At 74.1% G+C, this 56,446-nt stretch carries 54 protein-coding genes, 1 tRNA gene and 2 pseudogenes (2 of these 57 only partly in view); 30 read left to right on the top strand and 27 right to left on the bottom strand.

Annotated features, from left to right (window positions below):
- Both K7640_RS14985 and K7640_RS14980 read left to right on the top strand, forming a co-directional pair.
- On the top strand, positions 1 to 598 hold the 3' portion of the coding sequence (locus K7640_RS14985) for a DMT family transporter (RefSeq protein WP_222955412.1). 365 nt of this gene lie to the left of the window's left edge; the window shows 598 of its 963 coding nt (coding positions 366-963); its start codon lies beyond the left edge, outside the window; it ends in the stop codon at positions 596 to 598.
- Between the two features lie 259 nt (positions 599 to 857).
- Positions 858 to 4,403: a hypothetical protein gene (locus K7640_RS14980; protein WP_222955411.1), complete on the top strand. Its 3,546-nt coding sequence runs from the start codon at positions 858 to 860 to the stop codon at positions 4,401 to 4,403.
- A gap of 212 nt (positions 4,404 to 4,615) precedes the next feature.
- Here the strand turns inward: K7640_RS14980 and K7640_RS30230 are convergent, their stop codons facing one another.
- Together K7640_RS30230 and K7640_RS14970 are read right to left on the bottom strand one after the other, a co-directional pair.
- Entirely contained in the window at positions 4,616 to 5,098 is a 483-nt protein-coding gene (locus tag K7640_RS30230; RefSeq protein WP_255609012.1) for an endonuclease domain-containing protein, read from the bottom strand.
- A 912-nt stretch (positions 5,099 to 6,010) separates the two neighbouring features.
- The gene (locus K7640_RS14970; protein ID WP_222955409.1) at positions 6,011 to 6,658 is read right to left on the bottom strand and encodes an IclR family transcriptional regulator; all 648 of its coding nucleotides are present in this window, start codon (positions 6,656 to 6,658) and stop codon (positions 6,011 to 6,013) included.
- A 64-nt stretch (positions 6,659 to 6,722) separates the two neighbouring features.
- Here K7640_RS14970 and cysS point away from each other — a divergent pair, with 64 nt between their 5' ends.
- The gene (gene cysS, locus K7640_RS14965; protein ID WP_222955408.1) at positions 6,723 to 8,138 is read left to right on the top strand and encodes a cysteine--tRNA ligase; all 1,416 of its coding nucleotides are present in this window, start codon (positions 6,723 to 6,725) and stop codon (positions 8,136 to 8,138) included.
- Positions 8,138 to 9,265 carry a 23S rRNA (guanosine(2251)-2'-O)-methyltransferase RlmB gene (rlmB, locus tag K7640_RS14960; protein WP_222955407.1) on the top strand — a complete coding sequence of 376 codons (1,128 nt, stop codon included), beginning with the start codon at positions 8,138 to 8,140 and terminating at the stop codon, positions 9,263 to 9,265. Before cysS ends, rlmB begins: the two co-directional genes overlap by 1 nt.
- Before the next feature lie 53 nt (positions 9,266 to 9,318).
- Here rlmB and K7640_RS14955 read toward each other — a convergent pair whose 3' ends face one another.
- Both K7640_RS14955 and K7640_RS14950 read right to left on the bottom strand, forming a co-directional pair.
- Positions 9,319 to 9,924, bottom strand: coding sequence for a hypothetical protein (locus K7640_RS14955; RefSeq protein ID WP_222955406.1), 606 nt, complete (start codon positions 9,922 to 9,924; stop codon positions 9,319 to 9,321).
- Positions 9,925 to 10,070: 146 nt separating this feature from the next.
- Positions 10,071 to 11,162 (bottom strand): ABC transporter ATP-binding protein, encoded by a 1,092-nt coding sequence (locus K7640_RS14950; protein ID WP_222955405.1) that lies wholly within the window; start codon positions 11,160 to 11,162, stop codon positions 10,071 to 10,073.
- Positions 11,163 to 11,516: 354 nt separating this feature from the next.
- Between K7640_RS14950 and K7640_RS14945 the strand changes: the two genes are divergently transcribed.
- Positions 11,517 to 11,590, top strand: a tRNA-Thr gene (locus K7640_RS14945).
- 38 nt (positions 11,591 to 11,628) lie between these two features.
- Here the strand turns inward: K7640_RS14945 and K7640_RS14940 are convergent.
- Together K7640_RS14940 and K7640_RS14935 are read right to left on the bottom strand one after the other, a co-directional pair.
- Positions 11,629 to 12,198: a hypothetical protein gene (locus K7640_RS14940; protein ID WP_222955404.1), complete on the bottom strand. Its 570-nt coding sequence runs from the start codon at positions 12,196 to 12,198 to the stop codon at positions 11,629 to 11,631.
- Between the two features lie 74 nt (positions 12,199 to 12,272).
- Positions 12,273 to 12,635 (bottom strand): nuclear transport factor 2 family protein, encoded by a 363-nt coding sequence (locus tag K7640_RS14935; RefSeq protein WP_222955403.1) that lies wholly within the window; start codon positions 12,633 to 12,635, stop codon positions 12,273 to 12,275.
- A 135-nt stretch (positions 12,636 to 12,770) separates the two neighbouring features.
- Here K7640_RS14935 and K7640_RS14930 point away from each other — a divergent pair, with 135 nt between their 5' ends.
- From K7640_RS14930 to K7640_RS14915, 4 genes are read left to right on the top strand one after another with little or no spacing between them, the layout of a single operon-like run.
- The gene (locus tag K7640_RS14930; RefSeq protein ID WP_222955402.1) at positions 12,771 to 13,172 is read left to right on the top strand and encodes a helix-turn-helix domain-containing protein; all 402 of its coding nucleotides are present in this window, start codon (positions 12,771 to 12,773) and stop codon (positions 13,170 to 13,172) included.
- A gap of 57 nt (positions 13,173 to 13,229) precedes the next feature.
- On the top strand, positions 13,230 to 13,649 hold the full coding sequence (locus K7640_RS14925) for a VOC family protein (RefSeq protein WP_222955401.1): 420 nt from the start codon (positions 13,230 to 13,232) through the stop codon (positions 13,647 to 13,649).
- A gap of 10 nt (positions 13,650 to 13,659) precedes the next feature.
- Positions 13,660 to 14,295: a DUF998 domain-containing protein gene (locus K7640_RS14920; RefSeq protein WP_222955400.1), complete on the top strand. Its 636-nt coding sequence runs from the start codon at positions 13,660 to 13,662 to the stop codon at positions 14,293 to 14,295.
- 37 nt (positions 14,296 to 14,332) lie between these two features.
- Entirely contained in the window at positions 14,333 to 14,974 is a 642-nt protein-coding gene (locus K7640_RS14915; protein WP_308042561.1) for a histidine phosphatase family protein, read from the top strand.
- 312 nt (positions 14,975 to 15,286) lie between these two features.
- Here K7640_RS14915 and K7640_RS14910 read toward each other — a convergent pair whose 3' ends face one another.
- Positions 15,287 to 15,949, bottom strand: a complete 663-nt coding sequence (locus tag K7640_RS14910) for a type 1 glutamine amidotransferase domain-containing protein (protein ID WP_255609010.1) — start codon at positions 15,947 to 15,949, stop codon at positions 15,287 to 15,289.
- A 57-nt stretch (positions 15,950 to 16,006) separates the two neighbouring features.
- Positions 16,007 to 16,543, bottom strand: coding sequence for a hypothetical protein (locus K7640_RS14905; protein WP_222955398.1), 537 nt, complete (start codon positions 16,541 to 16,543; stop codon positions 16,007 to 16,009).
- 211 nt (positions 16,544 to 16,754) lie between these two features.
- On the opposite strand from K7640_RS14905, the gene K7640_RS14900 reads away from it, so the two are divergent.
- The 3 genes from K7640_RS14900 (at position 16,755) to K7640_RS14890 (ending at position 20,675) form a co-directional block, all read left to right on the top strand.
- Positions 16,755 to 19,139, top strand: coding sequence for a M4 family metallopeptidase (locus tag K7640_RS14900; RefSeq protein ID WP_222955397.1), 2,385 nt, complete (start codon positions 16,755 to 16,757; stop codon positions 19,137 to 19,139).
- Between the two features lie 99 nt (positions 19,140 to 19,238).
- A complete protein-coding gene (locus K7640_RS14895; protein ID WP_222955396.1) occupies positions 19,239 to 20,003 on the top strand; it encodes an enoyl-CoA hydratase/isomerase family protein in 765 nt (254 codons plus the stop codon).
- 105 nt (positions 20,004 to 20,108) lie between these two features.
- A complete protein-coding gene (locus K7640_RS14890; RefSeq protein ID WP_222955395.1) occupies positions 20,109 to 20,675 on the top strand; it encodes a hypothetical protein in 567 nt (188 codons plus the stop codon).
- Positions 20,676 to 20,677: 2 nt separating this feature from the next.
- On the opposite strand, the gene K7640_RS14885 is transcribed toward K7640_RS14890, so the two are convergent.
- From K7640_RS14885 to K7640_RS14855, 7 genes are all read right to left on the bottom strand, one after another.
- Positions 20,678 to 21,808 carry a hypothetical protein gene (locus K7640_RS14885; RefSeq protein WP_222955394.1) on the bottom strand — a complete coding sequence of 377 codons (1,131 nt, stop codon included), beginning with the start codon at positions 21,806 to 21,808 and terminating at the stop codon, positions 20,678 to 20,680.
- A 101-nt stretch (positions 21,809 to 21,909) separates the two neighbouring features.
- Entirely contained in the window at positions 21,910 to 23,436 is a 1,527-nt protein-coding gene (locus K7640_RS14880; RefSeq protein WP_222955501.1) for an FAD-dependent oxidoreductase, read from the bottom strand.
- A gap of 110 nt (positions 23,437 to 23,546) precedes the next feature.
- Positions 23,547 to 24,587: an IS630 family transposase gene (locus K7640_RS14875; protein WP_222955393.1), complete on the bottom strand. Its 1,041-nt coding sequence runs from the start codon at positions 24,585 to 24,587 to the stop codon at positions 23,547 to 23,549.
- A gap of 100 nt (positions 24,588 to 24,687) precedes the next feature.
- Complete coding sequence (locus K7640_RS14870) at positions 24,688 to 25,959, bottom strand: SGNH/GDSL hydrolase family protein (RefSeq protein ID WP_222955392.1); 1,272 nt, start codon at positions 25,957 to 25,959, stop codon at positions 24,688 to 24,690.
- A gap of 34 nt (positions 25,960 to 25,993) precedes the next feature.
- Positions 25,994 to 26,488: an SRPBCC domain-containing protein gene (locus K7640_RS14865; protein WP_308042560.1), complete on the bottom strand. Its 495-nt coding sequence runs from the start codon at positions 26,486 to 26,488 to the stop codon at positions 25,994 to 25,996.
- 116 nt (positions 26,489 to 26,604) lie between these two features.
- Complete coding sequence (locus K7640_RS14860) at positions 26,605 to 29,343, bottom strand: LuxR C-terminal-related transcriptional regulator (RefSeq protein WP_222955391.1); 2,739 nt, start codon at positions 29,341 to 29,343, stop codon at positions 26,605 to 26,607.
- A 142-nt stretch (positions 29,344 to 29,485) separates the two neighbouring features.
- Entirely contained in the window at positions 29,486 to 29,965 is a 480-nt protein-coding gene (locus K7640_RS14855) for an MSMEG_6728 family protein (protein WP_222955390.1), read from the bottom strand.
- Positions 29,966 to 30,053: 88 nt separating this feature from the next.
- Here K7640_RS14855 and K7640_RS14850 point away from each other — a divergent pair, with 88 nt between their 5' ends.
- Positions 30,054 to 31,838, top strand: coding sequence for a potassium channel protein (locus K7640_RS14850; protein WP_222955389.1), 1,785 nt, complete (start codon positions 30,054 to 30,056; stop codon positions 31,836 to 31,838).
- A 652-nt stretch (positions 31,839 to 32,490) separates the two neighbouring features.
- Here K7640_RS14850 and K7640_RS14845 read toward each other — a convergent pair.
- Both K7640_RS14845 and K7640_RS14840 read right to left on the bottom strand, forming a co-directional pair.
- Positions 32,491 to 33,738: an APC family permease gene (locus tag K7640_RS14845; protein WP_222955388.1), complete on the bottom strand. Its 1,248-nt coding sequence runs from the start codon at positions 33,736 to 33,738 to the stop codon at positions 32,491 to 32,493.
- A 10-nt stretch (positions 33,739 to 33,748) separates the two neighbouring features.
- The gene (locus K7640_RS14840; RefSeq protein WP_374198088.1) at positions 33,749 to 34,516 is read right to left on the bottom strand and encodes a phosphatase PAP2 family protein; all 768 of its coding nucleotides are present in this window, start codon (positions 34,514 to 34,516) and stop codon (positions 33,749 to 33,751) included.
- A 59-nt stretch (positions 34,517 to 34,575) separates the two neighbouring features.
- Here K7640_RS14840 and K7640_RS14835 point away from each other — a divergent pair, with 59 nt between their 5' ends.
- A complete protein-coding gene (locus K7640_RS14835) occupies positions 34,576 to 35,838 on the top strand; it encodes a DUF4032 domain-containing protein (protein WP_222955386.1) in 1,263 nt (420 codons plus the stop codon).
- 19 nt (positions 35,839 to 35,857) lie between these two features.
- Here the strand turns inward: K7640_RS14835 and nagA are convergent, their stop codons facing one another.
- Genes nagA through K7640_RS14820 form a run of 3 tightly spaced genes read right to left on the bottom strand, consistent with a single transcriptional unit; the run spans position 35,858 to position 38,988 of the window.
- Positions 35,858 to 36,967, bottom strand: coding sequence for an N-acetylglucosamine-6-phosphate deacetylase (gene nagA / locus K7640_RS14830; protein WP_222955385.1), 1,110 nt, complete (start codon positions 36,965 to 36,967; stop codon positions 35,858 to 35,860).
- Between the two features lie 9 nt (positions 36,968 to 36,976).
- Positions 36,977 to 38,062, bottom strand: coding sequence for an ROK family protein (locus K7640_RS14825; RefSeq protein WP_308042559.1), 1,086 nt, complete (start codon positions 38,060 to 38,062; stop codon positions 36,977 to 36,979).
- Positions 38,059 to 38,988 (bottom strand): SIS domain-containing protein, encoded by a 930-nt coding sequence (locus tag K7640_RS14820; RefSeq protein ID WP_222955384.1) that lies wholly within the window; start codon positions 38,986 to 38,988, stop codon positions 38,059 to 38,061. Before K7640_RS14820 ends, K7640_RS14825 begins: the two co-directional genes overlap by 4 nt.
- Positions 38,989 to 39,186: 198 nt before the next feature.
- On the opposite strand from K7640_RS14820, the gene K7640_RS14815 reads away from it, so the two are divergent.
- The 4 genes from K7640_RS14815 (at position 39,187) to K7640_RS14800 (ending at position 42,718) form a co-directional block, all read left to right on the top strand.
- Positions 39,187 to 39,972, top strand: coding sequence for a DeoR/GlpR family DNA-binding transcription regulator (locus K7640_RS14815; protein WP_222955383.1), 786 nt, complete (start codon positions 39,187 to 39,189; stop codon positions 39,970 to 39,972).
- A 162-nt stretch (positions 39,973 to 40,134) separates the two neighbouring features.
- Positions 40,135 to 41,136, top strand: coding sequence for an ABC transporter ATP-binding protein (locus tag K7640_RS14810; protein ID WP_255609006.1), 1,002 nt, complete (start codon positions 40,135 to 40,137; stop codon positions 41,134 to 41,136).
- Positions 41,133 to 42,152, top strand: coding sequence for an ABC transporter permease subunit (locus tag K7640_RS14805; RefSeq protein WP_222955382.1), 1,020 nt, complete (start codon positions 41,133 to 41,135; stop codon positions 42,150 to 42,152). Before K7640_RS14810 ends, K7640_RS14805 begins: the two co-directional genes overlap by 4 nt.
- A gap of 134 nt (positions 42,153 to 42,286) precedes the next feature.
- Positions 42,287 to 42,718, top strand: coding sequence for a DUF3263 domain-containing protein (locus K7640_RS14800; RefSeq protein ID WP_222955381.1), 432 nt, complete (start codon positions 42,287 to 42,289; stop codon positions 42,716 to 42,718).
- Between the two features lie 33 nt (positions 42,719 to 42,751).
- Here the strand turns inward: K7640_RS14800 and K7640_RS14795 are convergent, their stop codons facing one another.
- Positions 42,752 to 42,967, bottom strand: a complete 216-nt coding sequence (locus K7640_RS14795) for a hypothetical protein (protein WP_222955380.1) — start codon at positions 42,965 to 42,967, stop codon at positions 42,752 to 42,754.
- Between the two features lie 166 nt (positions 42,968 to 43,133).
- Between K7640_RS14795 and K7640_RS14790 the strand changes: the two genes are divergently transcribed.
- The 12 genes and pseudogenes from K7640_RS14790 (at position 43,134) to K7640_RS30605 (ending at position 50,413) form a co-directional block, all read left to right on the top strand.
- Positions 43,134 to 44,051: a hypothetical protein gene (locus K7640_RS14790; protein WP_222955379.1), complete on the top strand. Its 918-nt coding sequence runs from the start codon at positions 43,134 to 43,136 to the stop codon at positions 44,049 to 44,051.
- A 174-nt stretch (positions 44,052 to 44,225) separates the two neighbouring features.
- Positions 44,226 to 44,735, top strand: a complete 510-nt coding sequence (locus K7640_RS14785; RefSeq protein WP_222955378.1) for a GNAT family N-acetyltransferase — start codon at positions 44,226 to 44,228, stop codon at positions 44,733 to 44,735.
- A 286-nt stretch (positions 44,736 to 45,021) separates the two neighbouring features.
- Positions 45,022 to 45,483: a hypothetical protein gene (locus K7640_RS14780; protein ID WP_222955377.1), complete on the top strand. Its 462-nt coding sequence runs from the start codon at positions 45,022 to 45,024 to the stop codon at positions 45,481 to 45,483.
- A 2-nt stretch (positions 45,484 to 45,485) separates the two neighbouring features.
- On the top strand, positions 45,486 to 46,697 hold the full coding sequence (locus K7640_RS14775; RefSeq protein ID WP_222955376.1) for an SRPBCC family protein: 1,212 nt from the start codon (positions 45,486 to 45,488) through the stop codon (positions 46,695 to 46,697).
- Positions 46,698 to 46,732: 35 nt separating this feature from the next.
- Positions 46,733 to 46,915 (top strand): annotated as a pseudogene (gvpJ, locus tag K7640_RS30990) (gas vesicle protein GvpJ); the annotation flags it as partial.
- A 206-nt stretch (positions 46,916 to 47,121) separates the two neighbouring features.
- The gene (locus tag K7640_RS14765; RefSeq protein ID WP_222955374.1) at positions 47,122 to 47,874 is read left to right on the top strand and encodes a GvpL/GvpF family gas vesicle protein; all 753 of its coding nucleotides are present in this window, start codon (positions 47,122 to 47,124) and stop codon (positions 47,872 to 47,874) included.
- Positions 47,875 to 47,877: 3 nt separating this feature from the next.
- Positions 47,878 to 48,207: a gas vesicle protein GvpG gene (locus K7640_RS14760; protein WP_222955373.1), complete on the top strand. Its 330-nt coding sequence runs from the start codon at positions 47,878 to 47,880 to the stop codon at positions 48,205 to 48,207.
- Position 48,208: 1 nt separating this feature from the next.
- Positions 48,209 to 48,565: a gas vesicle protein gene (locus tag K7640_RS14755; protein WP_222955372.1), complete on the top strand. Its 357-nt coding sequence runs from the start codon at positions 48,209 to 48,211 to the stop codon at positions 48,563 to 48,565.
- A 46-nt stretch (positions 48,566 to 48,611) separates the two neighbouring features.
- A pseudogene (gene gvpJ, locus K7640_RS30985) lies at positions 48,612 to 48,764 on the top strand (gas vesicle protein GvpJ); the annotation flags it as partial.
- Positions 48,765 to 48,924: 160 nt separating this feature from the next.
- Positions 48,925 to 49,767, top strand: coding sequence for a GvpL/GvpF family gas vesicle protein (locus K7640_RS14745; protein ID WP_222955371.1), 843 nt, complete (start codon positions 48,925 to 48,927; stop codon positions 49,765 to 49,767).
- Positions 49,761 to 50,030, top strand: a complete 270-nt coding sequence (locus K7640_RS14740; protein ID WP_222955370.1) for a gas vesicle protein — start codon at positions 49,761 to 49,763, stop codon at positions 50,028 to 50,030. The genes K7640_RS14745 and K7640_RS14740 overlap by 7 nt, the downstream gene beginning before the upstream one ends.
- Entirely contained in the window at positions 50,027 to 50,413 is a 387-nt protein-coding gene (locus tag K7640_RS30605; protein WP_222955369.1) for a gas vesicle protein K, read from the top strand. Before K7640_RS14740 ends, K7640_RS30605 begins: the two co-directional genes overlap by 4 nt.
- Positions 50,414 to 50,431: 18 nt before the next feature.
- Here the strand turns inward: K7640_RS30605 and K7640_RS14730 are convergent, their stop codons facing one another.
- The 6 genes from K7640_RS14730 to K7640_RS30600 form a co-directional block, all read right to left on the bottom strand.
- Positions 50,432 to 52,873: an AAA family ATPase gene (locus tag K7640_RS14730; RefSeq protein WP_222955368.1), complete on the bottom strand. Its 2,442-nt coding sequence runs from the start codon at positions 52,871 to 52,873 to the stop codon at positions 50,432 to 50,434.
- A gap of 56 nt (positions 52,874 to 52,929) precedes the next feature.
- Positions 52,930 to 53,499 (bottom strand): hypothetical protein, encoded by a 570-nt coding sequence (locus tag K7640_RS14725; protein ID WP_222955367.1) that lies wholly within the window; start codon positions 53,497 to 53,499, stop codon positions 52,930 to 52,932.
- A gap of 87 nt (positions 53,500 to 53,586) precedes the next feature.
- Positions 53,587 to 54,345, bottom strand: coding sequence for an ATP/GTP-binding protein (locus K7640_RS14720; protein WP_222955366.1), 759 nt, complete (start codon positions 54,343 to 54,345; stop codon positions 53,587 to 53,589).
- On the bottom strand, positions 54,323 to 54,787 hold the full coding sequence (locus K7640_RS14715) for a DUF742 domain-containing protein (protein ID WP_222955365.1): 465 nt from the start codon (positions 54,785 to 54,787) through the stop codon (positions 54,323 to 54,325). Before K7640_RS14715 ends, K7640_RS14720 begins: the two co-directional genes overlap by 23 nt.
- Positions 54,784 to 55,251: a roadblock/LC7 domain-containing protein gene (locus K7640_RS14710; protein ID WP_222955364.1), complete on the bottom strand. Its 468-nt coding sequence runs from the start codon at positions 55,249 to 55,251 to the stop codon at positions 54,784 to 54,786. The genes K7640_RS14715 and K7640_RS14710 overlap by 4 nt, the downstream gene beginning before the upstream one ends.
- On the bottom strand, positions 55,248 to 56,446 hold the 3' portion of the coding sequence (locus K7640_RS30600; protein WP_222955363.1) for a nitrate- and nitrite sensing domain-containing protein. 1,675 nt of this gene lie beyond the right edge of the window; 1,199 of the gene's 2,874 nt are visible here — the last part of the coding sequence; its start codon lies off the right edge, out of view; the stop codon is at positions 55,248 to 55,250. The genes K7640_RS14710 and K7640_RS30600 overlap by 4 nt, the downstream gene beginning before the upstream one ends.

Raw genomic sequence — 56,446 nt, 5'->3', positions numbered from 1 at the left:
CCAGCGCCCCCGCCGGTTGACCGTGGTCGGTTCGGTGGCTGCCCTGGCCGGGCTGGCGTTCGTGCTCGACCTGACCGGCGCCGGCCGGCTCGACCCGGTGGGCGTGCTGTGGGGGCTGGGGGCGGCGGTCGGCCTGGCCGGCTACTTCGTCCTCGCCGGCCGGGTCGACGAGGAACTGCCCTCGGTGACCATGGCCAGTGGCGGCATGGGCGTCGGCGCGGCCGTGCTGGCGGCGCTCGGGCTGCTCGGGGTGCTGCCGCTGGAGGCCGAGTTCGGCACGGTCACCTTCGCCGGTCAGCGCACCAGCTGGCTGGTGCCGATCGCCGGGCTGTCGCTCGTCGCCGCGGTGGTCGCCTACCTCGCCGGCATCGCCGCGACCCGGGTGCTGGGTTCCCGGCTGGCCTCCTTCGTCGGGCTGACCGAGGTGATGTTCGCGGTGCTGATCGCCTGGCTGTTCCTCGCTGAGCTGCCCACCGCGGTGCAGTTGCTCGGTGGGGTGCTGATCGTGGCGGGGGTCGCCCTGGTCCGGCTGGACGAACTGCGCGCCACGCCCGCCCGGCCGGCCGACGAGCCCGCGGACCAGCCCGCCCTGACCTGACCCGGCTCCGGTTTCCGCGCGCATCTCCTCATGCGCGGGATTCCCGCGGGCGCGATCCTCGCCGTCGGTAGTTGCGCTCCGCCTGCTGTCCATTTCGACGGTTATGACATTTCTGCAGCTCAACTGCGGTGTAGGGGTCGAAGGTCCCTGGTGCTCGTGGCCTTTCTGGAGTTGTCTGGTTACCAAGAGTTACCAGATGCGTGGCGCGCTGCCCGGGGGGAGCGCCGGCAGGCCGCAGCCCACGCGGGGAGGAGCAGTCATGTCCGACGACGCCACCACCAGGGAAGCGGCCATCCCGAAACAGGCCACGGCCGACGCGGCCACCCTGGCCGCGTCCCCACCCGACTACTTCGGGTCCATCCCGAACTACGCCAACAGCCCGCTGCCGGTCCTGGTCGGCGGGGTCGTCCAGCCTGGCACCGGCATCCGCAAGTTTATCGACACCCTGCCCGGGCTCGGGCCGACCAAGGCCAACAACCTGGGCAACTACCTTCCGGTAGCGACGCCGGACACCATCACCTACCCGGGCAGCGACTACTACGAGATCGGCATCCAGCAGTACACCCAGCAGGTGAGTCGGGACCTGCCGGCGACCCGGCTCCGCGGCTACAAGCAGCTCAACAACGGCACCGACCCGTCCGGGCACAACACCATCGCACCGCCCGCCCGGCCGTACTACCTCGGGCCGGTGATCGTCGCCCAGCGGAACCGGCCGGTCCGCGTCAAGCTGGTGAACCAACTGCCCACCGGCGCCGCCGGCAACCTGTTCCTGCCCGTGGACATCACCATCGGCGGCGCGGGCACCGGCCCGCTCAGCCCCACCGAGCTGTACACGCAGAACCGGGCGGTCATGCACCTGCACGGCTCGGAGACGCCGTGGATCAGCGACGGCACCCCGCTGCAGTGGTTCACCCCGGCCGGCGAGGTCACGTCCTATCCGCAGGGGGCGAGCTACGCCAACGTGCCGACCACGGTCATGCCAGATCCTGGCCCGGGCGCGGTGACCCTCTACTTCCCGATGCAGCAGAGCGCCCGGATGATGTGGTTCCACGACCACACCGAGGGCATCACACACCTGACCCCGTACAGCGGGCAGATCGGCCTCCTGCTGTTGCGCGACCCGGTGGAGCAGCAACTGGTCACCAGCGGGGTGATCCCGGCCGAGGAGATCCCCCTGGTCATCCAGGACAAGACCTTCGTACCGGACCCGGCCCAGCTCGCCGCCGAGGACCCGACCTGGGACACCGCCAACTGGGGCGGCAAGGGCAGCCTGTGGATGCCGCACGTCTACATGCCCAACCAGAACCCGTACAACGCCGCGGGCGCCAACCCGATGGGGCGCTGGGACTACGGCCCCTGGGTGTGGCCGCCGTTCACCGGCATCCAGAACGGGCCGGTGCCCAACCCGTACTACGGCCCGACCCGGCCCTTGGAGCCGCCGGTGCAGCCCGGCACCCCGCTGCCGACCATCACCCCCGAGGCGTTCCTCGACACCCCGGTGGTCAACGGATGCGCCTACCCGACGCTCCAGGTCGAGCCGAAGGCGTACCGGTTCCGGATCCTCAACGCCTGCAACGACCGGACGCTGAACCTCCAGCTCTACTACGCCGCCTCCAACGGCACCATGTGGAACCCCAACGGCACGCTCGCCGACGGCAACGCCGGGGAGGTCCCGATGGTCGAGGCCTGTCCGGACCAGGGCCTCCCGCCGACCTGGCCGACCGACGGCCGGGCGGGTGGCGTCCCGGACCCGAACGCGATGGGGCCGGACTGGATCCAGATCGGCAACGAGGGCGGGCTGCTGCCGGGCGTCGCGGTGATCCCGCCACAGCCGATCAACTACGAGTACGACCGCCGGTCGATCACCGTGCTCAACGTCTCGGACCACTCGCTGCTGATGGGGCCGGCCGAGCGGGCCGACGTGATCGTGGACTTCTCGTCGGTGCCGTCCGGGTCGAACATCATCCTCTACAACGACGGGCCCGCCCCGATACCCGGGTTCGACACCCGCTACGACTACTACACCGGCGACCCCGACCAGACCGCGTCCGGCGGCGCCCCGACCACCCAGCCCGGCTACGGCCCGAACACCCGGACCATCATGCAGTTCCGGGTGGTCGGCACGGCCCAGTCGTTCCACCTGGACCAGTTGATGGCCCGGCTGCCGCAGGCGTACGGACAGAGCCAGCCGCCGCCGATCGTGCCGGAGAAGGCCTACGACGAGGCGTTCGGCACCAACACGCCGAAGAACACCTACGTCGCGATCGAGGACACCGAGATCACCTTCACGCCCTTCGGCGGCACCACCCCGGTCACCCTGCCGCTGCAGCCCAAGGCGATCGTCGAGGACTTCGACCAGACGTACGGCCGGATGAACGCCCTGCTGGGCACGGAACTCCCGAAGACGAGCGCCTTCATCCAGACCACGATCCCGCTGCCGTACATCAACCCGCCCACCGAGATCCTCACCATGTCCAATCCGGCCACCCTGGTCGGATCGGCCGGCGACGGCACCCAGATCTGGAAGGTGACCCACAACGGGGTCGACACCCACGCCATCCACTTCCACTACTTCAACGTCCAGCTGATCAACCGGGTCGGCTGGGACGGCACCTACCGACCGCCGAACGCCAACGAGCTGGGGTGGAAGGAAACCGTGCGGATGAATCCGCTGGAGGACTGCATCGTGGCGATGCGGCCGACCATCCCCAACCCGCTGCCCTTCAAGGTGGGCGACAGTGTGCGGCTGCTCGACCCCACCCAGGTGCCGGGCACCACCAACGGCTTCGCCCAGATCGACCCGACGACCGGCGACCCGGCGACCGTCACCAACCAGCCGTACAACTTCGGCTGGGAGTACGTCTGGCACTGCCACCTGGTCGATCACGAGGACAACGACATGATGCGGCCGATGGTCATCCAGGTGTCGCCCGGCGCGCCGACCAACCTGACCGCGACGGCCAACTCCGGTTCGACGACGGTGCCGCCGTCGATCGTGCTCGCCTGGACGAACCCGACCGGGCTGCCGGCGGCCACCCAGGTCGTCCTGCAACGCGCCACCAACTCGACCTTCACGGCCGGGCTGACCACCTTCACCCTGGGCGCCTCCGCCAACACCTACACCGACTCGACAGTGGTGCCCGGCGTCACCTACTACTACCGGGTGCGGCGGGAGAACACCGTCGCCTACTCCGCCTGGTCGAACGTCGCCTCGGCGGTGGCGAACCTGCTCGCGCCGACCAACCTGGTGGCGACCCAGCCCACCGGGACACCGATCCGGGTGAGCCTGAGCTGGACGAACCGCTCGTACAACACCAGCGTGGAACTGCAGCGGGCCACGAATTCGACGTTCACCGCCGGCCTGACCACCGTCACGCTCGCGGCCAACACCAGTTCGTACACGGACAGCACGGTGGTCGGCGGCACCACGTACTACCGGGTGCGTACCGTCTATCTCGGCGTCGGGTCGCCGTACTCGAACACGGCGTCGGTTGCCGTCACCGGTATCCCGGCGGTGCCGACCAACCTGACCGGGACCGCGGTTGCGGTGTCGGGCGGTACGGCGACGGTGAACCTCACCTGGCAGGAGAGCACGACCAGCCCGGTCACCGGGTTCACCCTCCAGCGGGCCACCAACGTCACCTTCACCAGCGGCCTGACCAGCTTCAACCTGGCGGGCACCGCCCGCGCCTACAGCGACACCGGCCGGGCCCGGTCCACCACCTACTACTACCGGATCCAGGCGGTCAACTCGATCGGCGCCTCCGCGTTCAGTTCGATCATCGCGGTCACCACGCCCGCCTGATCCCAGCCCTGGAGGGGGCGGCTGCCGGCCCGGGCAGTCGCCCCCTCCGGTCCTGCCCGGGGGGCTGCCGTGCGGGGGCGGGCCCGCCCGGTGGCCGCATGGCTGTGTTGCGGCATTTTGGGGCATCAGTGGCGCAGGAAGGGCCAGGATGCCGCAGACCGTGCTCGGTGCCGGCCGTGCTCGGCTGGGCGGCGTTCTGGTGGGCTGTGGCCTCACGGTCGCCAGCCGCGCGAAAGCAATGCGGAGCGGACCTCCCGGACGACCGCCGCGAACTCCTGGTGCAGCCGGCGGCTGGTCACGTGCAGCACGAGCCAGCCGGCACCCACCAGCAGGTTGAGGCGATGCCGGTCCCGGTGCAGCTGTTCCGGGTCGCTGTGCCAGCGACCGTCGTACTCGACGGCGACCCGCAGCTCGGGCCACGCCAGGTCGGAGTGCAGGACGATCCCGCCGGGCACCAGGACCGGATGCCGGGCGACCGGCCGGGGCAACCCGGCGAGCACCAACCGCACCCGTAGCCGCGACTCGGCGGGGGACTGGGCGCCCGGATCGGCCAGGCCGAAGACGCACCTGGCACGGGATCCGCCAGGGCGGTCGGCGTTGCGCTCCGCCACCTCGGCGAGCGCGTCGCGGCTGGTCAGGCCCCGGGCCAGCATGGTGTCGACGATGCTTACCGCCCGGGTGGGTTCGAGCCACACCGCGGACTCCCAGGCGGCCAGGGCCGGGGCGGACCGGGCAAGTGTCGCCGGTGCGGCCGGTGGCCCTCCGAACACCGGTGCGGCCGGTGGCCCTCCGAACACCGGTGCGGCCGGTGGTCCTCCGGACATCGAGGCGGCCGGTGGTCCTCCGGACATCGAGGCGGCCGGTGGCCCTGCGGACACCGATGCGGCGGAGGACCCTTCGGACCGCGAGGCGGCGGGGGGCCGGAGCAGCGAGGTGTGCACCCGTAGGCCGCGCCGGCTGCGCACCGGGCTGCCCTGCGCCGCGCTGACATGCACGTCGTCGTCGAAGCTCGCGGCATGCGCGACGCCGTGCAGAAAGGCTGCCGACGGGCCGGCGACCGGAACCCCGGGTGGGAGTCTGAGCGCCACGGCACGGCAGGCGAGCCCGTGGTCGCGTTCCAGTCGAGCGTCGGCGTACACGTCGTGGTGCAGGCGCATCCATGCGGAGCTGCGGAGCTGGTGAACGGTGAGCAGCCCCCGGCGGACCACGTCGGATCCCCGGAAGACCTGCCCCGCCAGGTCGGCGGGTCGGTGTGCGACAGGAGGCATGCGGCCAGCGTCACCGTCGCCGCGGTGCCCCGGTAACCCCTGTGGACAACCCGCGCCCCACCGCCACCGAGCGCCTGTGGACAACATGCCACCACATCGACATCTGTGCTAAGGAGTGGCACCGCTTCTTCGGGTGCCTGAAGCGCGAGACCGGACGGCAGCATGTCGGGGCGTCACGGGGCGGTGACGACCCAGCGCGCTGGACCGGGACGCGGCATGTCGGGTTGTCAGCAGTGCGGGATGACCCAGAGCGTGCGACCGGATGCGGCAGGTAGGGCCGTTAGGGGCGCGGGATGGCCCAGAGTGCGGCATATCGGGGCGCGGCGGGTCGGCGCCTGGTCAGCCGAGGGCTTCGGCGATGGCGGTCGCGGCGGCGAGCACCTGGCCGCCCACCACCTCCGCGTCCAGCGGCGCCAGCGCCACCACCCCGACGCTCGCCTCCAGCCCGGGCACCCCGAGCACCGGCGCCGCCACCCCGTACGCCCCGGCCTGCAACTCGCCGCTGGTGGCGACCGGACCCGGCCTGCCGGCCCGCCCGGCGAGGATGGCCCGGCCGGCCGCCCCCCGCTCCAGCGGATGCCGCGCCCCGGTCCGGTACGCCACGTGGAACGACGTCCAGCTCGGCTCCACCACGGCCAGGGCCACCCCCTCGCCGCCCTCGACCACGGTCAGATGGGCGGTCGCGCCGGCCTGCTCGGCGAGCCTGCGCAGCGCCGGCAGCGCCCCCTCGGCGAGCAGCGGCTGGGCCCGCCGGGCCAGGTGCAGCACCCCCGCGCCGAGCCGCAGCCGGCCGCCGGCGTCCCGGCGCAGCATGCCGTGCGCGGACAGCGCGCCGACCAGCCGGTACACCGCCGCCCGGCCGACGCCCAACCGGTTCGCCGCCTCGGTCACGGTCAACCCGCCGGCCGCGTCCGCGACCAGGTGCAGCAACCGCAGCCCCCGGTCCAGGGTCTGCGCCGTTTCTCCCGGGCGTGCCGACGTGTCCACAGCACGCAGCGTACGGCCCGGCTCCGGACGACCCGGAAAACGCGCGGACGGCTACCCTTGTACGGTGACGCTACGCCTGTATGACACCGCCACCCGATCGGTGCGGGACTTCGTCCCGCGGGAAGCCGGCAAGGTGGGGGTCTACCTGTGTGGTCTCACCCTCCAGGCCCCGCCGCACATCGGCCACCTGCGCTCCGGCGTCAACTACGACGTGCTGCGCCGCTGGCTGCTGGCCCAGGGCTTCCAGGTGCGGTTCATCCGCAACGTCACCGACATCGACGACAAGATCCTGGTCAAGGCGCAGGAGCAGGGCCGCCCGTTCTGGTCGATCGCGTACGCCAACGAGTTGATCCTGGCGGAGTCCTACCGGGCGCTGAACGTGCTGCCGCCGACCTACGAGCCGCGGGCCACCGGCCACATCCCGGAGATGCACGAGCTGATCGCCCGGCTGATCGAGACCGGGCACGCCTACCCGGCCACCGACGGCTCCGGCGACGTCTACTTCGACGTGGCCTCCTGGCCGGCGTACGGGTCGCTGTCCGGGCAGTCGCCGGCGGACATGCAGCCCGCCGGGGACGCCCCGGAGCGGGGCAAGCGCGACCCGCGCGACTTCGCCCTCTGGAAGGGCGCCAAGCCGGAGGAACCGGCGGACGCCTACTGGCCGTCGCCGTGGGGCCGCGGCCGGCCCGGCTGGCACATCGAGTGCTCGGCGATGTGCTGGCGCTACCTGGGCGCCGAGTTCGACATCCACGGCGGCGGGCTGGATCTGATCTTCCCGCACCACGAGAACGAGATCGCCCAGTCGCAGGCCGCCGACCTGCCGTTCGCCCGCTACTGGGTGCACCACGGGCTGCTCAGCATCGGCGGCGCCAAGATGGGCAAGTCGCTGGGGAACGCCCTCGACCTGGCGTACGTGGACTCGCTCGGGGTGCGCCCGGTGGAGCTGCGCTACTACTACGCCGCCGCCCACTACCGGTCCCGGATCGACTACTCGGAGGACTCGCTGCGCGAGGCCGCCGTGGCCTACCGGCGGATCGAGGGCTTCGTGCAGCGGGCCGCCGAGCGGGTGGGCGCCGGGCAGCCCGGTGAGCTGCCGGCCGGGTTCGTCGCCGCGATGGACGACGACCTGAACACCTCGGCCGCGCTGGCGGTGCTGCACGAGGTGGTCCGGGACGGCAACACCGCGCTGGCCAGCGGCGACGATGTGACCGTCCGCACGACCGTCGCCGCCACCCGGGCCATGCTGGATATCCTCGGGGTCGACCCCTTCGACCCCGCCTGGACCGGCGGTGGCCACGCGGACGACCTGCGGGCCGTGGTCGACTCCCTGATCGCGCTGGCCCTGGAACAGCGCGCCCAGGCCCGGGGCCGCAAGGACTGGGCCGCCGCGGACGCCGTGCGCGACCAGCTCAAGCAGGCCGGCGTGGTGGTCGAGGACACCGCCCAGGGCCCCCGTTGGACTATTGGAGAGCAGGACTGATGGCCGGCAACTCGCAGCGCCGTGGCCGGCGACTGACGTCGAAGGCGGGTGCCCCGAAGGGCTCCGGCGGCAAGAACAAGGACTCGCTGGCCGGTCGGGGCAAGACCCTGCCCGCCGACGAGCGGCCCTGGCACAAGGCATACTCGGGCACCGAGAAGCTGCCCCAGCGCACCGCCTGGAAGCAGGACAAGGAGCGCCGGGCGGCGGCTGAGGAGGGCCGGGCCCCCAAGATCGGCCAGCCGGGCACCAAGGACACCACCTGGGGCCGGGGCACCAAGGGCGTCGGCCCGGCCCGCAGCGGCGCGGCCGGCCGGGGCGGCAAGCCCACCGGCCGGGGCGGGCCGCGGGTCGCGCCGGGCCGCAAGTCCAACCCGGCCAAGGACAGCCCGGAGCTGCTGGTCGGCCGGAACCCGGTGCTGGAGTCGCTGCGCGCCCAGGTGCCGGCGACCGCCCTCTACACCGCGCAGGGCATCGACGTCGACGACCGGGTCAAGGAGATCGTCCGGACGGCCGCCGACCGGGGCATCGCCATCCTGGAGGTCAGCCGGGCCGAGCTGGACCGGATGACCGGCGGGGTGCTGCACCAGGGCGTCGGCCTCCAGGTGCCGCCGTTCGCCTACGAGCCGTTCGAGGACCTGGTGGCGGCGGCACTGGAGCAGGCCGCGCCGCTGCTGGTCGCGCTGGACGGGGTCACCGACCCGCGCAACCTGGGTGCGGTCATCCGGTCCGCCGCCGCGTTCGGCGCGCAGGGTGTCTTCGTACCCGAGCGGCGGGCCGCCGGGATCACCGCGACCGCCTGGCGGACCAGCGCCGGCGCGGCCGCGCGGGTGCCGGTCGCCCAGGTCACCAACCTGACCCGGTCGCTCAAGGCGTGCAAGGAGGCCGGCTTCGTCGTGGTCGGCCTGGACGCCGACGGCGACACCGACCTGTACGACCTGGCCGCCGCGGTCGGCCCGCTGGTCGTGGTGGTCGGCTCGGAGGGGCGCGGCCTGTCCCGCCTGGTCGGCGAGACCTGCGACCTGACCGTCAGCATCCCGATGATCTCCGAGGTGGAGTCGCTCAACGCCAGCGTGGCCGCCGCGGTGACCCTCGCCGAGGTGGCGCGCCGCCGCTCCGTCGAAGCCTGACCACCGCACCCGTCCGACGGGCCGTCCCCCTGACCGGGGGACGGCCCGTCGCGTCAGATCTGCCGGGTCCAGGCCACCACGAGCAGCACGGCGACCAGCGAGATCAGCACGGTCACCGGGACCAGCCAACCGGGCCGGCGGGCGCCGTGCAGGGCGAGGGTGAGCCGTTGGTGCACCGCCGCGACGCCGACCAGCGCCGCCAGCGCCGCGACCGTGAACGGGATCCCGACCAGGAAGTGCGCCAGCCACGCCCCGGCCCGGGTGGGGCCGCCCCACGAGGTGTCGTAGGGGCCCGGGTCGACCAGCCCGTAGAGCGCCCCGCGCAGCACCATCAGCAGCAGCACCCCGCCTGGGACCAGCGCCGCCGCGCCGAGCAGCAGGCTCGCCACGGCATGCGCGGCGACCGCCACCGCGCTGGGCGGCCGACCCTCGGGCACGGGTTCCGCCGTCGGCAGCAACCCACGCAGCCGCCGCCACCGGGCTGCGGCCGACCAGCCCCGTCCGGCGAGCGTGCCGGCCAGGGCGGCCACCGCCAGCGGCAGCAGCGCCGCGGCGTACACCAGGCTCCGGCCGGTGGTGGTGACCAGCCGGCGCGGGCGCGCCGGTCGCGCGCCGTCGCGGTCGGTCTCGGGTCGGGTACGGGCGGGGTTCGGCGGCATCGTGCGCTCCCGGGCTCGGCGTCGTGCCCGAACGATAGGAGCGCGCACGGGCCTGCCGCGTCACCCCGGGGAGCCAGCTTCGGCGTCATACCCGGGTACGACGAAAGGGGCGGCCCGCCGCAGCGGACCGCCCCTTTCGTGGTACGTCAGATCCGGCTGCCGGACGCGGCGTTGAAGATGTGGCTCTGGCCGGCGCGCGGCTTGACGAACACGGTGTCACCCATGTTCGGCATGTGGCGGCGGTCGGTGCGGACCACGAAGCGCTCGTTGACACCCTCCAGCGCGGCGTGCCCGTAGACGTTGGCGTCCGAGCCGAGGTCCTCGACCAGCTCGACCACGACCGGCATGCCGCCCTCGGTCGGGCTGACCATGTCGCAGTCCTCCGGGCGGAAGCCGACGGTCACCTTGCCGTTGCCCCCCTCGGCCTGGGCCGCCTCGACCTGCTCCCGGGTCAGCGGGATGTGCATGTCGGCGAAGGCGGCGCCCTGCTCGGTCAGCGGCACGGTCTTGATGTTCATGGCCGGGGAGCCGATGAAGCCGGCGACGAAGACGTTGGCCGGGGTGTCGTAGAGCGCCCGCGGGGTGTCCACCTGCTGGAGCACGCCGTCGAGCATCACGGCCACCCGGTGGCCCATGGTCATGGCCTCGACCTGGTCGTGGGTCACGTAGACCGTGGTGATGCCCAGCTTGGCCTGCAGCGACGCGATCTGGGTACGGGTCTGCACCCGGAGCTTGGCGTCGAGGTTCGACAGCGGCTCGTCCATCAGGAAGACCTGCGGCTCACGGACGATGGCGCGGCCCATCGCGACCCGCTGGCGCTGACCGCCGGAGAGCGCCTTCGGCTTGCGGTTGAGGTATTCCTCCAGCTGGAGCAGCGCGGCTGCCTCCTTGACCCGCCGGTCGATCTCCGACTTCGAGGTCTTGCGCAGCTTGAGCGCGAACGCCATGTTCTCGTACACCGTCATGTGCGGGTAGAGGGCGTAGTTCTGGAAGACCATCGCGATGTCGCGGGCCTTCGGCGGCAGGTGGGTGACGTCGCGGTCGTCGATGTAGATGGCGCCCTCGTCGACGTCCTCCAGGCCGGCGAGCATGCGCAGGCTGGTGGACTTGCCGCAACCGGAGGGGCCGACCAGGACGAGGAACTCGCCGTCGCCGATCTCCAGGTCGAGCTTGTTGACGGCGGGCCGCTCGGTGCCCGCGTAGATGCGGGACGCCTTGGCGTAGGTGACCGAAGCCATGAGGGTGCTTCCTTTCACCGGCAGGAACGTGCCGGACGATCCGAGTGAAGGAGCGGCCGGCACCCAGGGTGCCAGCCCACGGACTCCCCCGGCGGGGGCCGCCGGAGTGTCGTCCGTGTCACTGCACCGTAAACGGCTTTCGCTGTGGTGCCAAGGCGGGGCGCAGCCGGTGGGACGGGCCGGCTGCGCATACCGGTCAGTCGGGCACGGGGAGGCATCAATCCCCACGCTTCCTCTGACCGGTGGCGTCGAATCGACGGCGGCGAAGGCGGGAAGTTGACGTTTCCGGTGCTCGGGGTGCCTGGCGAGGGTGAATTTCAGACCCCAGTCGCTATGCTGACGACGACGACACACGCCCCTGTAGCTCAGCTGGCCAGAGCACTCGCCTTGTAAGCGAGATGTCGCCGGTTCGATCCCGGCCGGGGGCTCCGATTTCCACCGGCGTCCGGCAGTGGCAGGCTGCCGGTCAGTAGAGCTGCGGCGGGTTGCCCTTGCGGTCGACGACCGTACGGACCTGCCCCTCCCACTGCCCGATGAGCTGTCGCCACTCGGGCGAGGCGAGGTACTCCTCGGTCGGGTCCTCGACGTTGAACTCCGGCATGTAGGTGCCGACGACGCCGCGTTCCAGCAGGCCGTCCGCGACGACCTTGCTCTCCTTGAGGATCAGGATCGGCAGCCCCAACTGGTACGCCATCGCGGGTTCGATGTGTGCCCACGGGCTCGTCAACCAGACGTCGCGCAGGTCGTAGGTGGTGCGGTCGGTCAGGTCCGTCCGGTGGTTGCCGACGGCGTGCTCGACGTAGGTCCGGCGGAACGCGACGGTGATCAGCCCGTTCGACTCGCGCATCAGGCGGCGGATCGCCTTGAGCGGGGCGTCCATGTCGTAGTCGGTCACGCCGAGGGTGCGTGGCGCGAAGCCCCGCTCGTCCAGGTATCCGCAGAGCCGGTCGATGAATTCCTGTTGCCGGCCCATGCACGGCTTCGGGTAGCTCAGGAACACCGAGGTCTTGAAGGTCGGCCTGGCGAGGCGGCTCACGGCGGCTACCTTACGCGGTCGCGTGGTGATACCCCGCTCAGTCGCGGGCGTCGGCTCGCCCGGCGGTGGCACCGTCAGCTCCGGATCTCCATCTCCGCCACGAGACCGTCGACGAACCGGTAGACGTGCCGGACCTCGCCGTCGGCGATGACGGCCCCCGCCCGGTCCCGCACCACCTGGTGCACGGTGACGTTGAGTCGGCCGTCCGCCTCGACGTCGAAGGCCACCGGCCGCACCACGGGGTCGATCTCGGCCCACTGGCGCGTCCAGTAGTCGCGTACCTGCTGGCGTCCGTGCACGATCCCGCCCTCCCAGCCGTTGGGCCACGACACGTCCGGTGCCAGCGCCGACAGCAGTGTCGGCAGGTCACGCCGGTTGAAGGCCGCGTAGAGCTGGTCGAGGAGCTGCCGGTGCTCCGGTGGTTTCTCCCGGTCCATCCGGTCAGTGTCGCCGCTGCGCCGCCCCACGGCAGCCCGGTTAGCGGTGGGCAGAAAACCGCCGACCGGCCGTGGCACCTCGGCGGGAATCGGCGGCTACCGTGCAGGTGTGCTGGTCGGGTGGGTGCGGTCCGGATGAGCCGGGCGTCGGAGGAGTCGAACCGGGCGATGCTGCGCGCCCGGGACGCCATGGACCGCGCGTACGCCGATCCGCTGGACGTGCCGGCGCTGGCCCGGATCGCGCACGTCTCCGCGGCGCACTTCATCCGGACGTTCCGGGCCACGTTCGGTGAGACGCCGCACCGCTACCTGCAACGGCGGCGGATCGAGCGGGCGATGGCGATGCTGGTGGAGACCGACCGGGACGTCACCGACATCTGTTACGCGGTGGGCTTCGGCAGCCTCGGCACGTTCAGCCGGACCTTCCGCGACATCGTCGGCGAGTCGCCCAGCGAGTTCCGCCGGCGCCGGTCGAGGCCCGCCGGGCACGTGCCGAGCTGCTTCGCCAAGGCCTGGACCCGGCCCAGCAGTTTCTAGGGCGGCTCATCAGTTTTGGATAAGCAGCAGGTCAGGGGCGGGTTCTAGCGTGATCGCATGACGATGAACGCGGTCACCCGCTCCCAGCTCTACGTCCTCGACCAGGACGAGGCCCTCGACTTCTATGTCGGCAAGCTCGGCTTCGAGGTCAACACCGACCAGGACCTCGGTTTCATGCGCTGGTTGACGGTCAACCTGCCCGGCCAGCCCGACCGGGAGATCCTGCTGGAGAAGCCCGGCCCGCCGGCGTTGGACCCGGCCACCGCCGAGCAGGTGCGGGACCTGCTCACCAAGGGCGCGCTCGGCGGCTGGCTGAGCATCACCACCGACGACGCGCACAAGACGTACGAGGATCTGGTCGCCAAGGGCGTCGACATCACCGACGAGCCGACCGAGCGGCCGTACGGGATCGACTTCGGGATCCGGGACCCGTTCGGCAACCGGATCCGCATCGGCCAGATGTTCCCGCGGGCCTGAGGGGCCGGCGATGTCCGCGACGATCTCCCTCGCCGAGGTGCGGCCGGCCGTCGGCCGGGACCGGCTGCGGCTGGCCGGCGGCGTCCTCGCCGGCCCGGTCTTCGTGGTGTCGGCCCTGGCGCAGGGCCTCACCCGGGACGGCTTCGACTTCCGGCGGCACCCGGTCAGCATGCTGAGCACCGGCACGCTGGGCTGGCTCCAGATCGCCACCTTCCTGGTGACCGGGGCGCTCTGCGTCGGTGCGGCGCTCGCCCTGCGCCGGTCGGTCGCCTCGACCTGGGTACCGCGGCTGCTCCTGCTCTGGGGGCTCGGGCTGATGGCCGCCGGTGTCTTCGCCGCGGACCCGGCCGACGGCTTTCCCGCCGGCACGCCCCGCGGCCCGGGGCAGATCAGCTGGCACGGTGGGCTGCACTTCCTGGCGGCGGCGGTCGCCTTCGTCTCGCTGATCGTCGCGACGTTCGTGGTGGCGCGGCAGGGCCGGCCGTGGGCCGTGGCGAGCGCGGCGGTCGGCGCGTTCTTCGCGGTGGCCTGGGCCGCGCTGATCGCGGTGCCCGGCCCGGTGGCGATGGTCGCCTTCGGGGTGGCGGTGACCGCCGGCTGGGCCTGGGTCACCGCCACCTTCGGCCGGGCGCTGCGCCGGGACTGAGCGGGGCGGGACCGGTCGGGAGGCGCGGGTTAGTCTCGTGCCTCCCGACCGCGATGAGGTGACCATGGGCGTCCGGCTGCTCTACCTGGCTCGGCACGGCGAGCAGGACCGGTCGGCGGCCGAGTTGCCGCAGGTCGGGCTCTCGGAGCGCGGGCGCCGCCAGGCCGAGCTGCTCGGCGAGCGGCTGCGCCGGGTGCCGCTCACGGCCGTCCACCATGGGCCGCTGCCCCGGGCCGCGGAGACGGCCGCGCTGGTCGCCCGGTCACTGCCGGGAGTTCCGGCGTACGCCACCGAGCTGGCCGGGGACCACCTGCCGCACGACACCGATCCGGCGGGGCTGCCGCCCGCGTACGCCCGGATGCTGGCCGGCTTCTCGGCGGCCGAGCGGGTCGACGGGCCGCGGGTGACCGCGGCGGCGGTGGACCGGTTCGCCACCGCGCCGGCCGACGGCGAGGTACGCGAGTTGCTGGTCACGCACAGCTTCCTGATCGCCTGGCTGGTGCGGCACGCCCTGGACGCCCCGCCGGCCCGCTGGCTGGGGATCAACCTGCACAACGCCGGGCTGACGGTGATCCGGTACAGCTCGGGCGGGCCGCCGAACCTGATCGCGCTCAACGACGTGGCCCACCTGCCGCCGGAGCTGCGCGCCACCGGCCTGCCCGCCGACTACCTCGTGTAGGCCCGCTTCCCGCGTGTGCCCTCCGAGGGGAGAAGGGCTTCGGCGCTCCCTTTGCTCTGCTGCCCCGGCCGCAACAGTCACTCGCCGTTATGCCGGCCGGCGGCGGCCGGTCGGCGTAACCGCTGCTCGCAGCGGGTGTTGCGGTGGCTGAAGCAGAGCAAAGGGAAGCAACGGTGCCGGCAACCGACCGCCGGCCGGTCACGTTCCGTCATCCGACGGGTCGTGACCGGCCGGTGTGCGAGCCGAATCCGCCGCCCACCTGCCGCCCCTGACGTCCGCGCAGGGGCGCCCGGCGGGCTGCCGTGGGCGTGGTCAGCGGGCCTGGACGGCCTTGACGACGGCCTCGGCCATGGCCCGGGCGGACTGCGGGTTCTGGCCGGTGACCAGGCGCCCGTCGACCACCACCTGCTCGGTGAAGTTCGGCCCGGGTACGTGCGTGGCGCCGGCCTCGGTGAGCCGGTCGGCGAGCAGGAACGGCACCTCGGCGCTGAGCCCGACGGCGTCCTCCTCGTCGTTGGTGAAGCCGGCGACCCGCTTGCCGGCGATCAGCTGCGAGCCGTCGGAGAGCTTGAGGTTTACCAGGGCCGACGGCCCGTGGCAGACCGCCGAGACCACGCCGCCCCGCTCGTAGATCGAGGCGGCGATCCGGGTCAGGTCGGGGTTGTCGGGAAAGTCCCACATGGTGCCGTGGCCGCCGGCGAACACGATCACGTCGTACCCGCTCGGGTCGACGTCCGTGGCCCGCGCGGTGCTCGCCACGCCGGCCATGGCCAGGAAGTCGTTCTGGGTCCGGTCGTTCTCGTCGCGGCCGTCCAGCGGCGGCTGGCCGCCGGCCACCGAGACCAGGTCGACGTCCCAGCCGGCGGCCCGGAACACCTCCCACGGCTCGGCGGCCTCGCCGACGTAGAAGCCGGTCTCCCGGCCGGTGCTGCCGAGCTCACGGTGACTGGTCAGAGCGATGAGTGCACGAGTCATGCCCACCATGCTGGCGCGCGAAGCCGCAGCCGACCAGCCGGGAAGGAGTGCCCCGTCTCACCAGCCGGTGACCTCGCCGAGCAGTTCGACCACGGCCGCCGTCGCCGCGGCCCGGCCGGCGGCGTCCGGGCAGTCGACGTAGGCGGTCACTCGTGGCCCGACGGTGAGCTGGTAGGTGAAGGCGTCCGCGCAGTCCACCGGGCCGGTGGGGGGCGTCGCCGGCTCGGTGGCGAGGCCCGGGGCGGCCAGCAGGTCCCACAGCCGGTTGAGGTCGGTCGGGTCGACCTGGCCGGTGCGCCGCGACCCGTCGCGCTCCACGCTGGTCCACCCGCCGTTCGGCTCGACGGTGAGGGTGTCGCCGCGCCCGGCGAAGCCGCCCGTTCGGGTCAGCACCACCCGGGTGGCCGCCAGGTCCGCGGCCGAGCCGGACGGCTGTGCGGTGGCCGACGGGCCGGCGGCGGGGCTGGCCGGGGCGCCCGCGCTCGGGTCGGCCGTCCCCGGCGTGGCGCCCGGGGTGCTCGCCGTACCCGACGGCGCGGACGACGCTCCTGGTCCGGCCGGGTCGGCCGCTGAGCAACCGGTCAGGAGCAGCAATGCCGCGATGATCTTGACAAGGGTCCCGGTGGTTGATCTCATGCCTCGTCAGACGCGCCGCCGCGCCGCCCGGTTCCCTCAACTGGGCCACCTCATCCGAACGGACAGTGTCGCGGCCTCGCAGCGTCTCCCCCCTTCTCTTTTCGACGGTGTATCAGTATATCTACATGCGTGACTACCCCCGTCACACATTCCCCCGTCAGGAGGGCACGTGAAAAGACCCCTCGCCGCCGTCAGTGCTGCGCTGCTCACCAGCGGCGTGCTGACCTGCGTCGCCACCCCCGCGGCGCAAGCGGCCACCCCGGGCACCCCCGCCCCCGCCCCGGCGGCTCGCGCCGCCGGCATCCTCGCCAGCAACCCCGGTGCCGTGCAGGGCACCAGCGGCGAGGCGTACCAGCCGCAGCGGACCAAGGTCGACGCCAACGGCGCCGCGCACACCCGCTACTCCCGGACCTACCACGGCCTGCGCGTCTACGGCGGTGACTTCGTCATCCACACCGCCGCGAACGGCAGCTACGCCGGCACCTCGGTGGGCCTGGTCGCCCCGCTCGCCCTCTCCACCGCCCCCAAGGTCACCTCGGCGGCGGCCACCGAGACCACCCGGAAGGCATTCGAAGGCTCGCTCACCGCCGTAAGCACCCCCGAGCTCTTCGTCGACGCCAGTTCGGGCAAGGGTCGGTTGGCCTGGGAGACCGTCGCCACCGGCTGGCAGTCCGACAAGCAGACCCCGTCGAAGCTGCACGTGATCACCGACGCCGTCACCGGCAAGGTGATCGGCTCGTACGACGAGATCGAGACGGTCGCCGGCACGGGTAACGGCATCTACACCGGCACGGTGACCATCGACACCACGCTGTCGGGCAGCACGTACCAGATGATCGACCCGTCGCACGGCAACGGCCGCACCTGCGACATGAACAACGGCACCTCGACCTGCACCACCTTCACCGACGCCGACAACACCTGGGGCACCGGCGCCAACTCCAACCGGCAGTCCGCCGCGGTCGACGCCCACTTCGGGGCGGCCAAGACGTTCGACTACTTCAAGAACGTGCACGGTCGCAACGGCATCTTCGGCAACGGCAACGGCGTGCCGAGCCGGGTGCACTACGGCAACAACTACGTAAACGCCTTCTGGGACGGCTCCCAGATGACCTACGGCGACGGGTCCAGCAACTCCCGTCCGCTGGTCTCGCTCGACGTGGCCGGCCACGAGATGAGCCACGGGGTCACCGAGGCGCTCAGTGGCCTGGTCTACTCCGGCGAGTCGGGCGGCCTGAACGAGGCCACCAGCGACATCTTCGGCAACATGGTGGAGTTCTACGCCGCCGCGCCGAGCGACCCGGGTGACTACCAGGTCGGTGAGAAGATCAACATCAACGGCAACGGTACGCCGCTGCGCTACATGTACAACCCGTCGCTGGACGGCTCGTCCGACAGCTGCTGGTCCACCAGCACCAAGAACAAGGACGTGCACTACTCCTCCGGCGTGGGCAACCACTTCTTCTTCAACCTGGCCGAGGGCACCGGCGCCACCGCGTACGGCACCTCGCCGGTCTGCGGCTCCGCCCCGGCGGTGACCGGCATCGGCCGGGCCAAGGCCGAGAAGATCTGGTACCGGGCGCTCGACGTGTACTTCACCTCGAACACCTCGTACGTCAACACCACCACCCCGTCGAACACCGCCCGGGCGTACACCCTGCGGGCCGCGACCGACCTGTACGGCAGCTGCTCCACCGAGTACAAGGCCGTCCAGGCGGCCTGGACCGCGGTGAACGTGGCCGGCAACGACGCGCCCTGCTCGACCGGGAACGACTTCTCCGTCTCGCTCTCCCCGACCTCCGGGTCGGTGACCGCGGGCAACGCGGTCAGCACCACGGTCGGCACCGCCGTCACCAGCGGCAGCGCGCAGACCGTCACCCTGTCGGCCTCGGGCCTGCCGAGCGGCGCGTCGGCGTCGTTCAACCCGGCGTCGGTGACCGCCGGCGGCTCGTCCACCCTCACCATCACCACCTCGTCGAGCACCCCGACCGGCACCTACTCGGTCACCGTCACCGGCACCGGCTCGGTGACCCGGACGGCGACCTACACGCTGACGGTCAACGGCACCGGCGGTGGCTGCACCGGCGCCGGCCAGAAGCTGGGCAACCCCGGCTTCGAGTCCGGCAACACGGTGTGGACGGCCAGCTCGGGCGTGATCACCAGCTCGGCCAGCCAGCCGGCCCGCACCGGCTCGTACAAGGCCTGGCTGAACGGGTACGGCACCAGCCGCACCGACACGCTCGCCCAGGCGGTCAGCCTGCCGGCCGGCTGCACCTCGTACAACTTCAGCTTCTACCTGCACATCGACTCGGCCGAGACGACCAGCACCACGGCGTACGACACGCTGCGGGTGCAGGTGCTCAACTCGTCCGGAACGGTGCTGGCGACCCTGGCCACGTACTCGAACCTGAACAAGGCCAGCGGTTACACCCTGCGGTCGTTCTCGCTGGCCTCGTACGCCGGCCAGACCGTGACGCTGAAGTTCACCGGCGTGGAGGACGCCTCGCTCCAGACCTCCTTCGTCGTCGACGACACCGCGGTCAACGTCTCCTGACCTGACCCGATGTCGGCGGGCCCGGCGGCCACCCCTCGCGGGTGGGCGTCGGGCCCGCGCCGTTATGGTCGGCGCGACCGCCTACCAGGGGAGACGCAGATGTCGGACGCGGAGCTGACCGTCGAGGTGACCGGGCCGGTGGCCACCGTGACGATCCGCCACCCGGCGCGGCGCAACGCGATGACCGCGGCGATGTGGCGGCAGCTGCCCACCCTGCTCGACGGGCTGGAGGCCGACCCGGCGGTCCGGGTGCTGGTGCTCACCGGCGCGAACGGCACCTTCTGCGCCGGGGCCGACCTGGGTGATCTGGACGAGCTGCTGGACGCCGGGGACGCCAGCATCGCGGTGACCGCCGAGGAGCGGCTCGCCGGTTTCGCCAAGCCGACCGTCGCCGCGATCGAGGGCGCCTGCGTGGGCGGCGGTTGCCAGCTCGCCGTCGCCTGCGACCTGCGGATCGCCGCCGAGGGGGCCCGGTTCGGCGTACCCCCGGCGCGGTTGGGGTTGGTCTATCCGGCGCCGACCACCCGGCGGCTGGCCCGGCTGGTCGGGCCGTCCGCCGCGAAGTACCTGCTCTTCACCGGCGAGCTGATCGACGCCGACCGGGCGCTGCGGGTCGGCCTGGTCGACGAGCTGCTGCCGGCGGACCGGCTCGCCGGGCGGGTCGGCGAGGTGACCGCGGCGATCGCGGCCCGGTCGCAGCTCAGCGTCGCCGCGGCGAAGGAGATCGTGGACGACCGGGCCGGCGACGACCGGATCGCCTGGTGGCACCGGCAGGTCCGGGACAGCGGCGAGGCCCGCGAGGGCGTCGCGGCGGCCAACGAACGCCGCCCGCCCAACTTCCGCTGGGCACCGTCGGGGCGGTAAGGAAGGGCACCTTGTTAACGCATTCTGTATAGGAAGGGCCCCCTGTTAACCGTTTGACCGTCCCGCCCGACGGGGTACGGCGGGAGCGGGGAACGGGGGTCCACGATGGACGGGTCGGAACGGGCGGAGATCCGGCGCGGCCGGCTCCGCTTCCAGGTGTTGATGGTCGGCGCAGGGGTGCTCGCGGGGGCGCTCTTCGTGCTCGTGCTCGCGCTGACCGGCGGGCCGGCCCTGGTGAAGGGAAGCCAGGACCCGCCGGCGTGGGCGGAGACCGCCGGTCCGGTCCTGATGGTGGTCGGGCTGCTCGCCGAGGTCGGCGTCTTCGTCTGGGCCTGGCGGCGCGGCCTCCTCAAGGCCAATCGCAGGTCGCGGCTCTGGGCGCTGCCGTGGTCCCGGCGCCGCGAGCTGACCCGGCAGGTGCGGCGGGGCACACCGGCGGCCGGCGAGGATCCGGTGCTGCTGCGGCACACCGCGGAGCAGATGGTGGCCGCCCGCTGGTATCCCGGGCTGCTGGGCTGCCTGCTGCTCATGCTGGCCGGGCAGGCGCTCTCGGCCTTCAGTTGGTTCATGCTCGGCACGTTCCTGGCGGCGTTCGCCTGCTTCGGCGCGGCGGCGGTGTTGATGACCCGCGACGCCCGACGCGCCGAGGCTTATCTCCGCCGAGACCGTTGAGCTCAGTCGGCCGATTCGAGTCGGCGTAGCGGCTCGTTCAGCCGGCGGACCATCCGCACCACGAGCAGCCCGTCGAGCAGCGGGCGGTTGATCTGGCCGGCGGCGGCGAGCGCCGGCCGGGAGACCGAGCGCCAGATCGCGGCCAGCCCGCCGCCCAGCCCCACCAGGGCGATGGCGCCCCGGGTGGCGGGGGAGCCGCTCGCCGCCACGGCGCTGACCGCCACCACCGCGAGCAGCACGCCGAGCAGCGGCAGCAGGACCGGACGGAAGATCCCCCGGGTGGTGGCCACGATCAGGTTGCGGTCCCGGACCACCAGCTTCCGGGCCACCCACGCGTAGTCCTCCTCGTCGAGCAGGTCGCGCGGGTCCAGGCCACCGGTCAGTACGCCGCGCCACAGCTCGCCCTGGTCGCGGAGCACGCGGCGTACCTCGCCGGTCTCGCTGCCGTCGGTGCCCCAGTGGTGCACCGTCCGGGTCCAGGCCAGCAGGGAGCCGCGTACCACCTCGGCGGCGTAGCGGGGCAGCACGCTGGCCAGCGCCTCCAGCCAGCGGCAGAGCTGCACCGCCCGGCCGTCGAACCGGGGCGGGATCGGGTCGCGCCGGCAGCGCCGGACGGTGTCGGCCAGCGATCGGCCGAGCCGGTACGCCAGCCCGACCCGGTGGTTGATCGCCATGGTCCAGCGCAGCACCTCCATGTTCAGGTCGTCGAGGGCGTCCAGTACCTCCTCGGCCTGCGGGTCGGACGGGTTGTCGACCGTGCCCAACCGGAGGCGGGCGGCCTGCGTCGAGGGTCGGGGACGGCGGTCCCGTACGGTGGCGGCGATCCGGTCCAGGGCGACGTCGGTCCCGTCGAGGTACATGCGCAGGCGCCGGCCCACCGGCATGCCACTGAGGTTCTTGAGCTTGCGGGCCGCCCCGTCGGCCGGGGTGGCGTCCGCGTCGTCCTCCTCCGGCACGAGGGGGTAGCCGTGCTGGAGGGTGTGGAACGCGTCGGCCAGCCACCAGCCCAGGTTCAGCGCGGTGACCACGCAGTCCTGCTCGCCGGCGGGCCCGGCCGGCGTCCCGTCCGGTGAGCCGTCCCGGCCGTCGACGTCGGCCCGGACCTCCCATCGCAGCTGACCGGCTGGCTGCACGCGCCTCCTCCGTGGCCGCCGCCCCGCAACGGAGTGGCACGACTAATGGGACAATCGTAACCAAACCGGTATATCAACCGGAGCTGATCCGGCGAATCGGGTCAACGCCGGGCGAGCAGGCCACGCGGTCGCACCGAATGGACCCGCTCGGCGGCGGCGCCCTCGGCGCGCAGGATGTGGTTGGCCGCGATGATCCCGGTGGCCGCCGAGCGTTCCATCAACGCGCTGGGGAACTCCGTCCGGATACCGTCGCCGGCCAGGTAGAGGCCGTCGGCGTCGGTGCGTACGCCCGGCCGGCCGGCGTGGCTGCCCGGGGTGAACGCCGGCGCCTGCGCCTCCACCCGGGCGCGCAGGTCGCGGACCCGCAGGTCGGCGGCCTCCGGCCAGAGCTCCACCAGCTCCGCCAGCATCCGTTCGGCCAGCACCTCCGCCGGCACGCCCGCCTCACAGGCGTACGCGTGCAGCTCGACCACCGAGCCGCCGGTGCGCGCGGCCCAGCGGCGCGGCTCGTCCTCCAGCCGGTGGTAGAGCGTCACCGAGTCCAGCGTGGCCGCCCGGGACACCCCGCTGAACACCGCCCGGTCCGGCCGGACGTCGCCGTCCATCCAGTAGCGGGCCACCGCGTACGGCGGACCGGGCCGGCCGAACGCGGGCATCCGCGCCACCAGCCGGGGCGCCGCCCCGCCCAGCACCGGCGAGCCGGCGACCAGCCGGGCCAGCGCCGGCGGGTCGACGGCGAGCACCACGTGCCGGGCCTGGTGGGCGTCCCCGCCGGCGGTGCCGACCCGCCAACCGCCCGGCGTACGGTCCAGCCGGGTGGCCGGGGTGCCGGTCAGCATCCGGCCGCCGTGCCGCTCGACGTGCCGGCGCAGCGGGTCCCAGATCGCGGTCGCGTAGTCCCGGTCCGGGCAGTCGAAGGCCAGCCCCTCCGGGTTGCCCAGCAGATAGAAGTGGAACTGGGCGATCATCTCGGCCGCCGACATCTCCGCCTCGTGGTTGAAGAACGAGTGCGAGAAGACCTCGAACAGCATCGCCCGGGCCCGGTCCGGCAGCCGCAACGAGTGCAGCAGCGCGTCCGCGGTGGTGTCGTCGAACTCGGCGTAGGTGCGTTCCGGGTGGTACGTGAGCAGCGGCAACGCGGCGTCCCGGTCCATCGCCCGCAGGTCGGCCAGGCGCAGGCTGGGGCTGCGGGCCAGCAGCGTCAGCAGGTTCATCGGCGGCGCCGGGGGCAGCTTGCCGAACTCCTCCGTCGGCCACCGCCGGGACAGGATCGGGTAGCCGGGGATCGGCTTCAGGAAGGCCAGGTGCGGGTCGGCCCGGCGCAGGATCGACCGCCAGTTGTAGTACTGCCGGAAGAACGCGTGGAAGCCGTGCTCGTTGCGCTGCTCGCCGTGGCCCAGCGGCTCCGGCCAGGCGCCCAACCGGCCGCCGAGCGTCGGCGCGGCCTCCAGCACGGTGACCCGTACGCCCCGCTCGGCGAGCACCACCGCCGCCGACATGCCGGCGATCCCGCCGCCGACCACCAGCGCCTCGACCTCGCCGGGCACCCGGGGAGCGCCGCCGCCCCCCGGATCCACCACGTGCCGGCGCACGCCGATGAACCGGCCGACCACCTTCGACAGCGCCATCGCCACCCCCGGCTCCCAGTCTGCCCCAGGTGTAAGGAGGGTGCCCTTGTTAACGCCTCCGGTAGAGGAGGGGCCCCTTGTTATTGAGGGGTAGGGCAAATGTGCCGTGGTTATTCGGCGGCGTAGCGGACTTCGGGCTTGCCGAAGAAGGCTTTGACCGTGGCTGGCTGGTTCTGCCGGCGGCGTAGGTGCCGGCTGGCCGCGGTGGCCAGGTCGGCGGGGGTGGCGGGGTTTGCTTGTGCGACATGGTGTTTGACGTCGTGGTTGAGTAGTTCCACGGGGTTGAGTTCGGGGGCGTAGCCGGGCAGGAAGTGCATCTCGATGTCGTCGGTGCGCTCCGCCAGCCAGTCGCGGACCATGATCCGGTGGTGCACGGAGTGCCCGTCGACGATGAGGTGGATCTTCCGGTCGAGGTGGCGGGTGAGACGGGTCAGGAACCCCAGGAGCACGTCGCCGGTGAACGAACCGTGGTAGCAGGTGAAGTACAACTCGCCTTTGTTGCTAATCGCGGCCATCACGTTGACTCCGAATCGCCGGCCGGTCTTGGCCACCACCGGTGTCTGCCCGACTGGCGCCCAGGTGGTGCCCACCGCCGCGTCGGAGCGTAACCCGGTCTGATCCAGCCACAGGATGATCGCCTTGTCCCGCTTGGCCTGCGCCGCGATGGCCGGGTAGGTGACCTGCAGCCACTCGGTGACCGCCTGCGGGTTCTGCTCGTAGGCCCGGCGCACCGGCTTCTGCGGCGACAGGCCCCACGACCGCAGGTACTTACCGACCGTCACCAGCGACAACTCCATACCGAACCAGGCCCGGATGAGCTGTCGCACCTGCGCACGCGTCCACACCAGCCCCGGCAGGGCGAGCTGATCGGGGCACTTGTGAATGATCGCCCGCCGTACCCGGGCCTGCTGCCGGGGCGTCAACGCCTTCTGCTCGTTCGCACGACGCCCTCGACGGCGGGCGTTCAAAGCCCGGTTTCCCTGACGGTCAAAGGCATCCACCCACCGCCACACCGTCTTGGGCGCTACCTGAAACGCCCTCGCCGCAGCGGCCTGACTCATCCCCGCCTTGACCGCCGCGACCACCCGACGACGCAGATCCTCCTGCGCCGCCGGGGAAAGCGACCGCGTGTCACGCACCACCACACCCATACATACCCAACGATAACGGCATATTTGGGTTACGGGTCAATAACACCGGCGGGTGTTAACAAGGGGCCCCTCCTTCCACCCCAGGGGACGGCTGGGCGGGTCAGCGGTGGGGGCCGCCGACCAGCGGGGCGACGACCCGGGCGATCACGGCGGCGCCCGCGTCGTTGGGGTGCAGGTGGTCACCCGAGTCGTAGGCCGGCCGCAGGGCGTTCCGCTCGGCCGGGTCGGCCAGCGCCCGGTCCAGGTCGGCCACCGCGTCGTACGCCCGGCTGTGCCGCAGCCAGGCGTTGACCTCGTCGCGGACGGCCTCGTTCGCGGCGGTGTCATAGCCGTACGCGCCCTTGATCGGCAGCATGGTGGCGCCGACCACCCGCACGCCCCGCGCGTGGGCCGCGTGGATCAGCCGTCGGTGCCCCTCGATGACCTGCGCGGCGGTGACCACCGGTGAGGCACCGCAGCCGAAGTCGGGGAAGCCCCCGCCGCCGATGTCGTTGATGCCGATCAGGACGATCACCGTCCGGACGCCCGGCTGGTCCAGCGCGTCCCGGGTGAACCGGGACACGCCCGCCGCGCCGAAGCAGGTGGAGTCGGCGAGCAGCTTGTTGCCGCTGATGCCGGCGTTCACCACGCTCACCGGCCGGCGGCCGGCGGCGAGCCGCTCGGCCAGCTCGTCCGGGTAGCGGTTGTCGGCGTCCACCGTGGTGCCGTACCCGTCGGTGATCGAGTCACCGAACGCCACCACCACGCCCGGGTCCGGTCCGGGCCGGTCGGCCGTCTCGACCCCGGTGAGGAAGTACCAGGATCGGCTGGTCTCGGTGAACGCGCGGCCCTCCGGGTCGAACCGCCGGTCACCGGCCGTCCGGTAGCTGGTGGCCACCGCGTTCTCGTGGCCGGTCGCCGGCCCGGTCGCGCCGGCGAAGTAGAGGGTCACCACGACGGTGTCCAGCGCCCGCGTGCGCAGCGGCGCCGGGTCGGAGACGAGCTCACCCCCGGCCGGCACGGTCACCGACACCGAGCGGCCGAAGCTCACCGGGCGCAGGCTCCCCGGGCGTACGGCCGGACCACCGGCCGACTGCCCGACCGTCGCGCCGGTCACCCGCAGCGGTCCGTCGCCGAACCGGTTGGACAGCCGGATCCGTGCCGTGGCGCCACCGGTACCGACCCGCACCACCTGGCGTACCGACTGCCCGGTGAAGCCGTCCACCGACCAGTTCGGTGGCCCGAAGCCGGGGAACGGGTGGTGCGGCGCGGCGGTCCACGCCGCCCGCCACCCCCCGGCCGCGTCGGACCGCTCCGCCGCCGACGCGGCCTGGCCGGGTACGAGCACCGCCAGCGCCGTCGCGGCGGCGATCAGGCGCAGTCTCTGCAACATCGGAAACCTCTTCTCTGGGATGGCAGCGACGTGGTCAGGCCGCGATGCCGGAGCCGGTCTCCAGCAACGACTTCAGGTCGCTCAGGACGAACGACCAGCCGCCGCCGGTGCCCGCGACGGCACCGCTGACCAGCGCCGCGGTGTGCGGGGCGCCGGTGACGTCATGGGTGACGGTGAGCGTGGTGAACCCCCGCTCGTCCTGGCCGATGTCGTACGTCAGGCGGGTCGGGCCCTCGGCGGCCATCGCCGGATCGGCGGTCATCCGCCAGGTCAGGGCGAGCCGCCGGTCGGGCTCGGCCTCGGTGACCTCACCCTCGATGATCACGATGTCGACCCCGCTGCCGACCATCGCCTCGCTGGCGTACCCGCGGTAGACGCCGCCCGGCCGCAGGTCGATGTCGATCCGGCCGCCGTACCCGTAGCGCCGGGTCAGCTCGGAGCGGGTGAGGGCCGCCCAGACCCGCTCCGGGTCGGCCTTGAGAAAGATCCGCTGGGTCAGTACGTCGGTCTGCTGCGCGGTGTTCGGCACGGGCGCTCCTCGCTGGTGGCACCGACGCCGGCCGGCGTCGTCGGTGTCCAGCCTCGGCCGGCACCGTCCACCAGCACATCCGTGCTCACCACGGAACCGACCACGGAACGCCTCGGTCAGCCACCCACCGCCGGCATGCCCAGCGCCCCGAGCGCGGCGCGCGCCTCGTCCTCCCGGGTGGGCAGGAGCGCCAGCGTGCAGGCGTACTCGACGCGGGCGCCGATCCGCTCGAAGCCGGCCAGGGCCGCGGTGAGCGCCGCGACGTCACCTGTCGACCGCCCCCGGGCCCGGGCCAGGCAGGCGGTGGCCCACGCGTTGTCGGTGATCGTGTCGTCGGCCAGCGCCACGCACCGGTCCGCCTGCGGCAGGCCGGCGGCGACCGCCAGCTCCGCGCCGACCGCGCGGGCGTACGTGTCGTACCGGTAGCCGGGCAGGGCGCCGAACGCCAGCCCCACCAACCGCGACGCGTCGGCGAATTCGCCGTCGTGCAGGGCGAGCCGGCAGTCGGCGAACACCGCCGACGGGAGGGTCACCGGCGGCACCCCGGCGCCGGCGGCGCCGGCCAGCAACCGGTCGCGCCACCGGGACCGGCCCGCCGGGTCGCCGCGCAGCCCGGCCGCCAGCATGGCGAACGCCATCGCGCCGGCCACCTGCCCGCTGGGCGGCCGGCCGACCCGCTGCCAACCCGCCCACAGCGCCTCCGCCTGGGCCAACGCCTCGTCCAGCTCGCCGCGCAGCACCAGCGCGGGCACCAGCGTGGCCAGCGAGTGGGTCCGATCGCCGAGCAGGCTGTCGCCGGCCATCCGGCGGGCCACGGCGAGCGCCGAGGGCAGGTCACCGGCCCGGATCGCGGCGGTGGCGGTGACGTGCACGATGTCGCCGATCTCCGGCGCCGCCCGCGGCTCGGTCGGGTCGAGCACGGACAGCAGGGCGAGCCGCTCCGCGCCGATCCGCCGCGCCCGCGCCGGCCGGCCGGCCTGCGCCTCGGCCGTACCCAGCACATCGAGGCCGGCGCTGACCAGCACCGGCACGCCGCACCGGCGGGCCGCTGCGGCGGCGACGGCGGCGCGCTCCGGGTCCGGGCGGTGCCGCCGGCCGCCGGCGTGCCACGCCTCGGCGATGGCCAGGGCGGCGGCGACGGTGGGATCGGATTCGTCGCCCGCGGCGCGGGCCCGGGCCAGCAGCCCGGCCAGCCGCTCGCGCGGCAGGTCGCTGGCGATCCGGCCGTCGAACCGGTTGACCAGCTCGACCACCCGGGCCAGGGCGAGCGCCTGGCCGTTGCCGTCGCCGGCCGCCGCCGCGAGCTCGGCGGCGGCCAGCAGCAGGTCCAGCACCTGCCGGCCGGTGGCGGTGCCGACCAGCGCGCAGTCCGCCGCGTCGCGCAGGTCGGCCACCGCCTCGGCCGGGTCCGGCGCCCGGGCCGCCGCCTGCCGATAGCAGTCCAACGCCGCGGCCAGGAAACCCCGGGCGTACGTGAGCCGCCCGAGTGCCCGCGCCAGCGCGTGCGGTGCCATCCCGGCGCCGGACCACTGACCGAGCAGTGCCGCGCGCAGATCGTCGGCGACCAGGTCGAAGTCGGCGCGCCACCCGTCGCCCAGCCGCTCGACCAGCGCGGTGGCCGTGGCGGTGGCCCAGCCGAGGTAGCGGTCGAAGACCTCACCCCGGGCCGGGTCGGCGCCGAGCTGCTCCCGGCCGAACGCCCGAACGGTGCCCAGCATCCGCCAGCGGCGCGCGTCCCCGTCCCGCCGGACCAGGCTCTTGTCCACCAGGCGGCCGAGCAGGTCGGTGGTCTCGACCGGGTCGGTGCCGGACGCCACCCGGGCCGCGGCGGTCAGGTCGAAGCCGCCCACGAAGACGGACAGCCGGCGGAACAGCTCCTGCTCGGCGGCGTCCAGCAGCCCGTAGCTCCAGTCCAGGACCGCCCGCAGCGAACGGTGTCGCTCGTCGGCGCGGCGGGCGCCGGTCAACACCCGCAGCGGGTCGGCGAACGCGGCGAGCAGGCCCTCCACCCCCAGCGCGGCGCTGCGGGCGGCGGCGAGCTCGAGCGCCAGCGGTACGTTGTCGAGCCGCGCGCACAGCTCCGCGACGGCTGCCGGCTGCCCGGTCACGTCCGCCCCGGCCGAGCGGGCCCGGTCGGTGAAGAGGGCCAGCCCGTCGGGCTCGGGCAGCGGCGCGACCGGCACGACGAACTCGCCGGGCACCCCCAACCGTTCGCGGCTGGTGGCGAGCAGCGTGACGCCCGGACACCCGGTCAGCAGCTGGTCGGCGAAGAGCGCCACCGCGTCCAGCAGATGCTCGCAGTTGTCCAGCACCAGCAACGACCGGTGCCCGCCGAGCCCGACCCGGATCGCCTCGAACAGCGGCTGGCGCGAGGTGGGGGTGACGCCGAGCGCGGCGGCGACCGCCTGCGCCACCGACCCGTCCCGCACCGGCACCAGGTCGACGAAGGCGCCGGCCGGGAACCTCGCCCGGACCTCGGCGGCCAACTCGACGGCCAGCCGGGTCTTGCCCACCCCACCGACGCCCACCAGGCTCACCAGTCGGGCGTCGTCGAGCACCCGGACCAGCGACTCCCGTTCCGCCCGGCGGCCGACGAAGGCGGTACGCGGCACGGGAAGCCCGGCCAGCAGTCCGCCGGCCGGCGCCGACCCCGCTGGGGACGCGGGCACCGGCGCGGGCCGGACGGCCGACAGCGCCCGGCGGTCGGTGACGCCGTACTTGCGCAGCAGGGAGGAGACGTGGCTCTCCACGGTGCGGACGGAGATGAACAGCTGCTCGGCGATCTCGGCGTTGGTGCGCCGTTCGGCGAGCAGGGCGAGCACCTCGGCCTCCCGGGCCGAGACCGTCACCTCCACCGGGACCGCTTCCGCATCGCCCCATCGTCGCCGACCCCGCCCCTGCCGTCACGCCCGCCGGTAAGGAGGGGGCCCCGCTTAACGCATTCGGTAGAGGAGGGGCCCCTTGTTAACACCCGGTGTTAACAAGGGGCCCCTCCTTTCATCCGGGGCAGCGGCGGGGGCGGTCGGAGGGGGGCCAGACGTACTCCAGGTCGGGCGGGACGTCGCCGAACAACGGCCGGTAGTGCTCCGGGTCCTTGCGCAGCAGCGACGACCGGTGGCTGCGGTGCAGGTCCTCCCGTCCCAGCCAGGGCGGCAGCTCACCGGTGGCGGCCAGCTCGGGCTGGGTCCGGACCCGGTCCAGGCCGCAGGCGGTGGCGAGGTCGGTGGTGAGGGTGGCGGCGCAGGTGTCGGCCCGGCCGGGCTCGCACCACACCGCGCAGACGTCCAGCCCGTACCGGACCAGCGCCTCCTCGTAGCCGGCCCACATCTTCACCGCCGGATGGTTGCGCCAGCCGTAGCCGGGCCGGGTCAACCCGCGCAGCACCTGGATCGCCTCCACCCGCTGCTTGCCGAGGCGGCGCTGGTCCAGCGTCCGGGCGCTGGCCAGGAAGTCCGGGTACGGCAGGAAGGTCTGCACGCCGCCTGCTCTACCCCGGCCCGGGGAGACCATGCGTTCATGATCAAGGGGGCTGCGCCGACGGCGACCGGCTGACTACCATCCGGGCATGGCCGAACCCCTGCGCGACCGGGCCCGGCGCGCGGCCGGTTGGCGGCTGCGCATGAACGGCGACACCCGGCCGCACTACGTCGTCTGCGGCGCCGACCCGCTGGCGTACTGGGTGGTCCGGGCGCTGCTCGGCACCGCGGCGACCGCCAACCGGCTCCGGGTCACCCTGGTGGTGCCCGAGCGGCGGCGCTCGGAGGGGCCGGACGGCCGGGACATCCCGGGGATCCAGGTGGTCCGGGCCGACCGGCTCGACGAGGCCACCTTCCGCCGGGCCGGGCTGGCCGGCGCGGACGGGCTGGCCCTGCTGCACCAGGACGACGTGGGCAACATGCACGCGGCGCTCTGCGCGCAGGAGGTCGAGCCGCGGCTGCGCCTGGTGGTGCGGATGTTCAACACCAGCCTGGCCAACGGCGTACGGCAGCTCTTCCCCGACTCGTCGGTGCTCTCCGACGCCTCGATGGCCGCGCCGGCCTTCGTCGCCGCCGCGCTCGGCGAGGTGGCGCCCACCCACTTCCGGCACGCCGGCCGCACCCTGTACGTGGCCCGCCGCGCCGACGTACGCCCGCAGGACCTGGTCTGCGGGCTGGCCGTGACGACCGATCCGGAGCTGGTCCGGGTGTTACCGGCCGACGAGCCGGCGGCCGACGTGGTGCTCGCCGAGGCGACCGGTCAGCCGCCCGGCACCGAGCTGGCGGCCCGCCGGATGGCCCGGGCGCGCCGGCGCCGCCAGCCGCTGGCGGTGCTGCTCCGGGCCGTCCGCAGCTTCGCCACCCGCAAGATCGGCATAGCGGTGCTCCTGCTGCTGGCGGTGATCGCGGTGCTCGGCTGGCTCAACTCCCGGGCGGCGGGCGTCAACTGGGGCGAGGCGCTCTATCTGACCCTGGTCACCACGCTCAGCGGGCAGGACCCGGACGTCAACAAGCCGGCGGCGGCCCAGGTGATGCAGGTGGTGTTGAACCTGGCCGGGCTGGCGCTGATCCCGTTGATCACCGCGGTGGTGGTGGACGGCATAGTGAACGCCCGGCTGGCCCTGCACGCCGGCCGGATCCAGCCGGACCGGACCGGTCACGTGGTGGTCGTCGGGTTGGGCAACATCGGCACCCGGGTGATGGCCCAGCTGCACGACTTCGGCATCGAGGTGGTGGCGATCGACCGGGACCCGGACGCACGGGGCGCCGCCCTGGCCCGGCGGCTGGGCGTGCCGCTGGTGGTGGGGGACGCCGGGCTGGAGGAGACGCTGCGGGCCGCCTCGGTGGCGACCTGCCAGGCGCTGGTGGTGGTCTCCACCGACGACGGCGTGAACCTGCGGGCCGCGCTGAACGGGCGGGCCCTCAACGCGGACCTGCGGGTGGTGCTGCGGCTGTTCGACGGCGACTTCGCCGAACGCGTCCAGCGCGCCTTCGGCATCGGCATCTCGCGCAGCGTGTCCTACCTGGCCGCGCCGTCGTTCGCGGCCGCCCTGCTGGACCGCGCGGTGATCGCCACCATCCCGGTCGGGCGGCACGCGTTGCTGGTCACCGAGGTGCCGGTGGTCGCCGGGTCGACGCTGGACGGCCGCCCGCTCGCCGCGGTGACCCGGCCCGGCGAGGTACGGCTGCTGGCGCACACCCGGCCGGGGCGCAGGGCGGACTGGTCGGCCGATCCGCGGATGGTGATCCAGGCGGGGGACCGGCTGACCGTGGTGGCCCGGCGGGCGGGCCTGAGCGCGCTGCTGCGGGAGACCACCCCGGCGCCACCGGCCGAGCCGGCCGGCGCGCCGGTGCCCCGCCAGCCGGAGGAGTGAGGCCCAGGCGTCGCCCAGGGAGCCGGGAGCTGGGTGGGGACCTGGGGCCGAGTTCGCAGGGTAGGCACCCTTGCGGCCCGGCCCGGCCCGCGCGCCGGGGGCGGCGCGGTGCGGCGCGGCGCGGCGCGGGCCCGGTGTGGCGCGGCGTCCCCCGGGTGCGGCGCCGGCAGCGGAGGGTGCGCCGAGCAGCCTACGAACTTGATGTCGTGAACGAATCATCCGGCCGGAAGAAGGACCCCGGTCGCGGCATTCCGCTGCCACCGTGATTCGTCTACGACATCAAGTTGGTAGCCTGCCCGCCAACCACCCGGCTGGCGTGCGGCCCGGGCTGAGACCCCGCTCGGGCTGAGACCCCGCTCGGGCTGAGACCCCGCTCGGGCTGAGACCCGCTCGGGCTGAGACCCGCTCGGGCTGAGACCCCGCTCGGGCTGAGACCCCGTCCGGGCTGAGACCCCGTCCGGGCTGAGACCCCGTCCGGGCGCCTGCGGTGAGGTGAGCGGCACGCGCCCCCGGCCCCCTGCGGCGGGGCGGGCACCAACCAAGCCGCACGGCGAGGGGCGGCACGCTGGCCCTCAAGCGCTGGCAGTACGTGGCGGGAGCTGTTCGACCCGGTCGCCTACCAGGCCCACGGGAGACCGACTGCGCAGGTGGCTCAGGTCGCGCGGCTGGTGTGGCGGATGGCGTACCAGAGGGCGCCGAGGGCGAGCACGCCGAAGCCGGCGAGCACGCTGGACAGCGGCAGGCTCACCGCGAGCACCAGGCAGCCGACCAGCCCCAGCGCCGCGAGGAGCTGCACCGGCAGCTTCCGTCCCGGCTCGCGCCCGAGGGTGAGCGCGGCGGCGTTGGCGATCGCGTAGTAGACCAGCACGGTGCAGCTGGAGAAGCCGATCGCGCCGCGTACGTCGCCGAGCAGCACGACCACCGCGACCACGGCGGCCACCGCCAGTTCGGCGCGGTGCGGCACCTGGAAGCGGGGGTGTACCGCGGCCAGCGCGGCCGGCAGGTCCCGCCGGCGGGCCATCGCCAGCGTGGTCCGGCCGACCCCGGCCAGCAGGGAGAGCAGCACCCCGACCACGGCCACGGTGGCGCCGACCCGGACCACCCCGGCCAGGCCGGGCAGCCCGGCTGCGGTCACCACCTCGGCCAGCGGCGCGGCGGCCTCGGCCAGCCGTCGCTCGCCGAGCACCCCGAGGGCGACCACGGCCAGCAGCAGGTAGATCGCCAGTACGAGGCCGAGCGCCAGCGGCACCGCCCGTGGGATGGTCCGCTCCGGGTCGCGTACCTCCTCGCCGAGGGTGGCGACCCGGGCGTACCCGGCGAAGGCGAAGAAGAGCAGCCCGGCGGCGGTCAGCACGCCCCGGTCGCCGGTGTGCGCGAACCCGTCCAGCCGGGCCACCGCGAAGTGCCCGGTGGCCAGCCCGGTCACCGCGACGACGGCCAGCACGGTCAGGGTCACCGCGACCAGCGCCCGGGTCGCCGCGGCGGTCTTGCCGATGCCGCGCAGGTTCACCGCGGTCACCGCCGCCACGGCGGCCACCGCCACCCACCGGGCCCGCTCCGGCCAGGCGTACGCGCCGATGGTCAGCGCCATCGCCGCGCAGCTCGCGGTCTTGCCGATCACGAAGCCCCAGCCGGCCAGGAACCCGGCGAACGGGTTCAGCCGCTCCCGGCCGTAGACGTAGCTGCCGCCGGACTCCGGGTACCGGGCGGCCAGCCGGGCCGAACTGGTCGCGTTGCAGAACGCGATGAAGCCGGCCAGGGCCACCGCCAGCAGCAGCCCGGCGCCGCCGGCCGCCGCCGCGGCCGGGGCGAAGACCACGAAGACGCCCGCACCGAGCATCGAGCCGAGACCGATGACCACCGCATCGGGTACGCCCAGTCGCCGCGCGAGTTCGTTCACCTGGCGAACCCTAGGGGTACGAGGTGAACGGTCGGTCCCAATCCCGCAACCGGCCCGGCAACGGCAGGTCGTCCCAGGGCACCCGGCGCAGCAGCCGGTCCAGCAAAAGCCCGAGGGCCAACCCGGCCACCGAGTCGGTAAGCCAGTGCCAGCCGAGGTAGATCGTGGTGCAGAAGACGACAAGCGGCGGCACCACCCGGACGGCGGTGACCAGCCGGGGCGGCATCCGACGGCCGAAGGTGCGCAGCAGCGGCGCCAGCAGCAGGGCGAGCACGCCGTACCAGACGATGGCGTTGGCGACGTGGCCGGACGGGTAGGACTGCGCGTAGCTGATCGGCAGGTCGTGCTGGAACAGCGGCAGGGTCTGCTCGGGCGGGAGGAACGGTTCCTTGCTGCTGGCGCTCGGCGCGGGCCGGGCGGTCCACACCTTCAGCGGGCCGATGGTCAGGTAGGTGAGCGCGAACGCCACCACCGGCGGCAGCACCGGGCGCACCGAGCGGAGCCGGAGCGCCAACAGCACGCCGAGACCCGCGGCGACAAGTGTCAACGGGGTGCCCTGGCCCAGATAGTTGAGGATCATGGCCGTCCACCGGGCCACCGTCGGCCGGTGCGTGTCCGCCCAGTCGGCGACCGCCCGGTCGAGGCCGAAGAGGTGGCCGGTGGCCAGCGCGACGGTCAGCGCGACGAGCCCGGCGAGCAGCAGCAGGTCCCACCGCCAGCCGGCCGGCCGGACCGGCCGCAGGCGTACCTTTCGGCGTACCGTCGTGGTCTCCCGCACCCCGACCACGCTACCGGCCGCCCGCGGCGCCGCCGGGTCGCGGCCCGGGGGACGGCTGTGTGCCGAACCACGAAGGGAAGCGTTCGGCGGGGACAACCGTCAGACTTGTGGCCGTGCGGATCACCTCTGCCCTCGTGGACCCGGCGCTGCTTGACCTTCCCTGGTCGACCCCGCTGGAGGAGTGGCCTGCCCAGCACCTGGTCGCCCTGCCGCAGGGCATCTCCCGGCACATCGTCCGATTCGTCCGCCTCGGCGAGTTCGTGTACGCGTTCAAGGAGACCCGCGAACGGATCGCGGAGCGGGAGTACGACCTGCTGCGGGCGCTGGAACGGATCGACTTCCCGTCGGTCGAGGCGGTGGCGATCGTCGCCGACCGGCAGACCGACGACGGGGAGCCCCTGGAATCGGTGCTGATCACCCGGCACCTGCAGTTCTCCCTGCCCTACCGGGCGCTCTTCTCCAACACGCTGCGCCCGGAGACGATGAACCGGCTGCTCGACGCGCTGGCCGCGCTGCTGGTCCGGATGCACCTGACCGGCTTCTTCTGGGGCGACTGCTCGCTGTCCAACACGCTGTTCCGCCGGGACGCCGGGGCCTTCGCGGCCTACCTGGTGGACGCGGAGACCGGGGCCCTGCACAGCTCGCTCTCCCACGGGCAGCGCGGTGAGGACCTGGAGATCGCCCGGGTGAACATCTTCGGCGAGGCGCTCGACCTGCAGGCCGCCGGGCTGCTGCACGAGTCGATCGAGCCGGAGGTGGTCTGCGAGGAGGTCGTGCGGCGCTACGAGGGGCTGTGGCACGAGATCACCTACGAGCAGCAGATCGAGCGGGAGGCCCGGCACGACATCGAGGGCCGCATCCGCCGCCTCAACGAGCTGGGCTTCGACGTCGCCGAGGTGGCCCTGTCGACCGTCGACAACGGCCGCTACCTGGTCCGGCCCAAGGTGGTCGACGCCGGCTACCACACCCGGCGGCTGCTCCGGCTCACCGGCCTCGACGCCGAGGAGAACCAGGCCCGCAAGCTGCTCAACGACCTGGACGCCTACCGGGTGGAGAGCGACCTGACCGACGAGCAGCAGGCGGCGCACCGCTGGCTGACCGAGGTCTTCGAGCCGGTGGTCCGCGCGGTGCCGGCGGACCTGCGCCGCAAGCTGGAGCCGCAGGAGCTCTTCGCGCAGATCATCGAGCACAAGTGGTTGCTCTCCGAGCAGGCCGGGCGGGACGTCGGGATGGCCCCGGCGGTGCAGTCCTACCTGTCCGAGGTGCTGGTGCACCGCCCGGACGAGCAGGCCGTGCTCGGCGTGGAGATGCCGACGGGCTGACCGCCCGCCGGCCGGGAACTCACTCCACCCACTCGCCCGCGCGCATCACCCGCACCACGTTCAGGTCGTCGTCGAGGACCACCAGGTCGGCGCGGAGCCCGACCTGGAGCGCGCCCACCCGGTCACCGAGGCCGATCGCCCGGGCCGGGGTGGTGGCCACCATCCGGACCGCGTCGGTCATCGGGATGCCGGCCGCCAGGGCGCGCCGCAGGGCGGCGTCCATGGTGAGCGTGCTGCCGGCGATCGCGCCGTCGCGCGCCAGCCGGGCCACCCCGTCGGCCACGGTGACCGCCTGGCCGCCCAGCTCGTACTCGCCGTCCGGCATGCCGGCCGCGGCCATCGCGTCGGTGATGATGGCGGCCCGCTCGGGGCCGGCCGTCGCGGCGGCGAAGGTGAGCGTCGCGTCGTGCAGGTGCACGCCGTCGGCGACCAGCTCGCAGACCACGTTCGGCGCCTCCAGCAGGGCCACCACCGGTCCCGGCTCGCGGTGGTGCAGCGGGCGCATCCCGTTGAACAGGTGGGTGGCGACGCTCGCGCCGGCGGCGACCGCGGCCCGCGTCTGGTCGTACGTGGCGTCGGTGTGCCCGATCGCGGCGACCACCCGGTGCCCGGTGAGCAGCTTGATCGCCTCGATGGCGCCGTCCCGCTCCGGGGCCAGGGTCACCATCCGGACCGCGCCGCCGCCGAGCTCGACCAGCTCGGCCAGCTCCTCGGTGGACGGGTCCCGCAGGAACTCCGGGTTCTGCGCCCCGCAGCGCGCCGCCGACAGGTACGGCCCCTCGAAGTGGATGCCGGCCAGCACCCCCGCCCGGGCCAGTGGCGCGAGCGTCGAGGTGGCCGCCCGCATCAGCTCGTACGGGCCGCTGACCAGGCTGGCCAGCAGGGTGGTGGTGCCGTGTCCGAGGTGGAACGCGGCGGCTCCCCGGGCCGCGTCGGCGTCGCCGGTGGTGAAGGTGTGCCCGCCGCCGCCGTGGGTGTGCATGTCCACGAAGCCCGGCAGGATCCAGTGCCCGTCGCGCACGGCGGGGTACTCGGCGACGGCGCTGATCCGGTCGCCGGTCAGCTCCACGCACCCCTGCCGGATCACCCCGGTCGGGGTCACCACCTTCCCGCTCACCCGCAGGCTCATCAGTTCTCCTCAGTCGTCCAGTGCCAGCGCGGTTTCCCGGCGCGCGTCGAGGGCGAGCAGGGCGGCGCCGAGGCAGCCGGCCTGGTCGCCGAGGGCCGCCGGGACCAGCCGCGGCTCCCGGTGGAAGGTCAGCCGGTCGCGCAGCGCCGCGCGCAGCGGATCGAACAGCAGGCTACCGGCGCGGGCCAGCCCACCGCCGAGCACCACGGTCGACACGTCGAAGAGCGCCTGCCCGGTGGCGAGCCCGTCGGCGAGCGCCTCGACGGCCTCCCGCCACACCCGCCCGGCCAGCGGGTCGCCCGCCGCCGCCAGCGTCGCCACGTTGGCGGCGCTGAGCCGCCCACCCGCCGCCCCGACCGGCTCCGGCGTGGCGGCCGGCTGCGGGGTGCCGTTGGTGCCGACCGGCTCCGGCGTGCCGTCGGACCGGGTCGGCTGCGGGGCGCCGTGGAGAGCGGCCGGCGTGCCGGCCAGTTCCGCGTACCGGCGGGCGACGGCGGCGGCCGAGGCGACCGCCTCCAGGCAGCCGGGTCGGCCGCAGCCGCAGGTGGGGCCGTCGGGGCGGACCAGGATGTGGCCGATCTCGCCGGCCGCGCCGTGCGCGCCGGTGGCGGCCCGGCCGTCGACCACGTGGGCGGCGGCGATCCCGGTGCCGATCGCCACGAACAGCACGTGCGCCGCGCCGCGCCCGGCGCCGAGCCGGGCCTCGGCCAGGCCGCCGGCCCGCACGTCGTGGCCGAGCACCGCGGGCCGGCCGAGCCGCGTCGCCACCAGCTCCCGCAGCGGTACGTCCCGGAAGCCCACGTTCGCCGACCAGACCGCCGTCCCGGTGGCCTCGTCCACCACCCCGGGCACGACGACGCCGCAGGCCACCGGGGTAAGGCCGGCGGCCCGCGCGGTGCCGGCCAGGCCCTCGGCGACGTCCAGCACGGTGCCCACCACCGCGTCCGGGCCGCGCCCGGCGTCGGTGGCGTGCCGCTCGGCGTGCACCACCGTGCCGTCCGGCCGGACCAGCGCGCACTTCATCCCCGTGCCGCCCACGTCGAGCGCGACGACGACGTCGCCGCTCCCGCCCGGCGGCCCGCCGTTCGCGGTCACGCAAGCACCACGGACCGGCTCAGGTGCCGGGGGGCGTCCGGGTCGAGCCCGCGGCTGGTGGCCAGCGCGACGGCGAAGCGTTGGGCCAGGATCAGGTCGGCCATCGGGTCGACCGGGGTACGCCCGGCGGCCCAGCTGGTCAGCACGGTGCGGCAGCCGTGGGTACGGCTGTGCGCGAACGCGGCCCCGGTCGCCGCGACGTCCTCGGCGAGCCCCTCGGGCAGCGGACCGAAGGCCCAGACCAGCCGGCCCGGCGCGGCCACCGAGATCGGCCCGTGCCGGTAGTCCATGGCCGGGTACGCCTCGGCCCAGAAGGTGGCCGCCTCGCGGCACTTGAGCGCGGCCTCCTGGGCCAGCCCGACCGTCCACCCGCGGCCGAGGAAGGTGACCTGCTCGATCCGGGCCGGGTCGATCGGCAGCGGGGCCCGGACGGTCACCTCGGCGTCGGCGGCCAGCGCCTCGACGTTCTGGCCGAGCTGGGCGCGGAACAGCGCCAGCGCGGTGGTGGCGAACCGGGTCTGCACCACCGCGCGCTCGTCGGCGAAGGGCAGGGCGACCGCCGCGTCGGCGAGGGCGACGGCGGGGGAGCCCGGGTCACCGACGACGACCGTGGTCGGCACCCGGCCGCGCAGCGCGGCGAGCAGCTCCAGCACCTCGGTGGTGGTGCCGGAGCGGGTGATCGCCACCAGCCGGTCGTAGCGGCGGCCGGCGGGGAACTCGCTGGCCTGGAAGGCGTCCGTCTCGCCGTGGCCGGCCTGCTCGCGCAGCCCGGCGTACGCCATGGCCATGAACCACGACGTGCCGCAACCGACGACGGCGACCCGCTCGCCGCGGGCCGGCAGGCGGTCGGCGACGGTGCCGGCGAGCGCCGCCGCCTCCCGCCAGCAGTCGGGCTGGCTGGCGATCTCCGCGTGCACGTGAGCCATGGGAACTCCTCGCAGGAGGGTGCGCTGCGCAATACAGCTCGTTTGAGCCACCTTTCGCGCGTCATTCTGCGTGAAGTGGGGTGACCCTGGCAACAACCGGGCGCTTCGCGCAGGGCAGGGTTTTGCGCGCGCCGAGTTTCGCGCACTACTGTGCACGCAATCAATCACCGTTCGTGCAGAGTCAGTGGAGGGCCCTCGGTGGACCGGTACGCCAGATGGAACGCCCTGCTCGAGATGCTGACCGACAGCGGGCGGGTGACCGTCGAGGAGGCCGCCGAGCGGCTGGACGTCTCCCAGGCCACCATCCGGCGCGACTTCGACCAGCTCGCCCAGCAGCAGATGATCACGCGGACCCGGGGCGGCGCGGTCGCCAACGGCGTCTCGTACGACCTGCCGCTGCGCTACAAGACGGCCAAGCACTCCGCCGAGAAGCAGCGGATCGGGGCGGCCGCCGCCGCGCTGGTCTCGCCCGGCACCGTGGTCGGCCTCAACGGCGGCACCACCAGCACCGAGGTGGCCCGCGCCCTGGCCGTCCGCCCGGACCTGAACACCAGCGCGGAGGGCGCGCAGCTGACCGTGGTCACCAACGCCCTGAACATCGCCAACGAACTGCTGGTCCGGTCCCGGATGAAGGTGGTGGTGGCCGGCGGGGTGGTCCGCCCTAAGTCCTTCGAGCTGGTCGGCCCGCTCGGCGGCGCGCTGCTGCGCGAGGTGACCCTCGACGTCGCCCTGCTCGGCGTGGACGCGATCGACCCGCAGCTCGGTGCCGCCGCCCACCACGAGGGGGAGGCGGCGATGAACAACCTGATGGTGGCCCGCGCCAAGCGGGTGGTGATCATCGCGGACTCGTCCAAGCTGGGCGGGCACGCCTTCGCCCGGATCTGCCCGGTGGACCGGGTGGAGACCCTGGTGACCGACTCCGGCGCCGCGCCCGAGGTGGTTGAGGCGTTCCGCACCGCGGGCGTCCACGTCATCTGCGCCTGAGGTGTAAGGAGGGTGCCCTTGTTAACGCATTTTGTATAGGAAGGGCCCCCTCCTAACACCCGAGGGGAAATCAGCCGAACCGCCGACGCATACCGGGTATGCCGGCCGCTGCATACCCAGTATGGTGACGTCGTCATCCGTCACCATCGGGGGAGGCGCAGCTTGTCGGCTGTCCTGGAAATCGAAGGTCTACGCAAGACGTACAAGAGCCGTCGGCGCGGCACCCGCAACGCGCTGGACGGGTTCGACATGCGGGTGGCAGCCGGTGAGGTGCACGGCTTCCTCGGCCCGAACGGGTCGGGCAAGACCACCACGCTGCGCACCCTGCTCGGCCTGATCCGCCCGGACGGCGGCCGGATGAGCGTGCTGGGGCACGAGGTGCCCGCCGCGCTGCCCGTGGTGGCCGGCCAGATCGGAGCGATCGTGGAGAGCCCGCAGTTCTTCCCGCACTTCACCGCGCGGGACACGCTGGACCTGTTGGCCGGCGCGGGTGAGGTGCCCCGGCGCCGGGTCGACGAGGTGCTGGAGCAGGTCGGCCTGCGGGACCGCGCCGGTGAGCGGGTGAAGACCTACTCGCTGGGCATGAAGCAGCGGCTGGCGGTGGCCTCCGCCCTGCTCAAGGACCCGAAGCTGCTGATCCTCGACGAACCGGCCAACGGCCTCGACCCGGGCGGCATCCGGGAGATGCGCACCCTGGTCCGGGACCTCGCCGCCGGTGGCATGACGGTGCTGCTGTCCAGCCACATCCTGGGCGAGATCCAGCTCATCTGCGACTCGGTCACCATCATCTCGCTGGGCCGCCGGGTCGCGTACGGGCCGGTGAGCGAGGTGCTCGCCGAGCACTCGCACGGTTCGGTCCGGGTCCGGCTGGAATCGCCCACCGACCTGCCGTCCGCCGCCGAGCTGCTGGACCGGGCCGGGATCAAGGTGACCGCCCAGGCCGACCACCTGATGCTCGCCGGGGTCGAGAAGCCGGCCATGGTCAGCCGGCTGCTGGCCGACCAGGGGCTGTACGTCAGCGAACTCGCGCCGGTCGCGGCCGACCTGGAGAGCGTCTTCCTCGACCTGACCGCCACCGCGCCGGTCCCCGGCCAGCACCGCCAGGTCGACCAGTCCACGAAGGTCGGTGACCGGGAGGTCACCAAGGGAGGTTGGGGCGCGTGAGCCTCTATCGGACCGAGCTGCGCCGGCTCGGCAAGCGGCGCTTCACCCGGTACATGACGTTGCTGGGTCTGCTGGTCCTCGCGGCCGTGATCGCCAGCGCGTTCTTCACCAACCAGAAGGTCGGCCCCGACCAGATCGCCGCGGCCGAACGCGAGGCGAAGGCCAACTACCAGCAGGCGGTGCGCGACACCGAGCAGGCCCGAACGGAGTGCGAGCGGGTCAAGGCCGACGGCGGGTCCGTCTCGTCGCGCGGGTTCCCGGAGAACTGCGCGGAGATCATGCCGCCCCCGCCGGAGGCGTTCGACCCGCAGTGGTCGCTGCCGCCGACGTTCCGCTTCCACGAGGACTTCGGCGAGACGCTGCTGACCTTCGCGATGCTGCTGGCGGTGGTCGGGTTCGTCGTCGGCGCCTCGTACGTGGGTGCCGAGTGGAACACCGGCGGCATGATGAACCTGCTGCTCTGGCGGCCGAAACGGTTGACGGTGCTGCTGACGAAGCTGGCGGCGCTGCTCACCGGGACGGCCGTGGTGACCGTGCTCGCGGCGGCCCTGTGGACGCTCTGCTTCTGGCTGGTCGGGCACTTCCGGGGCACCACCACGGAGGTGACCCCGGGGCTGTGGCGGTCGCTCGGGCTGACCGAGCTGCGCGCGCTGGCCCTGGTGCTGGCCGTCACCACGGTGGGCTTCGCGGTCGCGTCCCTCGGCCGGCACACCGCCTTCGCGCTCGGCGGGGCGATGGCGTTCCTGGTCGTCGGCCAGTACGGCGTGGCGATCGCGCTGTCCCTGGCCGACGTGCGGTTCCCGGACGCCTGGCTGGTGCCCACGTACGCCATGGCGTGGATCAAGAAGCAGGTGACGCTGCAGGACTACCAGGCGTGCATCGCCACCCCGACGGGGGGCTGCATGCCGGACGAGCTCACCATCACCTGGCAGCAGTCCTCGCTGCTGCTCGGCGCCGGCCTGATGATCGCGCTCGTGGCGGCGATGTGGGCCATGCGGCGGCGCGACGTGGCCTGATCCACGGTCGGCCGGGAGGGTTCCGGACCGGCCCGGCCAGGGCCGCGGCGCGCGCTGCGGCCCTGGCCGGGCCTGGTTAGGCTGGGGTCCCCCCGGGCCGGAGCCACCGGCCGCCCGCCCCTGCGAGGAGCGCCATGTCCACCGACGCCGCCGCGGCCGCCCCCGGCCGGCCCGAGCCGTCCGGGGGGACCGGCGCCGAGCGGCGGGACGGCATCCCGGCGGTGCCGCCGCCGCGTTCGGCCCCGCCGGATGAGACGACCGAGCCGACCCGGGCCGCCAAGCCGGACCAGGGTAAGGAGGTGGCGCCGGGCCAGGGGACAGCGCCGGGCCAGGCCGCGCAGCTGACCGAGCGGGAACGCCGCATCCTCGACTTCGAGCAGCAGTGGTGGCGGCACGCCGGGGCCAAGGAGCAGGCCATCCGGGACACCTTCGGGCTCTCCGCCACCCGCTACTACCAGCTGCTCAACGGGCTGTTGGACAATCCGGCCGCGCTCGCCGCCGAGCCGCTGCTGATCGGGCGGCTGCGCCGGTTGCGCTCCTCCCGGGCCCGCAACCGCCGCCGCTGACCCGGATCGGCCAACCGCCCGCCGCTGACCGGGTCAGCGCTTCTCGTACATCTGCAGGCCGTTGCCGATCGCGAAGAACGTCGGTGCCCACTCCCCGATGAAGATGCCCCAGCGGTCCGCGCGGGCCACCCCCGCGCGCTCCAGGTGCTTGGAGAGGAACCAACTGGTGAACGAGAGCCCGATGCTCGCGAAGCCCGCGAGGTACATGTGCTCCGCCTTGAGCCCTGATTCGTGCAGCTTGGCCAACATGCGATCCCCCTGACGCGGTTGATGAGCCGGCGTGACTGACGCTACCGACCCGGACCTGGGTGGGGGTGTCAGTTCGTCCGAAGCGGGTGGGGTCGGCCCGCCGGGCGGCATGTCGCGGTCCCGGCGGGGTAGGCCCTGGTGCTGGGCGGCGACGGAGGGAGCGGGCATGGGGGCACCGGACCGGCGGTACGCGACCGGGAGCCGGCCGGCGCGGCCGGTCGCCGAGGCACCGACGATGCGGGTGGGTTCCGCCTCGGCGGCCGCGCCCGGCCGGCTCGAGAACGAGGACGTGGTCTTCCGGTTCGGGCCGCTGGTCGGGGTGCTGGACGGGGCGACCGTGCCGGACGGGTTCGACACCGGCTGCGTGCACGGGCCGTCCTGGTACGTGCGGCACCTCGCCGCCCGGCTCGGGCTGGCCGCCGCGGCGCGGCCGGCGGCGACGCTGATGAGCAGCCTCGCCGCGGCCATCCTCGCGGTCCGCGCCGACCACGGCGGCGAGTGCGACCTGGACCATCCCGGCACCCCGGCGTCGACCGTCTGCCTGCTCCGCGAGGGCGGTGACCAGGTCGACTACCTGGTGCTCTGCGACAGCCCGCTGGTGCTGGACACCGGCGGCGAGGTCCGGGCGGTGACCGACGACCGGCTCGACGCCGCCACCGCCGAGCTGCGCCGCACCGTCGCCTCGGTGCCCGCCGGCTCGACGGACCGGGTCGCCCGGTTCCGGGCGGCGGTGACCGCCCAGCGGCAACGGATGAACCGGACCCACGGCTACTGGGTGGCCGCGGCCGACCCGGACGCGGCGTACCACGCGGTGACCGGGACGGTCCCGCTGCGCGGGCCCGGGGCGCTGCGCCGGGCAGCGCTGCTCACCGACGGGGCATCCTGCGCGGTGGAACAGTTCGGCCTCTTCGGCTGGGCCGGGCTGCTCGACCTGGTCGCGGCCGACGGGCCGGCGGCGCTGATCGACCGGGTACGCGCCGCCGAGCGGGAGCACCCGGACCGGCTGCGCCGGCACAAGCGCACCGACGACGCCTCCGTGGTGTTCTGCGACTTCACCCCCACCGACCGGCCCACGGCCCGCTGACCGGCCGGGCCACCCCCGCCGTCGGACGCCCGGCGGGGGGCGTGTCGGGCCGTCACCGCAACGCAGCGTGAGGGGGGCACCCCGGTGGCCCGACCGGTCCGTACCACTCGACGTACCGGCAGTGCCCGCCCAAAGGGGTGGACCTGACCGGTTACGGCGGGCAGACTGCGGCAGGTGACGGGAGCGGTACGGCTGGAGCCGGTGGACGAACGCAACCTGGAGTCGTTGCTCTCGGTAGCGGTCGCCGAGGCGGAGCCGATCGACGTGATGCCTCCGGTGGAGGCGCCCGCCGGGTGGTCGCAGGCCCGGCGGGAGGCGTTCCGCGCCTTCCACCGGGCGAGCTTCGCCGGTCTCGACGGCCCCACCCACACCCGGATGTACGCGGTGATCGCCGGCGGCGAGGTGGTCGGCATGATCCGGATGACCCGCCATGACGAGCCGGGCGTGGTGGAGACCGGGATGTGGCTGGGCCGGTCCGCCCGCGGGCGGGGGCTCGGCGCGGCGGCGCTGCGCGAGTTGCTGAACGCCGCCGCGGCCGCCGGTATGCGCACCGTGGTGGCGGAGACGACCGCGGAGAATGCGGGTGCCATCGCGGTGCTCAACAAATGCGGAGCGAAATTGCGCAACCACAGCGGGAAGGTGCATGCGGAATTGTGCCTCGACTCCGCCCTGCCGGCGCTTTGACCAATATTTAGAGTCCCGCATTCATCGCTGCGAGGTACCGCCCTCGACCTGCCCGTATGGTCGGTTTGAGCGACCTTGGGCCGTCTCGCCATGGGCATCCTGATGTGCTGTACCGCGGCTGCCCGATAAAGCGCGGAAATGTTTTGTGCATCGGCTGTCGGGTACTGCCCGCCGGGTCCGCCAATACGGGACTCCCGATCGCAGGCCCTTCTTGCGCTATTTCCCCGGTAGCTGTTTTCGGCCGAGGTGATCGGGTGTCCGACCCCCGGGGAGTGAAGGAGCATCGATGAAGAGCGGAGCACGGATCGGACTCGCCGTCGCCGCCGGCTACGTCCTCGGTCGCCGGAAGAAGCTGCGTACCGCCCTCACCCTGGCCGCGGCGGTCGCCGCCGGCCGGGCCAGCCAGCGTCCGGGTGGCCTGCTGAAGGTCGGCACGGACCTGTTGAACGCCCCCCAACTGGGCAACCTGACCCGGCTCGGTACCCCACTGGCCACCGCCGGCAAGGCCGCCGCGACCGCCGCCGCAGGCAGCGGGATCGACGCGCTGAGCGGCAGGCTCCGCGGCAGCGCGGACGCGCTGCGCCGCAGGTCGGCCGGCGGCGGGGAGGCCGAGGGCGGGCCGGACTCGGCCCCCGACGAGGAGCAGGAACTCGACGAGCAGCCCGCGGCACAGGACGACGAGGCGCCGGACGACGGCGCGGAACGTGACGAGCAGCCGGCCCCCGTGCGCCGGCGGCGGGGGCGGTGACCATGGCGACCGGAAACCTCACCGACAAGGCCCGCGACCAGCTCGGTGGCGAGCTGCGCAACCTCGCCTCGGCGATCGGCGAGCGGGCGGTGACCGTGGTGACCGAGAAGATCACCGGCGCCACCGGGCGGCTCAGTGACTACGCGAAGGCCGGCGGGGGCCCCGGCCTGGTCGCCGCCGCCACCGGCGCGCAGAAGCTCGCCGACGGCGACTCGCCGTTCAAGGCCATGTTCCATGCCGGCCTGGCCGGCGGTAAGGAGAAGTTGATGTCGGCCTTCGGTGGCGGCGGCAAGGGTGGCAAGGGCGGCAAGAAGAAGAAGCTCAAGGTCACCAACATCATCGAGTCCATCGAGGTCGGCGTGCCCGTCCGGGTGGCGTACAACCAGTGGACGACCTACGGCGACTTCCCCAGCTTCATGAAGAAGGTCGAGCAGGCCGACCGCGACTCCGACGCCGACGAGAAGATGACCTGGAAGGCGCAGGTCTTCTGGTCGCACCGGACCTGGGAGTCGACGATCGTCCGGCAGATCCCGGACCGGCTGATCCACTGGCGGTCCAAGGGCGAGAAGGGCTCGGTCGACGGCACGGTCAGCTTCCACGAGGTCGGTCCCGAGCTGACCCGGATCCTGGTCGTCCTGGAATACCACCCGCAGGGCCTCTTCGAGCACACCGGCAACCTGTGGCGCGCCCAGGGCCGCCGGGTCCGGCTGGAGCTGAAGCACTTCGTCCGGCACGTGATGACCCAGACCGTGCTCGACCCGGACTCGGTCGAGGGCTGGCGCGGCGAGATCGAGGACTCCGAGGTGGTCAAGGACCACGAGACCGCGCTCCAGGAGGAGCAGGAGGCCCGCGAGGCGCCGGAGCAGGGCCGCGCGGAGGAGCCCGAGGAGCAGCCGGAGGAGGAGCCGGAGGAGGAGCGCCGGCCCGCCGAGCGCGGCCGTCGCCGGCCGCCGCAGCGCCGCCGCCCGCCCGAGGAGGAGGAGTACGACGACTACGCCGAGGGCGAGGACTACGGCGACGACGAGTACGCCGAGGAGGAGCCCGAGGAGGAGCCGCGTCCGGTCCGGCGCCGGCAGCCCGAGCGGGCCCGCCGCCCGCGCGAGGAGCGCGAGCCCCGCGAGGAGCGGGAGGAGCGTCCCCGCCCCACCCGCCGGGCCCCGGAGGCCCCCCGACGGCCGGTGGTCCGTCGCCGGCGGGAGGACGGTGATCGATGACTGTCGCGACCACGAGCAGCCAACCCGGTAGCGCGCTGGAACGCAGTGGCGGCGGTGGCGGGGGCACCCTCGCCGACGTCGTGGAGACGGTGCTGGACAAGGGCGTGGTGATCGACGCGCAGGTGTCGGTCGCCGTGGTCGGCATCCAGCTGCTGGAGATCAACGCCCGGATCGTGATCGCCAGCGTCGAGACGTACCTGCGGTTCGCCGAGGCCGTCGACCGGCTGAGCATCACGCCGAAGGACACCAAGGGCCTGCCGGACCTGGTGGGCGACGCGGCCGGCGCCGCCACCAAGGGCAAGGCGATCTCCGGTCTCGGCAAGGCGGCCCAGGAGATCAGCGGCGCGGTGGCGGACTCGCTGGGCAACCGGGACGACGACCGGGAACGGCCGCGGCCGCGCCGCCGCCGGGACGAGGAGCGCTGATGGCCGAGCAGGGACTGTTCATCTACGGCATCGTGCCGTGCGACGTGGAGCCGACCCCCGACGCGGAGGGGGTCGGCGACCCGCCGGGGGAGGTCGCCGCGATCCAGCACGGCGAGTTGGCCGCGCTGGTCAGCCCGATCGGGCTGGAGGAACCGCTGGGCCGCCCGGCCGACCTCACCGCGTACGAGGGGCTGCTGGACGGCACGGCGGCGGTCGCGCCGGTGCTGCCGGTGCGGTTCGGCACGGTCGTCACCGGCGAGGACGCGGTCGAGGATCTGCTGGCGGCGCATCACGAGCAGTTCGCCGACGCCCTCGCCGAGTTCGAGGACCGGATGCAGTACACGGTCCACGGGCGCTTCGACGAGGCGGAGTTCATCGGCGGCCTGCTGGCGGAGAACGGCAGCGCCGCCGCGCTCGCCGACCAGATCCGCGGCCGGTCGGAGGCGGAGAGCCGGGAACAGCGGATCCGGCTCGGCGAGATGATCAGCCAGGCGGTGGAGCTGCGCCGGGAGGCGGAGAACCGCGCGGTGATCGACGCCGTCGGCCAGTACGCGGTGGCGAACGCACCCCGCCAGCCCAGCCACGAGCTGGACGCGGTGAACGTGGCCTTCCTGGTCGGGGCGGACGACGAGCAGGAGTTCGTCCGGGCCCTGGAGGAGTTCGCCGAGCAGCGCCGGGAGCTGATCCGGATGCGGCTGACCGGCCCGCTCGCCCCGTACGACTTCGTCAGCGCGCACCAGCTGGTGGAGTGAGCGATGGACATCCTCTGGGCGCTGCTCACCCTGCCGTACGCGCCGGTGCGCGGGCTGACCTCGGTCATGAAGGTGGTGGCCCGCGAGGCGGAGTCGCGGCAGGTCAACCCGGTAAACGTCCGGCGCGAGCTGGAGGAGTTGGACGAGGCGGCGGCGGCCGGTGACATCACGCCGGAGGAACGGGACCGGGGCCAGCAGCGGGTGCTGGAGCGGCTGACCGGCCCGGCCCCGGGCCGTACCCCCGAACGGGCGGGTGGCGGACGGCGGCCGCCACCCGGCCGGCGGCGGAGCACCGGCGGGCGGGACGGACAGCCGCGCGGGCGAGGGAGATGAGATGACAGCAGCACGGATCCGCGGCGACGGCGATCGCGAGCGCCGGCGCGACCGGGGTGCCCGCGAGCCGGACCGGTATCCCGACGACAACGAGTACGACGAGATCAGCACGGCCGAGGCGGCCCGCGAGGGGCTGCGCCAGATCGTCGAGCTGACCGGCCGGGACGCGCAGGGGATCACCTCGATCCGGGCCACCGACGACGGCTGGCTGGTCGGCGTCGAGGTGGTCGAGGACCACCGCATCCCGGCGTCGACCGACCTGCTCGGCCTCTACGAGGTAGAGCTGGACCTGACCGGTGCCCTGCTCGGCTACCGGCGGACCCGCCGCTACCAGCGCGGCAAGGGGGACGGGAGCTGAGATGACCACCGCACGGCCACCGATGGTGCAGAACAGCGGCCAGGTGATGGGCGCCGGACACGAGCCGGCGAACCTCGGCGACATCCTCGAACGGGTGCTGGACCGGGGCATCGTGATCGCCGGCGACATCCGGGTCAGCCTGCTCGACATCGAGCTGCTGACCCTGAAGTTGCGGCTCGTCATCGCCTCGGTCGACACCGCGCGGCAGATCGGCATCGACTGGTGGGAGCACGACCCGTGGCTCAGCTCGCGGGCGCGCCCACCGGTGGAGCCGGGCCCGCGGGATCCGGAGCAGGTCGAGGCCGAGCGCCGGCCCCGGGTCGCGGCCCGGGCCGAGCGGGCCGCGAGGGAGGACTGGGATGAGTACGACCGCTGACGCCGGCGCGCCCACCGCGCACCGCCCGGCCAGTGGCGCCTGGCTGCACGGCGTGGTGCGGGAGGTCGACCCGGCGGCGCTGGCCGGGCTGGTCGGGATGGACGGTCGGGACGTGCGCGCGGTCCGCTCCGCCGGGCTGGTCGCCGTGGTCAGCGACGCCCCGCTGGCCGAGTACGGCGAGGAGCCGTTGCGCCGCAAGCTGGAGGACCTGAGCTGGCTGGAGGGGGCCGCCCGGGCACACCACGGGGTGGTGGAGGCGCTGTCGCGTACCGGGGCGGTGGTGCCGGCCCGGCTGGCCACCGTGCACCGGGACGCCGACCGGGTGGCCGCCGTGCTGGCCGAGCGGGAGGCCGAGCTGACCGCCGCGCTGGACCGGCTCACCGGCCGCACCGAGTGGGGCGTCAAGGGATACGTGGTGCCCGGCGCGCCGGCCGCCGAGGAGGAGCCGCCGGCAACCGGCGGCGGTGGCGCGGGTGCGGCGTACCTGCGGCGGCGCCGGGCCCAGCTGACCGCCCGGGAGCAGGGCCAGCGGATCGCCGCCGAGGCCGCCGCCACCGTGCACGACGCCCTCGCCCAGTACGCGGTGGCCGCCCGCCGGCACGCCGCGCAGGACCGCCGGCTCTCCGGGGCGCCGACCGCGATGGTGCTCAACGGGGCGTACCTGGTGGACGTGGCCGCGTTGGACGGCTTCACCGAACTGGTCCGGATGCTCGCCGGCCGGCACCCCCAGGTGCGGCTGGAGCTGACCGGCCCCTGGCCGCCGTACTCCTTCGTGGCGGAGCGGCCGGCGGAGGAGGCGCACCAGGTACGGGAGCCGGCATGGTGACCGAGACGCTGGCGCCGAGCAGCGCCGACGATCCGCTGGCGTACCGGCCGGTGGCCCTGGTCGACCTGCTGGACCGGGTGCTGGCCACCGGTGTGGTGATCAGCGGCGAGATCACCATCGCCATCGCCGACATCGACCTGGTGTACGTCTCGCTGCGCGCGCTGATCTCCTCGGTCGGCTCGCTCACCCCGCCGGACGTCGCGCCGGACGACGTCGCGCCGGACGGCGTGCCGGCGCTCCCGGCGGGCGGGACGGCGCCGTGAGCGGCGGGGGCGAGCTGCGCCGGCTGCCGGCCGGCGACCGGGACACGGCCACCGAGCTGGCCGCCGCGCTGGGCGAGTCCACCTGGGTCGAGCCGCGGGTCCGGCCGCTGGACCGGCGGCTGGCGGTGGACCGCGACTCCGTCGAGCGGGGGCTGGGCAGCCTGGTGCTCACCGTGATCGAGCTGCTCCGGCAGCTGATGGAACGGCAGGCGCTGCGCCGGGTGGAGGTCGGTGACCTGACCGACGAGCAGATCGAGCGGATGGGCGCCACGCTGATGGCCCTGGAGGAGCAGATGACCCTGCTCCGCGAGCACTTCGGGCTCGCGCCGGAGGACCTGAACCTGGATCTCGGCCCGCTCGGCCCGCTGCTGCCCACCGACTGAGCCGGCCGCCCGCGGCCGTCAGCCGGCCCGCTTCTCCGCGTACGCGGCCAGCCAGGCGACCTGATCCGGGTCCAGCGACGGGCGGACCCGGCGCCGGGCCGCCGCCACGTGCGCGGCGGTGACCGTCGAGGCGGTCAGCGACTCCCGCATCGCGGCCAGCGCCGCCTCCCGGACCAGCGCCGCGCAGTCCGCCGCGGAGAAGTCGGCCAGCTCCGCGCCCAGCCCGGCGAGGTCCACCTCCGGGTCGAGCGGCACGTTCCGCGCGGCGGCGCGGAGGATCTCCGCCCGGGCCGCGCCGTCCGGCGGGGGCACGTAGACCAGCCGTTCCAGCCGGCCGGGGCGCAGCAGTGCCGGGTCGACCAGGTCGGGTCGGTTGGTGGCGGCGACCACCACCACGTTGCGCAGCGCCTCCACCCCGTCCAGCTCGGTCAGCAGCGCGGCGACCACCCGGTCCGTGGTGCCCCCGTCGGTGGCCTGCCCACGGACCGGGGCGAGCGCGTCCACCTCGTCCAGGAAGACAAGCGTCGGCGCGGCCTCCCGGGCCCGGCGGAAGAGCTCCCGGACCGCCCGCTCGCTCTCACCCACCCACTTGGAGAGCAGCTCCGCGCCCTTGACCGAGAGCACGTTCGCCCGGCCCGACCCGGCCAGCGCCGTCACCAGGTACGTCTTGCCGCAGCCGGGCGGGCCGTACAGCAGCACGCCGCGCGGCGGGTGCACGCCCAGCCGGGCGAAGGTGTCCGGGTAGGTCAGTGGCCACAGCACCGACTCGGTGAGGGTCTGCTTCACCTCGACCAGGTCGCCGACGTCGTCCAGGGTCACGGTGGCCAACTCCAGGGTGGAACCGGCCATCGTGGTGGGTCGGACCACCTCCAGCGCGGCCGAGAAGTCCGCCATCGCCACGGTCGGCGTCGGCTCGGAGCGCTGCCGCAGCGCGGCCCGTACCCCGGCCTCCCGGACCAGCGCGGCCAGGTCGGCAAGGACGAACCCGGGGGTACGCCCGGCCACGTCGTCCAGCCGGACGTCCTCGGCCAGCGGCACCTGCCGGGTCAGCACGGTCAGCTGCTCGCGGCGCAGCGCCGCGTCGGGCAGCGGCACGCTGATCCGCACCGGCAGCAGGTCCGGCCCGTGCAGGCCGGGGTGGACCGCCTCCGGCCGCCCGGTGGTGCAGACCACGGCCACGCCGGCCCGGAGCAGGTCACCGAGGAGCTGGCGGAACACGGTGGCCACCGGGCCGGGCGCGTCCGCCGGGGCGAGCGCCTCGACGTCGCCGACCAGCAGCACGGCGGGGCCGTGGGCGCGTACCGCGGTGGCCGCCTCGCGCAGCCGGCGGGCCGCCGCGTCGTTGCTGAGCGCGGCCAGCTCGGGCGCCCAGACCGGGTGGACGTGGAGCCGCAGCGCGGCGGCCACCGCCCGGACCAGCGCGCCCTTGCCGGAGCCGGCGGGGCCGGTGAGCAGCACCCCGAGCGACACCTCGGTGCCCAGCCGGTCGAGCACCTCGCGGTGGTGGAAGCCGAGGTCCAGCAGCTCGGTGAGCTGTTCCGCCTGGGCTCGCAGGCCGGGCAGCTCGTCCAGGCTCGGCGCGGACCCGCCGGCCGCCGGCCCGCCCGCTGCCGCGCTGGACCCGGCCGGCGCTCCCGTGGACCGCGCGCCGCCGGCCGGTGCTGCCGACCGCGCGCCGCCGGCTGGTGCGCCCGTGGACTCGCCGGTCGGCGCCGGATCGCGGGGGGTGCCGCCCGGGAAGCCGCCGGCCGGGCCGGGCGCCGGCCGGGTGCCGTTCGACGCCGACGCGTCGTCGTGCCACGCCCACGACCCGTCGGTCGAGGCCGGCGCCGCGCCGGGCGACGTCCACGCCGCCGCCCCGTCGTCCGGTGCCGCGCCGTGGGTGGCCGGGCCGTGCTCCCAGCCGACCACGGTGTCCATGGTGACCAGCCCACCGACCTCCGGCTCCGCCGCCGACACGGTGAGCAGGGTGCTGGTCCAGGCGTACCCGACGGTGTTGGACAGGCTCCGGCGGGCCGCCTCGACCAGGCTGCGCACGGAGGCGTCCGGCAGCACGTCCTGCGGGAGCAGTGAGACGTCGTCGCCGGCGGTGACCACCTTGCCGAGCAGCGCCAGCCGCAGCATCTCCGGGGACACCGCGGCGACGATCGCCACCGGGCCGCTGAGCCGGACCCGTCGGGCCGGGGCCACCGGCAGCGGGCTCACCGTCACCTGCCCGCCGGAGCGCAGGCCCAGGTTGCCGAGCATCAGGTCGTCCGCGTGCAGCAGGGTGGGCCCGCTGTCCGCCCCGGCCGGCGCGGCGATGCCGGCGGTGACCCGCCGCCCGGCCAGCCGCACCGGGTCGCCGGGGCGCAGCGCCAACGCGGTGAGCACCTCCGGATGCAGCCGCACCACCCCGCGCCGGGCGTCCAGGGCCGCCGGTCGGAGCAGCGCGGTCAGGGTCAGCCGGGGTTCCGCCACCGCCCGACCCTAGCCGCCCGCCGCACCTGCCGCCGACGGGACCGCAGCGGCGGGCCTCACCGTGCCGGGCCGTCGCCGGTCAGCAGCGACGGGTCGCGCCGGATGAGGGCGGCCAGCCGGGCCGCCGGATCGTCACCGGGGGAGTCGCCGCCGGCAGTGTCCGGCGCCGGCCAGGCGGGCGGGGGCCCGGGTGGGGCGGGCCGCGCCACCGCGCCCGGCTCGGCCGGCCCGACCCGCAGCGGGTACGTCCGCCCGTCGTACTCCACCCGCAGCTGCACCGTGACGCCCGGGTGCTCGGCGACCACCCGGCGCACCGCCTCGGCGACCTCCGCCACCGGGTCCCGTTCCGCGCCGTGCCCCCCGGCCGGCGCCCCCCGGTGCGGCGCCGCCCGGCCACCGCTCTGCGGACCGGCGTTCGGCCGCCCCCCGACCGGCCGGCCGGCGCCTGCCGGCCCGCCCCCTGCCGGCCCGCCCCCTGCCGGTCCGACCGCTGCCGGTCCGACCGCTGCCGGTCCGGCCTCCGGGCCGTCGGTCGCGGCCCGCTCGGTCTCCTCGGCGTCGCCCCGCCGGCGCAGCTCCTCCCGCCGCGCCAACCGGGCCAGTGTGTCGTCCAGACCGCCTCGCACGCATCCCCCCTCCTGTGCCGGCTCCGGCTCGCCGCGGCCGGTGCCGCGCCACGACCCGGAGCCGCCCTCCGCTGCCACCGCCGGGCCTCAGGCCCCCCGATCCCTGGTCGCCCGGTCCAACGCCCGGTCCAGGACGACCAGGAGGGCGTCCCGCACCGAGAGCCGCTCCCGGGCGTCGAACTGCACCAGCGGCACGTGGTCCTCGATGGCCAGCGCCCACCGGATCGCGGTGAGGTCGTGGGCCAGCCGGCCGTCGAAGGCGTTCACCCCCACCACGAACGGCAGCCCGGCCCGCTCGAAGAAGTCGATCGCCGGATAGCAGTCGTCGAGCCGGGCGCTGTCCACCACCACGAGCGCGCCGAGCGCGCCCCGGGCCAGGTCGTCCCACATGAAACCGAACCGCGCCTGCCCCGGCGTGCCGAAGAGATAGAGCTTCAGGCTGCGATCGATGGTGACGCAACCGAAATCCATCGCCACGGTCGTGGTGGTCTTCGCCGAGCGCATGCCCGGGTCGTCCACACCGATCCCGGCGGTGGTCATCTCCGCCTCCGTGGTCAGCGGGGCGATCTCGGAGATGGCGGCGACGCTCGTCGTCTTGCCGACCCCGAAACCACCGGCGATGAGGATCTTGACCGGGATCGGCGGCGCGGCCGTGGGCCTGGGCGGGGATCCCGCCGGGGCCACCGTCATGGCCGGCGGCGGCACCACCGGCACCCGGGGCGCCGCCCGGCCGCGCTCCGCCGCCGGCGCCGGGCCGGTCGGGTACCCGTAACGGCCACCGGCGCTGTTGGCCGAGAGGCCGCCCGGTGGGTTCGGTGGCCACTCAGGAGATCGCACGTAGTCCATCGATCACTCGCAGGATGAGTTCGGGGTCATGGACGTCCGGGACGTCCGTGACGTGGACGTCGAGGTGCCCGGCGGCCCGCAGGTCACCGACCAGGACCCGGGTCACGCCGAAGTGCAGCCGGGTCTTGGCCGAGATCTCGGCCACCGAGATCGGTTCCCCGCAGAGCGCCACGATCGTCCGCAACTCCGGCGCCAGGTGGCCGGTCAGGACGCCGGGCGGCTGCACCGGGCAGGCGGTCACCTGGGTCTCCAGGCCGATCGCCGGGTCCGCGCCGGCCACCCGGCCGGCGGTGAGCACGAAGGGTCGCGGTCCGTCGGGCCGCTCGGGATCGGCGGACGCGGGCACCGGCCCGTACCCGCCGGTCGACGACGTCCGCAGGTAGGGGCGGATCCGGACCGTCGGTTCCGGATCGGGCCCCTGCCCGGTGACGTCGGGGTTCATTGCTGGACGGCGTTCTTCAGCTCGGCGATCAGGCGGGGGGTCAGCGCGCCGCCGGCCCGGCCGGCGAAGAGCGTCATCTCGTACGCGACGGTGCCCAGGTTGGCCGAGCGGTCGGCGACCACGCCCAGCACCGAGCCGCTGCTGATCGCGCTGATCAGCAGGTAGCCGTCGGCCATGTCCACGATCACCCGGTTCAGCCCGCCCAGCGCGTACCAGCTGGCGGCGCCCCCGGCCAGGCTGGTCATGCCCGAGACCACGGCGGCCAGCCGCTCCGCGTTGGACCGGTCCTTGATCGCGGACATCGCCATCAGCAGCCCGTCGGAGGAGACGGCGATCGCCTCCATCACCCCCGCCGTGCTGGAGGTGAACGAGTCCAGCAGCCAGTTGAAGGTGCGCGCCTCCGGGCTCAGTTCCGCGGCGGTGGTCTGGGGTTCGACGTTGTCGTGCAGGAAAGGGCTGGTCACCGTGATCCTTCTTCGTTGCGGCGGTCTGGACTGACTTCGCGCAGAGCACGGGCGACGCCCGCCTCGAACTCGGTGATGAGGGCGCGTACCTCCGACGGGTCGCCCGGGCCGGTGCTGCCCGGCGGCGGGGCCGGCGGGGTGACGGTCAGGTTGGCGCCGGGCACCCGGCGGCTCAGCCGCGGCCGGTCCCGGCTGGCGACGGCCACCGGCTCGGCCGGCGGCGGCCAGCTGCCGGGGCGGTGCCGCTCGGCCCGGCGTACCCCGGACTGGAACTCCTCGACCAGCGCGCGGGCGGCCGCCGGGTCGGCTCCGGCCACGTCCGCCGGTGGGGTGGCCGGCCGGGCCGGGGACAGGCTGGCGCCCGGTACCCGGCGGCTCGGCGGTCGCCCGCCGGCGGACGCGGGGGCCACGGTCCTGCCCGGCGAGCCGGCCGCCCCGGGGCCGGTGGTCCCGACCGGCCACCCGGCGGTCGCGAGCGGTTGGGTGGTCTCGGTGGGCGCGGTGCCGGCGGTCGCGCGCGGTCTGGTGGCCTCGGCGGTCCCGGCGGTCGCGAGTGGTCCGGTGGTTTCGGCGGTGCCGGCGGTCGCAGTGGTCCCGGCGGTCGCGCGCGGTCCGGTGGTGCCGGCGGTCGCGGTGGGCGCGGGGGTGCCGGTGTGCGTCCGGGCTCCGCCGGGTGTGAATGGCGCGGTGGGGCCGGGCGCGGCCGGGTCTTCCGGTGGTGGGCCGGCCGGCGCCGGGGTGAGCTCCAGGAACTCGCTGATCCCGGCCGGCGCGGGCGGCAGCGGCACGGTGTCTCCCGCGCCGGAGCCGAAGGCGTCCCACGACTCGCCGGTCGCCATGCTGCGGGTGGCCCGGTTGAGCAGGTCCGAGTCGAATCCGCCGCCGGCCCCGGGATCGCCGGCCGGGCGCGGACCGGGGGAGGCGACGAGTTCCCGCCCGGGCTGGACCCGGTCCAGCGCGGCCGGCGCGCGTCGTTCCCGGGCCGGCACCGTGGCCCAGGCCACCGTCGCGCCCGCCCGGTCCGCCTCCCGGATCACCAGCAGCGCCATCGGGATCTCCAGCCGTGCGGTCACCCCGCCCCCGGCGGTGGGGACCAACTGCACCCGCAGGCCGTGCCGGCGGGCCAGCCGCCCCACCACGAAGAGCCCGAGCACCTCGGTCGGGGCCAGGTCGAGCCGTTCCCGCCGGGTCAGCC

The organism is Micromonospora sp. PLK6-60, from assembly GCF_019890675.1.
Taxonomy (GTDB): domain Bacteria; phylum Actinomycetota; class Actinomycetes; order Mycobacteriales; family Micromonosporaceae; genus Micromonospora.
This window is presented reverse-complemented; position numbering and strand designations above follow the sequence as displayed.

Coding starts and splice junctions, on each gene's coding strand:
- K7640_RS14930 (WP_222955402.1), top strand. CDS start 12,771: ATGAGCCGGGCGTCGGAGGAGTCGAACCGGGCGATGCTGCGCGCCCGG.
- rlmB (WP_222955407.1), top strand. CDS start 8,138: ATGGCCGGCAACTCGCAGCGCCGTGGCCGGCGACTGACGTCGAAGGCG.
- K7640_RS14765 (WP_222955374.1), top strand. CDS start 47,122: ATGGCCGAGCAGGGACTGTTCATCTACGGCATCGTGCCGTGCGACGTG.
- nagA (WP_222955385.1), bottom strand. CDS start 36,967: ATGAGCCTGCGGGTGAGCGGGAAGGTGGTGACCCCGACCGGGGTGATC.
- K7640_RS14980 (WP_222955411.1), top strand. CDS start 858: ATGTCCGACGACGCCACCACCAGGGAAGCGGCCATCCCGAAACAGGCC.
- K7640_RS14955 (WP_222955406.1), bottom strand. CDS start 9,924: ATGCCGCCGAACCCCGCCCGTACCCGACCCGAGACCGACCGCGACGGC.
- K7640_RS14935 (WP_222955403.1), bottom strand. CDS start 12,635: ATGGACCGGGAGAAACCACCGGAGCACCGGCAGCTCCTCGACCAGCTC.
- K7640_RS14775 (WP_222955376.1), top strand. CDS start 45,486: ATGGCGACCGGAAACCTCACCGACAAGGCCCGCGACCAGCTCGGTGGC.
- K7640_RS14790 (WP_222955379.1), top strand. CDS start 43,134: ATGGGGGCACCGGACCGGCGGTACGCGACCGGGAGCCGGCCGGCGCGG.
- K7640_RS14920 (WP_222955400.1), top strand. CDS start 13,660: ATGTCCGCGACGATCTCCCTCGCCGAGGTGCGGCCGGCCGTCGGCCGG.
- K7640_RS14820 (WP_222955384.1), bottom strand. CDS start 38,988: ATGGCTCACGTGCACGCGGAGATCGCCAGCCAGCCCGACTGCTGGCGG.
- K7640_RS14780 (WP_222955377.1), top strand. CDS start 45,022: ATGAAGAGCGGAGCACGGATCGGACTCGCCGTCGCCGCCGGCTACGTC.
- K7640_RS14875 (WP_222955393.1), bottom strand. CDS start 24,587: ATGGGTGTGGTGGTGCGTGACACGCGGTCGCTTTCCCCGGCGGCGCAG.
- K7640_RS14950 (WP_222955405.1), bottom strand. CDS start 11,162: ATGGCTTCGGTCACCTACGCCAAGGCGTCCCGCATCTACGCGGGCACC.
- K7640_RS14850 (WP_222955389.1), top strand. CDS start 30,054: ATGGCCGAACCCCTGCGCGACCGGGCCCGGCGCGCGGCCGGTTGGCGG.
- K7640_RS14715 (WP_222955365.1), bottom strand. CDS start 54,787: ATGAACCCCGACGTCACCGGGCAGGGGCCCGATCCGGAACCGACGGTC.
- K7640_RS14795 (WP_222955380.1), bottom strand. CDS start 42,967: ATGTTGGCCAAGCTGCACGAATCAGGGCTCAAGGCGGAGCACATGTAC.
- K7640_RS14890 (WP_222955395.1), top strand. CDS start 20,109: ATGGACGGGTCGGAACGGGCGGAGATCCGGCGCGGCCGGCTCCGCTTC.
- K7640_RS14745 (WP_222955371.1), top strand. CDS start 48,925: ATGAGTACGACCGCTGACGCCGGCGCGCCCACCGCGCACCGCCCGGCC.
- K7640_RS14760 (WP_222955373.1), top strand. CDS start 47,878: ATGGACATCCTCTGGGCGCTGCTCACCCTGCCGTACGCGCCGGTGCGC.
- K7640_RS14870 (WP_222955392.1), bottom strand. CDS start 25,959: ATGTTGCAGAGACTGCGCCTGATCGCCGCCGCGACGGCGCTGGCGGTG.
- K7640_RS14720 (WP_222955366.1), bottom strand. CDS start 54,345: ATGGACTACGTGCGATCTCCTGAGTGGCCACCGAACCCACCGGGCGGC.
- K7640_RS14925 (WP_222955401.1), top strand. CDS start 13,230: ATGACGATGAACGCGGTCACCCGCTCCCAGCTCTACGTCCTCGACCAG.
- K7640_RS14880 (WP_222955501.1), bottom strand. CDS start 23,436: ATGGCGCTGTCGAAGGTGGTCGGCCGGTTCATCGGCGTGCGCCGGCAC.
- K7640_RS14755 (WP_222955372.1), top strand. CDS start 48,209: ATGACAGCAGCACGGATCCGCGGCGACGGCGATCGCGAGCGCCGGCGC.
- K7640_RS14895 (WP_222955396.1), top strand. CDS start 19,239: ATGTCGGACGCGGAGCTGACCGTCGAGGTGACCGGGCCGGTGGCCACC.
- K7640_RS14800 (WP_222955381.1), top strand. CDS start 42,287: ATGTCCACCGACGCCGCCGCGGCCGCCCCCGGCCGGCCCGAGCCGTCC.
- K7640_RS14740 (WP_222955370.1), top strand. CDS start 49,761: ATGGTGACCGAGACGCTGGCGCCGAGCAGCGCCGACGATCCGCTGGCG.
- K7640_RS14910 (WP_255609010.1), bottom strand. CDS start 15,949: ATGACTCGTGCACTCATCGCTCTGACCAGTCACCGTGAGCTCGGCAGC.